The organism is Streptomyces sp. B93, from assembly GCF_018070565.1.
In the GTDB taxonomy this organism is placed as follows: domain Bacteria; phylum Actinomycetota; class Actinomycetes; order Streptomycetales; family Streptomycetaceae; genus Streptomyces.
Window position 1 is genome coordinate 1 of record NZ_JAGPXL010000031.1, and the last position, 57671, is coordinate 57671.

53 protein-coding genes, 1 tRNA gene and 2 pseudogenes (1 of these 56 running past the window's edge) are annotated in these 57671 nt (G+C 69.3%); 36 read left to right on the forward strand and 20 right to left on the reverse strand.

Translation table 11 applies throughout. The annotated features are described in order from the left end of the window. Together KBY47_RS25255 and KBY47_RS25260 are read left to right on the forward strand one after the other, a co-directional pair. Positions 1–90 (forward strand): annotated as a pseudogene (locus KBY47_RS25255) (IS5/IS1182 family transposase); the annotation flags it as partial. 270 nt (positions 91–360) lie between these two features. Beyond that, entirely contained in the window at positions 361–1230 is an 870-nt protein-coding gene (locus KBY47_RS25260) for an IS5 family transposase (protein WP_210924569.1), read from the forward strand. A 34-nt stretch (positions 1231–1264) separates the two neighbouring features. On the opposite strand, the gene KBY47_RS25265 is transcribed toward KBY47_RS25260, so the two are convergent. The 6 genes from KBY47_RS25265 to KBY47_RS25290 form a co-directional block, all read right to left on the reverse strand. Further along, a protein-coding gene (locus KBY47_RS25265; RefSeq protein WP_210920869.1) for an IS5 family transposase occupies positions 1265–2064 on the reverse strand; the annotation gives its coding sequence in 2 pieces (ribosomal slippage) (positions 1265–1716 and positions 1716–2064; 801 coding nt in all). A gap of 377 nt (positions 2065–2441) precedes the next feature. Next, positions 2442–3608, reverse strand: coding sequence for a DUF262 domain-containing protein (locus KBY47_RS25270; RefSeq protein ID WP_210924571.1), 1167 nt, complete (start codon positions 3606–3608; stop codon positions 2442–2444). Further along, positions 3605–4795 (reverse strand): adenine-specific methyltransferase EcoRI family protein, encoded by a 1191-nt coding sequence (locus KBY47_RS25275; protein ID WP_210924577.1) that lies wholly within the window; start codon positions 4793–4795, stop codon positions 3605–3607. Before KBY47_RS25275 ends, KBY47_RS25270 begins: the two co-directional genes overlap by 4 nt. A gap of 529 nt (positions 4796–5324) precedes the next feature. After that, the gene (locus KBY47_RS36710) at positions 5325–5486 is read right to left on the reverse strand and encodes a GIY-YIG nuclease family protein (RefSeq protein WP_247695209.1); all 162 of its coding nucleotides are present in this window, start codon (positions 5484–5486) and stop codon (positions 5325–5327) included. Between the two features lie 232 nt (positions 5487–5718). After that, a complete protein-coding gene (locus tag KBY47_RS25285) occupies positions 5719–6210 on the reverse strand; it encodes a hypothetical protein (RefSeq protein WP_210924579.1) in 492 nt (163 codons plus the stop codon). Beyond that, positions 6211–7071: an HAD family hydrolase gene (locus KBY47_RS25290; RefSeq protein WP_308405278.1), complete on the reverse strand. Its 861-nt coding sequence runs from the start codon at positions 7069–7071 to the stop codon at positions 6211–6213. Positions 7072–7399: 328 nt separating this feature from the next. On the opposite strand from KBY47_RS25290, the gene KBY47_RS25295 reads away from it, so the two are divergent. Together KBY47_RS25295 and KBY47_RS25300 are read left to right on the forward strand one after the other, a co-directional pair. Continuing rightward, a protein-coding gene (locus tag KBY47_RS25295) for an IS5 family transposase (RefSeq protein WP_210920869.1) occupies positions 7400–8199 on the forward strand; the annotation gives its coding sequence in 2 pieces (ribosomal slippage) (positions 7400–7748 and positions 7748–8199; 801 coding nt in all). 25 nt (positions 8200–8224) lie between these two features. Then, the gene (locus tag KBY47_RS25300) at positions 8225–9301 is read left to right on the forward strand and encodes a tyrosine-type recombinase/integrase (protein WP_308405280.1); all 1077 of its coding nucleotides are present in this window, start codon (positions 8225–8227) and stop codon (positions 9299–9301) included. A 142-nt stretch (positions 9302–9443) separates the two neighbouring features. Here the strand turns inward: KBY47_RS25300 and KBY47_RS25305 are convergent. Beyond that, positions 9444–9515: transfer RNA gene (locus tag KBY47_RS25305), tRNA-Arg, on the reverse strand. Between the two features lie 114 nt (positions 9516–9629). On the opposite strand from KBY47_RS25305, the pseudogene KBY47_RS36715 reads away from it, so the two are divergent. The 26 genes and pseudogenes from KBY47_RS36715 to KBY47_RS25435 form a co-directional block, all read left to right on the forward strand. Further along, positions 9630–10121: pseudogene (locus KBY47_RS36715) on the forward strand (PleD family two-component system response regulator); the annotation flags it as partial. 282 nt (positions 10122–10403) lie between these two features. Next, positions 10404–11375, forward strand: coding sequence for an ArgS-related anticodon-binding protein NrtL (gene nrtL, locus KBY47_RS25315; protein WP_210924585.1), 972 nt, complete (start codon positions 10404–10406; stop codon positions 11373–11375). Positions 11376–11429: 54 nt separating this feature from the next. Then, on the forward strand, positions 11430–12821 hold the full coding sequence (gene lysA, locus KBY47_RS25320) for a diaminopimelate decarboxylase (protein ID WP_210924587.1): 1392 nt from the start codon (positions 11430–11432) through the stop codon (positions 12819–12821). A gap of 143 nt (positions 12822–12964) precedes the next feature. After that, entirely contained in the window at positions 12965–14257 is a 1293-nt protein-coding gene (locus KBY47_RS25325) for a homoserine dehydrogenase (RefSeq protein WP_210924701.1), read from the forward strand. A gap of 6 nt (positions 14258–14263) precedes the next feature. Further along, complete coding sequence (thrC, locus tag KBY47_RS25330) at positions 14264–15322, forward strand: threonine synthase (protein WP_210924589.1); 1059 nt, start codon at positions 14264–14266, stop codon at positions 15320–15322. Between the two features lie 314 nt (positions 15323–15636). Next, the gene (thrB, locus tag KBY47_RS25335; RefSeq protein WP_247695220.1) at positions 15637–16635 is read left to right on the forward strand and encodes a homoserine kinase; all 999 of its coding nucleotides are present in this window, start codon (positions 15637–15639) and stop codon (positions 16633–16635) included. A 404-nt stretch (positions 16636–17039) separates the two neighbouring features. After that, positions 17040–19037, forward strand: coding sequence for a transcription termination factor Rho (gene rho / locus KBY47_RS25340; protein WP_210924591.1), 1998 nt, complete (start codon positions 17040–17042; stop codon positions 19035–19037). A 131-nt stretch (positions 19038–19168) separates the two neighbouring features. Then, positions 19169–20944: a trypsin-like serine protease gene (locus KBY47_RS25345; protein WP_247695210.1), complete on the forward strand. Its 1776-nt coding sequence runs from the start codon at positions 19169–19171 to the stop codon at positions 20942–20944. A 215-nt stretch (positions 20945–21159) separates the two neighbouring features. Beyond that, complete coding sequence (locus KBY47_RS25350; protein WP_210924593.1) at positions 21160–22299, forward strand: LCP family protein; 1140 nt, start codon at positions 21160–21162, stop codon at positions 22297–22299. 139 nt (positions 22300–22438) lie between these two features. Beyond that, positions 22439–22657, forward strand: a complete 219-nt coding sequence (gene rpmE, locus KBY47_RS25355; protein WP_210924595.1) for a 50S ribosomal protein L31 — start codon at positions 22439–22441, stop codon at positions 22655–22657. Between the two features lie 145 nt (positions 22658–22802). Next, positions 22803–23870: a peptide chain release factor 1 gene (prfA, locus tag KBY47_RS25360; protein ID WP_210924598.1), complete on the forward strand. Its 1068-nt coding sequence runs from the start codon at positions 22803–22805 to the stop codon at positions 23868–23870. A 36-nt stretch (positions 23871–23906) separates the two neighbouring features. Beyond that, positions 23907–24752: a peptide chain release factor N(5)-glutamine methyltransferase gene (gene prmC / locus KBY47_RS25365; RefSeq protein ID WP_210924600.1), complete on the forward strand. Its 846-nt coding sequence runs from the start codon at positions 23907–23909 to the stop codon at positions 24750–24752. Positions 24753–24812: 60 nt separating this feature from the next. After that, positions 24813–25460, forward strand: coding sequence for an L-threonylcarbamoyladenylate synthase (locus KBY47_RS25370; RefSeq protein ID WP_210924602.1), 648 nt, complete (start codon positions 24813–24815; stop codon positions 25458–25460). After that, positions 25457–26137, forward strand: coding sequence for a protein-tyrosine-phosphatase (locus tag KBY47_RS25375; protein ID WP_210924604.1), 681 nt, complete (start codon positions 25457–25459; stop codon positions 26135–26137). The genes KBY47_RS25370 and KBY47_RS25375 overlap by 4 nt, the downstream gene beginning before the upstream one ends. Positions 26138–26215: 78 nt before the next feature. Next, a complete protein-coding gene (gene glyA, locus KBY47_RS25380; protein WP_210924606.1) occupies positions 26216–27475 on the forward strand; it encodes a serine hydroxymethyltransferase in 1260 nt (419 codons plus the stop codon). A 149-nt stretch (positions 27476–27624) separates the two neighbouring features. Next, positions 27625–28920, forward strand: coding sequence for an MraY family glycosyltransferase (locus tag KBY47_RS25385; RefSeq protein WP_210924608.1), 1296 nt, complete (start codon positions 27625–27627; stop codon positions 28918–28920). A 298-nt stretch (positions 28921–29218) separates the two neighbouring features. Continuing rightward, complete coding sequence (locus KBY47_RS25390; protein ID WP_210924610.1) at positions 29219–29665, forward strand: hypothetical protein; 447 nt, start codon at positions 29219–29221, stop codon at positions 29663–29665. 210 nt (positions 29666–29875) lie between these two features. Then, positions 29876–30715 (forward strand): F0F1 ATP synthase subunit A, encoded by an 840-nt coding sequence (gene atpB, locus KBY47_RS25395; protein ID WP_210924611.1) that lies wholly within the window; start codon positions 29876–29878, stop codon positions 30713–30715. A 75-nt stretch (positions 30716–30790) separates the two neighbouring features. Next, positions 30791–31012, forward strand: coding sequence for an ATP synthase F0 subunit C (gene atpE, locus KBY47_RS25400; RefSeq protein WP_004925497.1), 222 nt, complete (start codon positions 30791–30793; stop codon positions 31010–31012). Positions 31013–31054: 42 nt separating this feature from the next. Then, positions 31055–31606: a F0F1 ATP synthase subunit B gene (locus tag KBY47_RS25405; protein WP_210924612.1), complete on the forward strand. Its 552-nt coding sequence runs from the start codon at positions 31055–31057 to the stop codon at positions 31604–31606. Continuing rightward, positions 31603–32418 (forward strand): F0F1 ATP synthase subunit delta, encoded by an 816-nt coding sequence (locus KBY47_RS25410; protein WP_210924614.1) that lies wholly within the window; start codon positions 31603–31605, stop codon positions 32416–32418. The genes KBY47_RS25405 and KBY47_RS25410 overlap by 4 nt, the downstream gene beginning before the upstream one ends. 130 nt (positions 32419–32548) lie before the next feature. Then, positions 32549–34138, forward strand: a complete 1590-nt coding sequence (gene atpA / locus KBY47_RS25415) for a F0F1 ATP synthase subunit alpha (RefSeq protein WP_210924616.1) — start codon at positions 32549–32551, stop codon at positions 34136–34138. A gap of 21 nt (positions 34139–34159) precedes the next feature. Further along, positions 34160–35077 (forward strand): F0F1 ATP synthase subunit gamma, encoded by a 918-nt coding sequence (locus KBY47_RS25420; protein WP_210924618.1) that lies wholly within the window; start codon positions 34160–34162, stop codon positions 35075–35077. Then, positions 35078–36514 carry a F0F1 ATP synthase subunit beta gene (gene atpD, locus KBY47_RS25425; protein ID WP_210924621.1) on the forward strand — a complete coding sequence of 479 codons (1437 nt, stop codon included), beginning with the start codon at positions 35078–35080 and terminating at the stop codon, positions 36512–36514. A gap of 131 nt (positions 36515–36645) precedes the next feature. Continuing rightward, positions 36646–37020, forward strand: a complete 375-nt coding sequence (locus tag KBY47_RS25430) for a F0F1 ATP synthase subunit epsilon (protein WP_210924623.1) — start codon at positions 36646–36648, stop codon at positions 37018–37020. Positions 37021–37149: 129 nt separating this feature from the next. Beyond that, positions 37150–37593, forward strand: a complete 444-nt coding sequence (locus tag KBY47_RS25435; RefSeq protein ID WP_210924625.1) for a DUF2550 domain-containing protein — start codon at positions 37150–37152, stop codon at positions 37591–37593. A gap of 7 nt (positions 37594–37600) precedes the next feature. Here the strand turns inward: KBY47_RS25435 and KBY47_RS25440 are convergent, their stop codons facing one another. From KBY47_RS25440 to KBY47_RS25455, 4 genes are all read right to left on the reverse strand, one after another. Beyond that, positions 37601–37792: a hypothetical protein gene (locus KBY47_RS25440; RefSeq protein WP_210924627.1), complete on the reverse strand. Its 192-nt coding sequence runs from the start codon at positions 37790–37792 to the stop codon at positions 37601–37603. 201 nt (positions 37793–37993) lie between these two features. Beyond that, positions 37994–39817 (reverse strand): glycoside hydrolase family 18 chitinase, encoded by a 1824-nt coding sequence (locus KBY47_RS25445; protein ID WP_210924629.1) that lies wholly within the window; start codon positions 39815–39817, stop codon positions 37994–37996. Positions 39818–39937: 120 nt separating this feature from the next. Beyond that, positions 39938–40579 (reverse strand): response regulator transcription factor, encoded by a 642-nt coding sequence (locus tag KBY47_RS25450; RefSeq protein ID WP_210924631.1) that lies wholly within the window; start codon positions 40577–40579, stop codon positions 39938–39940. Beyond that, on the reverse strand, positions 40576–41763 hold the full coding sequence (locus KBY47_RS25455) for a sensor histidine kinase (RefSeq protein ID WP_210924633.1): 1188 nt from the start codon (positions 41761–41763) through the stop codon (positions 40576–40578). Before KBY47_RS25455 ends, KBY47_RS25450 begins: the two co-directional genes overlap by 4 nt. Positions 41764–41915: 152 nt before the next feature. Here KBY47_RS25455 and KBY47_RS25460 point away from each other — a divergent pair, with 152 nt between their 5' ends. Continuing rightward, positions 41916–42578 carry a hypothetical protein gene (locus KBY47_RS25460; protein WP_210924635.1) on the forward strand — a complete coding sequence of 221 codons (663 nt, stop codon included), beginning with the start codon at positions 41916–41918 and terminating at the stop codon, positions 42576–42578. Here KBY47_RS25460 and KBY47_RS25465 read toward each other — a convergent pair. Next, positions 42495–43067, reverse strand: coding sequence for a cob(I)yrinic acid a,c-diamide adenosyltransferase (locus KBY47_RS25465; protein ID WP_210924637.1), 573 nt, complete (start codon positions 43065–43067; stop codon positions 42495–42497). The two genes, KBY47_RS25460 and KBY47_RS25465, sit on opposite strands and share 84 nt — an antisense overlap. Positions 43068–43254: 187 nt before the next feature. On the opposite strand from KBY47_RS25465, the gene KBY47_RS25470 reads away from it, so the two are divergent. The 3 genes from KBY47_RS25470 (at position 43255) to KBY47_RS25480 (ending at position 47480) form a co-directional block, all read left to right on the forward strand. Then, positions 43255–44103 carry a 3-hydroxyacyl-CoA dehydrogenase family protein gene (locus tag KBY47_RS25470; protein ID WP_210924639.1) on the forward strand — a complete coding sequence of 283 codons (849 nt, stop codon included), beginning with the start codon at positions 43255–43257 and terminating at the stop codon, positions 44101–44103. A 237-nt stretch (positions 44104–44340) separates the two neighbouring features. After that, positions 44341–44664, forward strand: coding sequence for an STAS domain-containing protein (locus KBY47_RS25475; protein ID WP_210924641.1), 324 nt, complete (start codon positions 44341–44343; stop codon positions 44662–44664). A 254-nt stretch (positions 44665–44918) separates the two neighbouring features. Continuing rightward, positions 44919–47480 (forward strand): ATP-binding protein, encoded by a 2562-nt coding sequence (locus tag KBY47_RS25480; RefSeq protein ID WP_210924643.1) that lies wholly within the window; start codon positions 44919–44921, stop codon positions 47478–47480. Positions 47481–47543: 63 nt separating this feature from the next. Here KBY47_RS25480 and nucS read toward each other — a convergent pair whose 3' ends face one another. Next, positions 47544–48215 carry an endonuclease NucS gene (gene nucS / locus KBY47_RS25485; RefSeq protein ID WP_210924646.1) on the reverse strand — a complete coding sequence of 224 codons (672 nt, stop codon included), beginning with the start codon at positions 48213–48215 and terminating at the stop codon, positions 47544–47546. Positions 48216–48514: 299 nt separating this feature from the next. Between nucS and KBY47_RS25490 the strand changes: the two genes are divergently transcribed. Next, positions 48515–48907 (forward strand): SCO5389 family protein, encoded by a 393-nt coding sequence (locus KBY47_RS25490; RefSeq protein WP_210924648.1) that lies wholly within the window; start codon positions 48515–48517, stop codon positions 48905–48907. A 121-nt stretch (positions 48908–49028) separates the two neighbouring features. On the opposite strand, the gene KBY47_RS25495 is transcribed toward KBY47_RS25490, so the two are convergent. Further along, positions 49029–50057 carry an LLM class flavin-dependent oxidoreductase gene (locus KBY47_RS25495; protein ID WP_210924650.1) on the reverse strand — a complete coding sequence of 343 codons (1029 nt, stop codon included), beginning with the start codon at positions 50055–50057 and terminating at the stop codon, positions 49029–49031. A gap of 232 nt (positions 50058–50289) precedes the next feature. On the opposite strand from KBY47_RS25495, the gene KBY47_RS25500 reads away from it, so the two are divergent. Continuing rightward, entirely contained in the window at positions 50290–50622 is a 333-nt protein-coding gene (locus KBY47_RS25500; protein WP_210924652.1) for an ATP/GTP-binding protein, read from the forward strand. A gap of 9 nt (positions 50623–50631) precedes the next feature. Here the strand turns inward: KBY47_RS25500 and KBY47_RS25505 are convergent, their stop codons facing one another. From KBY47_RS25505 to scy, 6 genes are all read right to left on the reverse strand, one after another. Next, complete coding sequence (locus KBY47_RS25505; protein ID WP_210924654.1) at positions 50632–51468, reverse strand: ABC transporter permease; 837 nt, start codon at positions 51466–51468, stop codon at positions 50632–50634. Continuing rightward, positions 51465–52745 carry an ABC transporter ATP-binding protein gene (locus KBY47_RS25510; RefSeq protein WP_210924656.1) on the reverse strand — a complete coding sequence of 427 codons (1281 nt, stop codon included), beginning with the start codon at positions 52743–52745 and terminating at the stop codon, positions 51465–51467. The genes KBY47_RS25505 and KBY47_RS25510 overlap by 4 nt, the downstream gene beginning before the upstream one ends. A gap of 144 nt (positions 52746–52889) precedes the next feature. Then, positions 52890–53660 carry an ABC transporter permease gene (locus KBY47_RS25515; RefSeq protein WP_210924658.1) on the reverse strand — a complete coding sequence of 257 codons (771 nt, stop codon included), beginning with the start codon at positions 53658–53660 and terminating at the stop codon, positions 52890–52892. A 1-nt stretch (position 53661) separates the two neighbouring features. Then, on the reverse strand, positions 53662–54624 hold the full coding sequence (locus KBY47_RS25520; protein ID WP_210924659.1) for an ABC transporter ATP-binding protein: 963 nt from the start codon (positions 54622–54624) through the stop codon (positions 53662–53664). A gap of 85 nt (positions 54625–54709) precedes the next feature. Next, the gene (locus KBY47_RS25525) at positions 54710–55645 is read right to left on the reverse strand and encodes a cellulose-binding protein (RefSeq protein ID WP_210924660.1); all 936 of its coding nucleotides are present in this window, start codon (positions 55643–55645) and stop codon (positions 54710–54712) included. 182 nt (positions 55646–55827) lie between these two features. Then, positions 55828–57671, reverse strand: the end of a protein-coding gene (scy, locus tag KBY47_RS25530; protein ID WP_210924661.1) for a polarized growth protein Scy. It continues 2002 nt past the right edge of the window; only the last 1844 of its 3846 coding nucleotides appear in the window; its start codon lies off the right edge, out of view; the stop codon is at positions 55828–55830.

Below are 57671 nucleotides of genomic sequence, written 5' to 3' on the forward strand. Positions count from 1 at the left end.
TCCGAGGCGATGATCCACATCGCCTCGATCGACAACCTCAGCAAGCGCATAACGGACGAGACCACGCCAACCTGGCGAGGAACTTACTAGGGCATACAGGGCAATACGCCTAGATCAAATGCCCTCTAAGAGGTCGTTTTCACCTTAATTGTTTGTGTATCGCATAGATTGCGAGTCGTGGTGGTCCGATGCTGGTGAGGTTGTCGGCACGAGCGGGGCCTTGAAAGCCGGACGGGGTGATGTCTGGGGCGGGATGCGACGTGCGCCTGTCTCATTCCAAGACGCCCGGTTCCATGCCGTGCTTCCACGACCGAAGACGCACGCCTGGGCGCACTCGGCTCGGAGCGGTACGCCCAGGTCATGAGTGAGCGACGTCCGTATCCGAGTGATCTGTCCGATGCCCGCTGGGAGTTGATCGAGCCGGTCCTCGCGGCCTGGCGCTTCGAGCGCCGCGGCCGGGCCCTGGACTTCGGTCGGCCTCCCGAACACGACCTGCGCGAGATCATGAACGCGATCCTCTATGTGGACCGCACGGGGGTGCAGTGGCGCTACCTGCCGCACGACTTCCCGCCCTGGGAGACGGTCTACGGCTACTTCGCGAAGTGGCAGAAGGAGGGGGTGTTTGTCCAGCTCAACGGCGTGCTACGGGAGTTGGTGAGGCGAAAGGAGGGCCGGAATGCCGAGCCCTCGGCCTGCGTGATCGACGCGCAGAGCGTGAAGACCTCCACCAGCGTCCCCGCCGCGAGCCAGGGCACGGACGCAGGTAAGAAGATCGTCGGCCGCAAGCGGAGCATCGTCACCGACACACTCGGCCTGCTTCTCGCGGTGCTGGTCACCGCGGCCAGTGTCCAGGACTCCGTGGCCGGCACCCAACTGCTCGACCAGGTTGCCGCCGGCCATGCCGGCATCCGCAAGGTGTGGGTCGACGGCGGTTACCGCCAGCACCTCGTCGAGCATGCCGCCACCTTGGGCATCGACATGGAAATCACCGCCCGCAAACCCGGGACCAGGGGATTCACCCCGATACCGAAGCGGTGGGCGGTGGAGCGGACGTACGGCTGGCTGATGCTCCACCGGCGCCTCGCCCGCGACTACGAGACCCTTCCCGCCCGCTCCGAAGCCATGGTCCACCTCGCCATGACCGACCTGATGGCCCGCCGCCTCACCGGCGAGACCACCATCTCCTGGCGCGACCCGACATCACGTGATGAAGTCCGCATTACGGGATGAAACAACAGGAGAAAACGACCTCTAAGACGCTATCTCATTTGGTGAGTCGGCGATAGCAGATGAGGGTGCAGGCGATGCTGGTGAAGGCCAGGAAGTGCTCGGCTTTGCGCTCGTAGCGTCGGTGCAGTCGGCGGCATCCTGCGAGCCAGGACATCGTGCGTTCTATCGTCCAGCGGTGGCGGCCCAGGCGAGTCGAGGACTCGATGCCCTTGCGGGCGATGCGGTGCCTGATGCCTCGCCTGCGTAACCATCGCCGCAGGTGGTCGTAGTCGTATCCCTTGTCGGCGTGGAGCTTTCCCGGTTTGCGCCGCCGTCGTCCGCGCCGGGAGCGGATCGGCGGTATCCCCTTCACCAGCGGGATCAGCGCCTGACTGTCGTGCAGGTTCGCCCCCGAGATCCCGACGGACAGGGGCAGACCGGTCCGCTCGGTGATCAGGTGGATCTTCGAGCCGTACTTGCCCCGGTCGACAGGATTCGGACCTGTCAGCTCCCCCTTTTCAGGGCCCGCATGTTCACCGAGTCGATCGCACAGCGGGACCAGTCCAGCTCGCCGCGGGCACCAAGCTCATCGAGGACCAGGCGGTGGAGTTTTGCCCACACCCGGGCCTTCGACCACTCGGAAAAGCGCCGGTGAGCCGTCGCTCCCGATGGCCCGAACGACGCGGACGGCAGCTGCTGCCACGTGCAGCCCGACGTGGCCACGAACACGATTGCAGCCAACACCTCCCGGTCGCCATGCCGACGCCGACCGCCGCCCTGAGGCCGCGAGGGAGCCTCCGGGACCACCCGCTGGAACAGCTCCCACAACTCATCCGGCACCAGCCGCTCAACGATCGAAACCACGACCGATAGGCTACCGATCCAAATGAGATGACGTCTAAGACCGCGCCCAGCTCCACCGGGGAAGTGCCTCTGCAGGATTCGAACCTGCGCACACGACTCCGGAGGGCCCGTGAGTCTGGGATAACGGTGCTGGTTGGAGCCTTGTGAATGGTCGGCTGTCTGGAGCCCGTCCACAAGTAGTCCATGGGAGCCTGGGCACCGCCTCGACGGCCACAGCCCCGCCACCGACTTGTGGCGTCGACTAGAGAGAGCGACGACACGAAGCCATCGAGTGCGGCAGAGTCTGTGCCCACAGGTGGCCCAGTGCTCCTCGGCCGCTGGCCTCACATGGTCGAAAACTGATGTCTCCGGGTGTTCCTGCCGTCCTCCTACCTGTTGCCCTTGGCGCGGTTGTGGGTCTGGCACAACATCGTCAAGTTGGAAAGGTTAGTCGCGCCGCCCTTCGACCACGCCGTCACGTGATCAGCGTCCATCTCTTTCTGCTTGTAGATGCGCGCTTTGTTGGCGTCATCGGTGATCACACACAGCGGGCAGTTCGACTCGCCGGCGGCCTTCGCCCTCTGCGTTTGCCGCTCGTACGCGACACGCTTGGCCTTGTCGTCGAACAGTCTGACGTCGAGCAACTGCGGCGCGGTCTTGCCACCGAGCAAGTATTCGTAGATGCCCTTGGTGTTGTGAACGTACGGATCGGCGCGGAGAGCATCGACCTCGGCGTCGATTGCGGCAGCGTTGTACGAGGTCGAGTGGTACAGCTCATAGAGCCTTCCCCACTCGAGCCCACGCATCTCCTTGTCTGGCGGGCGGGTGAAGACTCCGTCGATCCAGTCGATCACCGACGTGAAGTAGGTCTTCAGCCCGGCGATATCAGTTTCATGGCGGTGCTGTGCCAGGTAGGCGTCAACACTGATTCCTTGGGAGGACGCGACCCAGTCCAGCGCGACGGCCAGGACCTCCTGCCGCTTCGGGTCACCCTTGACGTATGAGGCCCACTTCTGCATGTTCGCGTTCTGCGAGTTGCTGTACTCGGCCTTTGCCTTCGTGATGAACGGGCCAGAGTAGATTGCGTTGAGCAGTTCCTGCTTGTTGAGCGGGACGCCAGCTATGTTGATCGTCTGGAACCATTCCCTAATCTCCTTCTCGGTGCCCTCGCAGTGGTAGACGAGCAGCTCGCTCTTCATCAACAGCTCCTGATCGTCGATCGTCAGCGAGGAGAAGGTCTGCTCCTTGCCGTCAACCTTGATCGCGAACTTGCCCGTGATGAACCGGCCGATGCTCGTGATTCGCTGCTGACCGTCGAGAACCTCTAACATTTGACCGTTAACGTTGAAGTAGATCAGCCCCAGCGGGTAGCCCTTCAGTAGAGACTCGATGACGGCGACGTCCTTCTTGCCGTCGCCGTAGATGTAATGGCGCTGGTACTCGGGCTGGATGACCAGCCTGCCAGCGAGGCCGAAGAGACCCTTGGCCTCTAGTTCGTTGTAAACGAAGCCCGTAACGATCTGTTCGACGCTGTACTGCTGCAGTTCGGTCTTCATGAGGTGCGCTTTCGGCGGATGATGATGCGCTTGTAGGCCGTGTAGTAGTACGGCTTGGTGAGCCCGAGCCGGCGATGCCCCGGGCTGTTGGTCCCCGTGCCGCCGTGTTCCTTGTAGATCCGTACGAACTCCTCGCCGAGCGTCTTCACGCCGATCTCGCGCATCGCGTCCATGTCATCAGCGTGGGCGATGATCTCGAACTGGTCGGGGTTATAGCGGTCCAAGAATGTGATTGGGACGCCCATAGGCCCGTCGTAGTCGCTCGGAATGGAGTCGACCCACGGGACTTCGATCGCCTCGCTGAAGTTGAAGTAGCGCTGGTAACCGACGCCGCGAATGTCCTTGTGCTTGGAGAACTTAATGTTGTCGGCCATGGTCATTAGCTGCAGCGGCTCGTGTCGCCGGCCGTGCTCGATATTGGTGAACCAGCAGGCATGACCCATCCGTGTGAAGTCGCGATCTTCGGTCGCGGGATATCCGAGCCGCTCGGCCTTGAGGCGATCGGCTTCCTTCACTGGCGTACCCTTGGGGACGCCGAACACCATGTCGGTATTGTTGGCCGTCGCGCCTTTCCAGAGCCGGTTCTCTCTGATCAACGGGAAGATCTCGACATAAGTAGTCGCGTTATTGTTGCCGATGGCCGCAACCTTCTTGCCAGCTTCGATCGCCCACGGGATGAACGTCCGAAACAGACTGAACGGCGGGTTGGTGATAATGATGTCGGCCTCGTCGCGCAGCGCGGTGACCTCCGCGCTGCGGAAGTCACCGTCGCCCTCCAGGTACTCCCACTGAAGGTCTTCGATGTTGACGACTCCGTCGTCGTTGATGTCCTTCGCTTCCAGGACGAACTTCTTGCCGTTGGCGTGCGTCTTAGTCTCGTCGAACTGCGGGTCGTTCATCTCGAACAGGGTCGGCTGGTAGCTGAACGATGCCGGGTTGCTGTCCGGGGCGTAGGACGTCGAAATCAGCTTCTTGAGGCCGTAGTCCGTGAAGTGCAGAGCGAAGAACTTGGCGAAGTTGGACCACTCCGGGTCATCGCACGGGAGTAGGACGACCTTGTCGCGGAAGAGGTCCGGATTATACTCGAGGTAGGCGTTTACCTCGCGCTCGATGTCGGCCCATTGAGTGTAGAACTCGTCGAACTTCGCAGCCTTTGCCGCGACGAGATTGGTGTTCTTCGTTCGCACACGGATGGGGGTATCAGCCTGCGTCATACTCGCCCTAGCTCGTCCGGTTGCACCACCGGAGACGGGGTGCGTCTGTGCGAGCATGGTACCGAGGGGTACTGGCATCGGCTGGAAGACAAGGTACGCGGGAGCTCCTGGGGGAAGGCGATCTTGGTCGTGAACCCGCCTACCAGAGGTTCTTCACGTCCGGAGGTCGCTCTCCAACCCAACTACCCGACTACCACGTCAGGTTGGGAAGGGCTCACTGAGGTCAGTGGACTCCCAATGAGCGAGTCAAGACCTGTCTTCTTGCCCTAGGGCTTGCCGGAGATTCTCGTGAGTTGGCTATTTGCTGGTCAGGGGCGGTGGGCTTGTGCGCCTGGTGGTCGTCGTCGGTCGTCATTGGCCACTGTCGAGCGTCCTCGGACGGCCCAGAGACAGCCCCCAGACAGCGGCCAGCGGCCTACGAGCTGATGGGCAACTCGCTTGCTCGTTGGCGTGCTTGGGCCCGTAGCTCCTTCAAACGGCTGTGGAACGCGTTGTGGCGGTTCTAGCCGAGGTTCAGGGGGAGTTCGAGCCGGGAGATGAGCTGTGACTCCAGATCCCGCGGTTCTCTCTGCTCGATCCAGCACACCCGCGCGTTGTCCGCTACCCACTGGCTCAGGGTGGCTTCGCCGGCCTTGCCGAAGGTCATCCGCTTGCCGCTGCCCACGCGGCGCAGCTCGAGTCCGAGCAGGCGACCGAGGGTGAGCTACAGGGTCGGGCCGGCCTCGTTGCCCCGGTAGTGGTAGCGCACCCGCTTGCGCAGGTTTTGGGTGCTAGTCCGGTTCGCTATGTACTGCGGGCTATGCCGACGTACAGCAGGCGCCCGGCGTGAACCGTCCGGGAATCTCAACTCTTGAGTACATTTCTGCGGAAGTGCCTACCTCGCACAGGTTCGCCGGTCACGAGCCCATCTGCAGAGCGACTGCGAAAACAATCAAGGTCAGTCCGCCAACCAAATAGAAGATGCGCATTTTCGCCGAAGAGTGAATCGTGAAGGATGTGACTTTAAGGTTGGCAGTATAGGGACTGTTTTGACTAATGGCTTTCGTGAGTCCCGCCTCTGGCAGTTTGGCTTGGAGTGCTGCCTCCAGTGCCTCTCCGTGCCGGACAGCACCAACGAGCAGTCGGTGATACCAGACCTGATCGACAAAATAGAAGGAAAACCATAGAATAAAACCGAGCGCCGAGATGCAGGCAGAAAGCTGAATGTCAGAACCGAAGATCTGAATGGTTGATTTCTCGCGAGCGGCTACAGCGGCTGCCCCAAGGGCGAAAGTCAGCGCGGTAAGAGCAAGTCCTCTGATTCGCCAGCCAATGTCGTTAAAGTGCTGCTGAACTGCAATAGTTTGCTTCCACATTTCGAGATAGTGGGGAACCTGATTTTCGTCCACTCATGCCTCCTCGAAGTTGAACATGGCGAGCAGTTGAGAAAATCCTTCTGTGAGCACGTAGGAAGGAGTGACCGTGGGTCGAGTGCTCAGTTCCTTCTCGCGCTCGATGTCCTGCGGGGTCCAGTGTGAGACGCGTCTCAAGAGATTGTAGCCATCCCGGTCGTGCGAGACGCCGTACCGAGCGTGCACGTCGTATACACCCAGCTCCTGGGCCATTACTACGTCTTTCATCAGGCTGTCCCCGACATAAACGGCTTCTAGCGGGCTTACTGCAAAATCAGACAGGATAGACCTGAGCACTTCTGTATTTGGTTTCAAGGCGCCTGGCGGCACGTGCTTATGCACCGTCTTGCGAAGCCCGTAAGCGCTCGAAGGTTGTGTCCGTAGCTGGTGCACGCTGACACCGGTAGGGAAATCGTGGTCAGGCGACGAATACATGACCTTGATTAGTCCGTCGAGTCCAGTGCGTCGGATGCGCCATTCCGACCAATAGGAAACCGATTCAGTGTAGGCAACAACGGGGACCTTGCGGCGTTGCAGCTCTTGCAGCGTCTCCTTTACACCTTCATAGAGTTTGGTATTCCGGAGCCTATGCCGGTTCTGTATGTGAAGAGCTTCATCGTAAACTTCTGAAGGTTTTGAGGTTGGGTGCTTAGAAAGCAACGAGGGCAGCTCGTTAAGCAAATAGGAGTACTCGCTCGTTCCCCGGCGGCGATGAACTTCTTGGATCTCACGTTCTAGCTGGTGCTGTGGGATATCGCTGAGTTCGGACAGTTTTTGCAGCATGGCCGAAAAGGATGCATGCCAGGCAGCGAACCAATCCCAGAGAGTGTTGTCGAGGTCTGTCACGAGCAGCGACACACGCGGCAGATTTTGTGGATGGACCATAGTGACCTCCGTTGTGCCAGCTGAGCGTACCTAAACTGCGGACTCCTTGAGATGTCACTCATTGTTCCTCTGTCTTAACGGTGAGTTACCCAGTCTGTTGTGTGGTGATACTCGGCGTGTCATGTTCCTCGGGGGTGTTGGCCGGTTGGTGACCGAGTGGTCGGTGGAGCGGCTTTGGGCTGGAGCTGCTTTGGCGCGAGTGATCATGGCCCCGTAAGCTTCCGGCGCGTCGGGCAGTCTGTGGACCTGCCCGTTAAGACGTCATCTCATTTGGATCGGTAGCCTATCGGTCGTGGTTTCGATCGTTGAGCGGCTGGTGCCGGATGAGTTGTGGGAGCTGTTCCAGCGGGTGGTCCCGGAGGCTCCCTCGCGGCCTCAGGGCGGCGGTCGGCGTCGGCATGGCGACCGGGAGGTGTTGGCTGCAATCGTGTTCGTGGCCACGTCGGGCTGCACGTGGCAGCAGCTGCCGTCCGCGTCGTTCGGGCCATCGGGAGCGACGGCTCACCGGCGCTTTTCCGAGTGGTCGAAGGCCCGGGTGTGGGCAAAACTCCACCGCCTGGTCCTCGATGAGCTTGGTGCCCGCGGCGAGCTGGACTGGTCCCGCTGTGCGATCGACTCGGTGAACATGCGGGCCCTGAAAAGGGGGAGCTGACAGGTCCGAATCCTGTCGACCGGGGCAAGTACGGCTCGAAGATCCACCTGATCACCGAGCGGACCGGTCTGCCCCTGTCCGTCGGGATCTCGGGGGCGAACCTGCACGACAGTCAGGCGCTGATCCCGCTGGTGAAGGGGATACCGCCGATCCGCTCCCGGCGCGGACGACGGCGGCGCAAACCGGGAAAGCTCCACGCCGACAAGGGATACGACTACGACCACCTGCGGCGATGGTTACGCAGGCGAGGCATCAGGCACCGCATCGCCCGCAAGGGCATCGAGTCCTCGACTCGCCTGGGCCGCCACCGCTGGACGATAGAACGCACGATGTCCTGGCTCGCAGGATGCCGCCGACTGCACCGACGCTACGAGCGCAAAGCCGAGCACTTCCTGGCCTTCACCAGCATCGCCTGCACCCTCATCTGCTATCGCCGACTCACCAAATGAGATGGCGTCTAAGACACGAGAGGGCGTGGCAGACGCTCTTGCGGCTGTGGGTCTCGCCATGGTCAGTAGGGAAGCCGGTGTGCCGTCGGATGAGTCGCTGCGGTTGGCGTTCCGGTGGGGGGTTGTGCCCGCGAACGTGGGAGCGGAGCCGCCAGCCGACCTCAAGGCCGCCTACGAGTGGGTCACGACGACCGACCGGCCGTTGCGCGACCTGGCCGACCCCGAGGTGTTCGAAGACGTGCTGTATCGCCTGAGCTACAAGCTCGACGGCACCCCTGCGGCGGGTGACACCTACAGGCGCCGTCGCCGCGCGCTGAACACAGCCCTCGAACACGCGGTGGTCGTCGGGGAGCTCCCAGAGAATCCGCTTCAGCGGGCCCGCCGGAAGCATGTCGGCTCCAACGGCGTGGTCGACAGGCGCGTTCTCGTGAACGCCGTACAGGCCCGTCAGTTGCTCACGGCAGTTTCCTACGTCGGGTCGTGGGATCGCTGCCGTGGACGGCGCCTAGCGGCCTTCTACGCGGTCCTGTACTACGCGGGACTCCGACCCGCTGAGGCGGTGGGGCTACGGCTGTCAGACTGCCACTTGCCCGACTCGGGTTGGGGCACGTTGACGCTGCGGGAGACACGTCCCGTCTCCGGGAAGCAGTGGACCGACTCCGGGGAGCGGCACGACCGCCGGGGCCTGAAGGCGCGGGAGGCCACCAGCGACCGGCCAGTGCCCATCCCGCCTGTCCTGGTCGCCATCCTGCGGGCCCACCTGAAGGCGTTCGGGACAGCCAAGGAAGGGCGCGTGTTCGGCAACGAGCGCGGGGGCGTGGTCGGCTCGTCTACCTACTGGCGGGTGTGGGAGGAAGCGCGGGAGTACGCACTTCCGCCGGAACGGGTCGCTACGCCGTTGGCCGGACGACCGTACGACCTACGGCACGCCTGCATCACGCGATGGCTGAACGCCGGGGTGCCGATCGCTGAGGTGGCCCGCCGGGTCGGCAACTCGCCAGAGGTGATCCACCGCCGGTATCACGGGTGCATCGACGGTCACGAGGAAGCCGCGAACGCGAAGATCACAAAGGCGCTGGAGGAAGACGGCGACCTGACCTGAAGGGCGTGTCGCGTGTATCGCAGATGGTGCGTGAACACTGAGAGACAGTGAGAGAGAGCGGGAGACAGTGAGACTGTCTCCCGCTCTCTCATGTCGGCATCCGCCCAGGTCTCTATTCAACACTGTGAGGTGACCAGGCGAGTGCCCCCGGCAGGATTCGAACCTGCGCACACGGCTCCGGAGGCCGTTGCTCTATCCCCTGAGCTACGGGGGCGTGTCGGTCGCGGTGGTGTGCTCGCGGCGACGGGTAGAACACTACCAGCTCCGGTGGGGTGTTCATGAACAGGTTTGTGGTCGGGCGGGGGTGCGGTGGGGTCGCCCGGACGGGGTGGAAGTGGGGAAAACCCGGACGCGGTGGCCGGTGCCGACCTACTCTCGAGTTGTGCCAGGCGCGTCGGGCCGGGTGCTTGTTGTGGACGACAACAAGGTCATCCGGCAGTTGATCAGGGTCAATCTCGAGCTGGAGGGCCTCGAGGTCGTGACCGCGGCCGATGGTGCCGAGTGTCTGGAAGTCGTGCATCAGGTGCGGCCCGATGTGGTCACCCTCGATGTCGTCATGCCTCGGTTGGACGGGCTGCGGACCGCCGCCCGGCTGCGGAGTGATCCACGCACTCGGGACCTGCCCCTCGTCGTCATCAGTGCTTGTACGCAGTACGAGGTCGAGAGTGGCCTCGACATAGGTGTCGATGCCTTTCTGTCCAAGCCGTTTGAGCCGGTGGAGCTGGTGCGGGTGGTGCGGGGGTTGGTTGAGGGCGAGGGTGAGGGGGAGTGGGAGGGGAGGCGGCAGAGGCGTGGTGGTTCGGCGGGTTCTGCCTCGGGTGTCCACCCCGTTCCGGCTGCGGCTGCGGCTTCTACTCCGGCTTCTGCTTCGGCTTCTGCTGCGGCCTCGGCTTCTCCTTCCGCTTCCGCCTCAGCCGCGCCAGCCGCTCAGCACACCCTCACCACCACCCCCGAGCCCGCGGAGCCCGCTGCCGAGCAGGCCGGTGGGTGAGGCGGGTCCGGGGGGCGACCGGTCCGCTGACGTCGCCGTGCCCGTCCATATCCCGGGACCGTCCCCAAACCGGTTCGCATACCCACCCCCCTCCTCCCATACGCTTGTCCCGTGACCCCCGTCGAGCTCTCCCGTACCGTCCTGCACGCCGTGCGTCGTGCTGTTGATGACGGGGAGCTGGCGGTTGCCGTGCCCGAGCGGGCCGTCGTGGGGGCGCCCGGGCCGGGTGGGTGTGGGGATTACGCCACCAACATCGCCCTTCAGCTGGCGCGGCCCGCCGGGCAGCCCGCGGTGCGGGTAGCTGAGGTACTGCGGGGGTATCTCGGGCAGGTTGACGGGATCGAGGGCGTCGAGATCACCGGACCCGGGTTCCTCAACATCCGGCTCGACGACGGCGCCGCCCTCGACGTCGTACGGCGGATTCTGCGGGAGCGGGAGCGGTACGGGCATTCACGGGTCATGGAAGGGCAGGTCGTCTCGCTGCGCGTGCCGTACGAGGTGCGGGCCGAGGCCGTTGCCGATGCCGTCGTACGGATCGTCGCCTCACAGGGGGGACGGGGTGAGGTCGAGCACCAGGAGCCTGTCAACCTGCGGCCCGTGCCCGCCCACGAGGACCCCTCGGTTCTCGGTGCCGATGCCGCGCTCTGGGCCCTGCTGTCCCCCGCCCCGCACGACCGGCCCAGGGTCAGTGCGGAGCATCTCGTGCAGCGGGAGTGCAATCCGCTGTTCCGGGTGCGGTACGCCCATGCGCGGACCAGGGCGGTGAGGCGCAACGCCGTCGACCTCGGGTTCGGTGCGGAGGCGCGGGGCGCCCTGAGTAAGAACCAGCAGCTTGTTTCCCTGCTCGCCGATCATCCCCGGGTTCTCGAAGCCGCCGCCCGGCACCGTGCCCCCGACCGTCTCGCCCGGCACCTCGTCGCGGTCGCCGATGCCGTGCTGCCCATGGTGCCGACCGTGCTGCCCCGTGGGGACGAGAAACCCTCGGCCGCCCACCGGACCCGGCTCGCTGTCGCCGAAGCCGCCGGGGCGGTGCTCGCCGGTGGCCTGTCCCTGCTCGGCATCGATGCACCCGATCACCTCTGAAGGGGCGCCTCCCGGTCGCCCCGAGACGAGCCACCCGAGAAAGCCTGCGAAGACATGAGCCGTTCCGCACACCCCGCCGGGCCCCGGCACGCCGACGTCCTGCCCGAGGGGCACTACTCCGCCCCGCCCGCCGATCTCAACGTGCTCGACCCCAAGGTGTGGGCCGAGACCGTCAGGCGTGGGGAGGAGGGGGTGCTCTCCGTGGGGGGTGTCGACGTCACCGCGCTCGCGGAGGAGTTCGGTACCCCCGCCTACATCCTCGACGAGGCCGACTTCCGGGCGCGGGCCCGGGCCTGGCGGGCCGCCTTCGGGGCGGACGCCGATGTGTTCTACGCCGGTAAGGCGTTCCTCTCCCGGGCCGTGGTGCGGTGGCTGCACGAGGAGGGGCTCAATCTGGATGTTTGTTCCGGGGGTGAGCTGGCGACCGCTCTCTCCGCCGGGATGCCCGCCGAGCGCATCGCCTTCCACGGGAACAACAAGTCCGTCGACGAGATCGAGCGGGCCGTCCGGGCCGGGGTGGGGCGGATCGTCCTGGACTCCTTCCAGGAGATCGTGCGGGTCGCGCACATCGCCCAGTCGCTCGGCAAGCGGCAGCGCGTGCAGATTCGTATCACCGTGGGGGTGGAGGCGCACACGCACGAGTTCATCGCCACCGCTCACGAGGATCAGAAGTTCGGGATTCCGCTGGCGGGCGGGCAGGCCGCGGAGGCCGTGCGGCGGGCGCTCAGGCTGGACGGGCTCGAGCTGATCGGGATCCACTCGCACATCGGGTCGCAGATCTTCGACATGTCCGGGTTCGAGGTGGCCGCCCACCGGGTCGTTGGGCTGCTCAAGGAGATTCGTGACGAGCACGGCGTGGAGCTGCCCGAGATCGATCTCGGGGGCGGGCTCGGGATCGCCTACACCAGCGATGACGATCCCCGTGAGCCGCACGAGATCGCCAAGGCGTTGAGTGAGATCGTCACGCGTGAGTGCGAGAGCGCGAAGCTGCGGACGCCTCGGATCTCCGTCGAGCCGGGGCGGGCCATCGTCGGGCCCACCGCCTTCACCCTCTACGAGGTCGGCACCGTCAAGCCGCTCGACGGGCTGCGGACCTATGTGTCCGTCGACGGTGGCATGTCCGACAACATCCGGACCGCGCTCTACGACGCCGAGTACAGCGTGGCGCTCGTCTCCCGTTCCTCCGACGCCCCGCCGATGCTCTCGCGTGTCGTCGGCAAGCACTGTGAGAGCGGGGACATCGTGGTCAAGGACGCCTTCCTGCCCGCCGACGTGGCGCCGGGGGACCTGATCGCCGTACCGGCGACGGGCGCCTACTGCCGGTCCATGGCCAGCAACTACAACCACGTCCTGCGGCCGCCCGTGGTGGCCGTGCGGGACGGCGAGGCCCGGGTCATCGTCCGGCGGGAGACGGAGGACGACCTCCTGCGTCTCGACGTCGGGTGACACCCGCCCGGGGACGGAAGATCTTCTGTTCTTCCGTCCCGCAGAAATGAAATCGATGTCTCACGATCCGGACCGAGGGCAGAAACTCCGGTCCGGTGAGTGAGACTGGAGCAACCGTAGACGGTATGAGGAAACGAGGTCGGATGATGCGTACGCGTCCGCTGAAGGTGGCGCTGCTGGGCTGTGGGGTCGTCGGCTCAGAGGTGGCGCGCATCATGACGACGCACGCCGACGACCTCGCCGCCCGGATCGGGGCACCCGTGGAACTGGCCGGGGTCGCCGTCCGGCGGCCCGGGAAGGTGCGGGAGGGCATCCCGGCCGAGCTGATCACCACCGACGCGACCGCCCTCGTCAAACGCGGCGACATTGATGTCGTGGTGGAGGTCATCGGGGGGATCGAGCCCGCCCGTACGCTCATCACCACCGCCTTCGCGCACGGGGCCTCCGTCGTCTCCGCCAACAAGGCGCTGCTCGCCCAGGAAGGCGCCGATCTGCACGCCGCCGCCGAGCAGCACGGGCGGGACCTGTACTACGAGGCCGCCGTCGCCGGCGCCATCCCGCTGATCCGGCCGCTGCGCGAGTCCCTCGCGGGGGACAAGGTCAACCGGGTACTCGGGATCGTCAACGGCACCACCAACTTCATCCTCGACAAGATGGACTCGACCGGGGCGGGGTACCAGGAAGCCCTCGACGAGGCCACCGCGCTCGGATACGCCGAAGCCGACCCGACCGCCGACGTCGAGGGGTTCGACGCCGCCGCCAAGGCCGCCATCCTCGCCGGGATCGCCTTCCACACGCGCGTGCGCCTCGACGACGTCTACCGCGAGGGCATGACCGAGGTGACCGCCGCCGACTTCGTCTCCGCCCGGGAGATGGGGTGCACCATCAAGCTGCTCGCCATCTGCGAGCGGGCCGAGGACGGGGGATCGGTGACCGCGCGGGTGCATCCCGCGATGATCCCGCTCACGCATCCGCTCGCCTCCGTGCGCGGCGCGTACAACGCCGTGTTCGTGGAGTCGGACGCCGCCGGGCAACTGATGTTCTACGGCCCCGGGGCCGGCGGCAGTCCCACCGCCTCCGCCGTCCTCGGTGACCTCGTCGCCGTGTGCCGCAACCGGCTCAACGGGGCCACCGGGCCCGGTGAGTCGGCGTACGCCGCACTGCCGGTGTCGTCGATGGGCGAGGTCGTCACGCGGTACCACATCAGCCTGGACGTCGCGGACAAACCCGGTGTCCTCGCCCAGGTCGCGACCGTGTTCGCCGAGCACGGGGTGTCCATCGACACCGTCCGTCAGCAGGGCAAGGACGGCGAGGCGTCCCTCGTCGTCGTCACCCATCGTGCGTCCGACGCGGCCCTCGGCGGGACCGTGGAGGCGTTGCGCAAGCTCGACACCGTGCGGGGTGTCGCCAGCATCATGCGGGTTGAAGGAGAGTAACCAGCAATGACCCACCAGTGGCGCGGAATCATCGAGGAGTACCGGGACCGGCTGCCCGTCTCCGACACGACGCCGGTCGTGACGCTCCGTGAGGGCGGTACGCCCCTCGTACCCGCGCAGGTGCTCTCCGAGCGCACGGGCTGCGAGGTCCACCTGAAGGTGGAGGGCGCCAACCCCACCGGGTCCTTCAAGGACCGCGGCATGACCATGGCCATCAGCAAGGCCAAGGAGGAGGGGGCCAAGGCCGTGATCTGTGCCTCCACCGGCAACACCTCCGCCTCCGCCGCCGCCTACGCCGTGCGCGCGGGGATGGTCTCGGCGGTTCTGGTGCCGCAGGGCAAGATCGCCCTGGGGAAGATGGGCCAGGCACTCGTCCACGGCGCCAAGATCCTCCAGGTCGACGGCAACTTCGACGACTGTCTGACCCTGGCCCGCGCGCTCAGCGACAACTACCCCGTGGCGCTGGTCAATTCGGTCAATCCGGTGCGTATCGAGGGTCAGAAGACGGCCGCGTTCGAGATCGTCGACATGCTCGGCGACGCCCCGGACATCCATGTCCTGCCGGTCGGCAACGCGGGCAACATCACCGCCTACTGGCGGGGTTACCGGGAGTACGCCGCCGACGGCGTGGCCACGAAGACCCCGCGCATGTGGGGGTACCAGGCCTCCGGCTCCGCGCCCATCGTGCGCGGTGAGGTCGTCAAGGACCCGTCGACGATCGCCACCGCCATCCGGATCGGCAACCCGGCCTCCTGGCAGTACGCGCTCGCCGCCCGCGACGAGTCCGGCGGCCACATCGACGAGGTGACGGACCGTGAGATCCTGCGCGCCTACCGGCTGTTGGCCGCGCAGGAGGGTGTCTTCGTCGAGCCCGCCTCCGCCGCGTCCGTGGCCGGGCTGCTGAAGGCCGCCGAGCAGGGCAAGGTCGACCCCGGGCAGCGGATCGTGTGCACCGTCACCGGCAACGGCCTCAAGGACCCCGACTGGGCCGTCGCGGGCGCCCCGCAGCCCGTCACCGTCCCGGTCGACGCGGCGACGGCGGCCGAGCGCCTGGGTCTGGTCTGAGAGGACCTGCGGGCCGAGGGCGGAACCCGGTCGAGTACCCACCCCGACCGGGGTAAACCTTCCCCGGCCCGAGAAACACGTCCACCGAGGTCATTCCCTGGGAAGGGGGCACAGGGGGCTTACGACACGCATCGTGCGCCTCCTGTGCGCCCTATGTCGCCACAGAACCTTCCTTCGATAAGCTGTACCGAACCCGCCTCCCGCATATGCCCGTCGAGGGCACGGTGCCGAGCGGCCCGAGGGGCCGGGGTTCCCGTACGTATCGTCTTCGAATGTCCTCGACCATCACGCAGCTCAAGGAGAGTCAACGAGCGATGGCCGGTCCAGCGTTCCGCGCCGCCGCCGTCCGGGTGCGCGTCCCCGCCACCAGCGCCAACCTCGGCCCGGGCTTCGACGCCCTCGGCCTCGCGCTGGGCTTGTACGACGACGTCGTCGTCCGGGTGGCCGACTCCGGGCTGCACATCGACATCGCGGGCGAGGGCAGCGAGACCCTCCCGCGCGACGAGAGCCATCTGCTCGTACGCTCCCTGCGCACCGCCTTCGACGTCCTCGGCGGCCAGCCCCGCGGCCTGGAGATCGTCTGCGCCAACCGCATCCCGCACGGCCGCGGCCTCGGCTCCTCCTCCGCCGCCATCTGCGCCGGGATCGTCGCCGCCCGCGCCGTGGCGATAGGCGGCGAGACCCGCCTCGACGACGCCGCCCTGCTGGAACTCGCCACCGAGATCGAGGGCCACCCCGACAATGTCGCCGCCTGTCTGCTCGGCGGCTTCACCCTCTCCTGGATGGAGGCGGGCGCCGCGCGGGCGATCAGGATGGAGCCCGCCGATTCCATCGTTCCGGTGGTTTTCGTGCCCGGAAAGCCGGTCCTCACCGAGACCGCGCGCGGACTGCTCCCGCGCACCGTGCCGCATGTCGACGCCGCCGCCAACGCGGGCCGTGCCGCCCTGCTCGTCGAGGCCCTCACCAGGCGCCCCGAGCTGCTGCTGCCCGCCACCGAGGACCGTCTCCACCAGGAGTACCGCGCCCCCGCCATGCCGGAGAGCGCCGCGCTGGTGGAGCGGCTGCGCGCCGACGGCGTACCGGCGGTCATCTCCGGCGCCGGACCCACCGTAATGGCCCTGGCGGACGCGGCCAGCGCCGACAAGGTGGAGGCGCTGGCCGGATCGGGCTGGGCCGCCAACCGGCTCGGCCTGGATGTCGAGGGAGCGAGCGTGCTGCCGCTCGCGACCGGTACGAATCCCGGCGCCACCAGCACGGATGCCGAAGGCGACGGTGGCCACGGCACGGCCGCCGACATCAGCGGCGCCAAATAAAGCGGGCGGTTGCCGGATTTCGAGAGGGGGAATGTTTGTTGGATCCGGTAGTGTTAACCTCAAGTCTGCACCCGACCCCACCATGGCGAGGTGCCTCGTGTCCCCGTCCGGGACAGACATTCTTCCGGGAGCTCCCCAAGCCGCACTGTGTTCTGTACCTCGTACGCGGGCAGTACGTCGTATGCCGACACTGAGCGGATCTGCGGGCACGCTCCGGAACCGGTGCGACCACGCCACGTGACACTGGGTGCCACGGCTCGAGGTTGCGCCATCACCAGATATCTCTTCCGCCTCTTTGGCGGACCACCGCCCCGGCACGGTCCACACAGCAAGGGCCGAAGCCGGACAGCACAACCGGTCGCCGAGCCAGACAGGCCGACGTCCGCTCCAGGGAAGGACCCTTCGTGAGCGACACCACCGATCTGATGGGCGCACGTGTCGAGGAGACCGCTGCCGCGCCCGCCACGGACGCCTCCGCGCCTGCCACCGGTGCCGGCTCCCGGCGGCGCCGCGGTACCGGCCTCGAGGGCATGGTGCTGGCCGAGCTGCAACAGGTCGCATCCGGCCTCGGCATCAGGGGCACCGCGCGTATGCGCAAGAGCCAGCTGATCGAGGTCATCAAGGAGGCGCAGGCGTCCGGTGGCGCCCCGGCCAAGGCCGACACCGCCACCGAGACCAAGCCGAAGCGCCGCACCACCTCGCGGGCCCGCACCGGCGGCGAGGCTGCCGAGAAGAAGGCCGACGCCGCCCCCGCCGAGAAGGCTGCTCCCGAGGCCCAGGCCGAGAAGGCCGTGGCCCAGCAGCAGATCGAGATCCCCGGCCAGCCCGCCAGCACGGACGCCCCCGCCGAGCGGCGCCGGCGCCGGGCCACCGCCGAGGCGGGCAGCCCCGAGACCGTGACCGCCGAGGCGAAGACCGAGTCGAAGGCCGAGACGCCCGCGCAGCAGCCGCAGGGCCAGGCGCAGCAGTCCCCGTCCCAGCAGGGCGACGCCAAGGGCGACGCCGGTGACGGTGGCGAGGGCCGCCGCCGCGACCGCCGTGAGCGCGGCCGGGACCGCGACCGCCGCGGCAAGGGCGACGACCAGCAGAACCAGGGCCAGCAGCAGCGCCAGCAGGGCGGCGGCCGTCAGGACCGTCAGGACCGCCAGCAGGACGACGACGACTTCGAGGGCGGCCGTCGGGGCCGTCGCGGGCGCTACCGCGACCGCCGTGGCCGTCGTGGCCGCGACGAGATGGGCCAGGAGCCGCAGATCGCCGAGGACGACGTCCTGATCCCGGTCGCGGGCATCCTGGACATCCTCGACAACTACGCCTTCATCCGCACGTCGGGCTACCTCCCGGGCCCCAACGACGTGTACGTCTCCCTCGCCCAGGTCCGCAAGAACGGCCTGCGCAAGGGTGACCACGTCACCGGTGCGGTCCGGCAGCCCAAGGAAGGCGAGCGGCGCGAGAAGTTCAACGCGCTGGTCCGCCTGGACTCCGTCAACGGCATGGCGCCCGAACACGGCCGTGGCCGCCCGGAGTTCAACAAGCTGACCCCGCTGTACCCGCAGGACCGGCTCCGTCTGGAGACCGACCCGGGCGTGCTGACCACCCGGATCATCGACCTCGTGTCGCCGATCGGCAAGGGCCAGCGCGGTCTGATCGTGGCCCCGCCGAAGACCGGCAAGACCATGATCATGCAGGCGATCGCCAACGCGATCACCCACAACAACCCCGAGTGCCACCTGATGGTCGTCCTGGTCGACGAGCGTCCGGAAGAGGTCACCGACATGCAGCGGTCGGTCAAGGGCGAGGTCATCTCCTCGACCTTCGACCGCCCGGCCGAGGACCACACCACGGTCGCCGAGCTGGCCATCGAGCGGGCCAAGCGGCTGGTGGAGCTGGGCCACGACGTGGTCGTCCTGCTCGACTCGATCACGCGTCTGGGCCGCGCCTACAACCTGGCCGCGCCCGCCTCCGGCCGCATCCTCTCCGGTGGTGTCGACTCCACCGCCCTGTACCCGCCGAAGCGCTTCTTCGGTGCCGCGCGCAACATCGAGGACGGTGGCTCGCTCACCATCCTGGCGACGGCGCTCGTCGACACCGGGTCCCGCATGGACGAGGTGATCTTCGAGGAGTTCAAGGGCACCGGCAACATGGAGCTGAAGCTCGACCGGAAGCTCGCCGACAAGCGGATCTTCCCGGCGGTGGACGTGGACGCGTCCGGTACCCGTAAGGAAGAGATCCTGCTCGGTGCCGAGGAGCTGGGCATCGTCTGGAAGCTGCGGCGGGTGCTGCACGCGCTGGACCAGCAGCAGGCGATCGAGCTGCTGCTGGACAAGATGAAGCAGACGAAGTCGAACGTCGAGTTCCTGATGCAGATCCAGAAGACGACGCCGACGCCGGGCAACGGCGACTGAGACCGGCGCGGTTGACGGAACGGGCCGCCCTCCGGGGCGGCCCGTTCCGCGTTTCCGGCTCGGGGCAGGGTCGCGCCCGTCCGGGGTAGGATCGCGCTCTTCGAACTCGTGATCCCTAGGGGGGGATTCCCATGGGTACACCCATGTCCGAGGGCGGTCGGCACAGACGCCGGATACGGATCGCCCTGCCCGTCGCCGCCGCCGGAGTCGCCGCGGCCGTCGCCGCCGCGCTGCTGACCTCGTCCGCCGGTGCCGCCGCCGCACAGCCCGGTGCGCCCGCACCGGCGAGCCACGCCTCGCCCACGCTCGCCGAGCTGAAGCAGCGCGTCATCGGCGCGGTCGGCAGCGACGGCACACCGGGGACGGCCGACAGGTCCTCGTACAGCGCCTCCTCCACCGTCGACGCGAAGATCATCGGCGGCACCACCACCGGCATCGCCAACGCGCCGTGGATGGCACAGCTCTGGTACTACGACGAGGTCAGCGACACCGGGTTCTTCTGCGGCGGCGCCGTCGTCGCGCCGACGAAGATCCTCACCGCCGCGCACTGCGTCCAGGGCTACGACTGGTACGCGAACGGCGCGATCGTCACCGGCACCGCGCAGCTCCCCTCCGACGACGGCGACCTGCACGGCGGGACCGTCAGCGGGGTCTGGCGCCAGTGGAGCCACCCGTCCTACAGCGCCCGCACCATCGACAACGACATCGCGGTCCTCACCCTGCCCAACCCCGTCAAGGCCACCCCGATCCGGATGACGACGTCCACCGACACGTCGAACTACGCCGCCGGAACGCAGGCCAAGGTCTACGGCTGGGGCCGCACCACCTCCACCTCCCAGGACATCTCCGAGACCCTGAAGGTGGCCACGCTTCCCATCCAGTCCGACGCCACCTGCTCCGGCTTCTACGGCGCCGACTTCGTCAAGGGCCACATGGTCTGCGCGGGCACCCCCGCCACCGGCAGCGACGCCGGCACCACCTCCGCCTGCAACGGCGACTCCGGCGGACCGCTGGTCGTGAACAACCGGATCGTGGGCGTCGTCTCCTGGGGCGTGAAGGACTGCGTCGCGGAGGGCGCCTACAGCGTCTTCAGCAAGGTCAGGACCTACGTCGGCGCCACCTACCCGCGCATCGACGACACCAACCTGAGCGGCGACCACCGGGCCGACCTGTGGGTGCGCAGCAGCTCCACCTACACCGGCTACCAGAAGAACTCCAAGGGCACCTCGTTCGCCGCCCGCGAGTCCTGGGGCAGCTTCAAGGGCTACAACGTCGTCCTCCAGACCGACTTCGACCGGGACGGCTACCAGGACCTGATCGCCCGGCGGGTCTCGGACGGCGACGTGTTCTGGATGCACTGGGTGCCCGCCAGCGGCTCCTGGGCCACCACCAAGATCCGCGACAACTGGAAGAGCCGCACCCGCATCAGCGCCCCCGGTGACGTCACCGGCGACTACCTGCCCGACCTGCTGAGCGTGGACTCCAGCGGCCAGATGTGGGTCTACAAGGGCACCGGCACCGGCTCCTTCTCCGGCCGCGTCGCGGTCGGCGGCACGGGCTGGAAGCAGTACGACTTCGTCGTCGGCCACGGTGACTTCACCGGCGACGGGTACACCGACCTGCTCGCCCGCAACCGCAGCAACGGCTACGTCTACCTCTACAAGGGCACCGGCTCGGCCACCTCGCCCTTCCCGTCCCGGGTCAAGGTGCGCACCTGGAGCACGACCGGCTACGACAAGGTCGACGCCGTCGGTGACATCACGGGCGACGGCCGCGCCGACCTCCTCGCCCGCACCCCCGGCGGCACGCTCTACCTCTACAAGGGCACCGGCAAGGCCACCAGCGAGATCTTCGCCACACGGATCTCCGTGGGCACCGGCTACAAGGGCTACGACATCTGGGGCTGACCCGACAGAAAACCGCAGGTGAGTCCGGTACCTCAGACGTCCGGCCCGACTACGCAGCGTGCCCATCGCCCCGGCGGTGGGCACAGCGCGTTGTGCAACCCTGTCGCCGGTTTCCCCGTCACACCGTACGGAGGACGATGGTGGGGCAAGGGTCCACCGACCATGCCCGCACCGATGCACAGGGGGTAACCGACCCGACGAGAGCTGAGGAGCACATGGCCGCCGAGAGCAATCCGGGGCCCGGCATACCGGGCACGCCCGGCACCAACGGCCCGCGCCACCGTGCCCGGGGCCGCCGTCGCAAACCGCGCGGCAGGCGCCGTACCGGCATCCTGGTCGCCGCGTGGGCCGCGGCGGGCGTCGTCGTCATCGGCGGTACCGGAGCGGGGTACGTCTACTTCAAGCTCAACGGCAACCTCGACAGCGTCGACATCGACCACGCCCTCGGCACCGACCGGCCCGAGAAGGCCGACGACGGCTCGCAGAACATCCTCGTCCTCGGCTCCGACACCCGCGCCGACGGCAACGACGAGATCGGCGGCGGCACCGACGACGGCACCGCCCGCTCCGACACCGCGATGATCGTGCACGTCCACGAGGGCCGTGAGAAGGCCAGCGTGGTCTCCCTCCCGCGCGACACCGTCATCGACCGGCCCGAGTGCACCGACACCGACGGCGAGGAGTACCCCGCCGCGTCCGGCGTGATGTTCAACTCCGCCTACTCCACCGGCGGCGCCGCCTGCGCGGTGAAGACCGTCGAGTCGCTCACCGGCATCCGCATGGACCACTACCTGGAGGTCGACTTCGGCGGCTTCCAGAAGCTCGTCGACGAACTCGGCGGCGTCGAGATCACCACCACGCAGGACATCCAGGACCCCGACAGCCACCTTGACCTCGAGGCCGGTACCCACCAGCTCACCGGCGAGCAGGCGCTCGGCCTGGTCCGCACCCGGCACGGCGTCGGCGACGGCTCCGACCTCGGCCGCATCCAGCTCCAGCAGGCGTTCCTCAAGGCACTGGTCGAGCAGATCAAGGACGTAGGCCTGTTCACCAGCCCCAAGAAGCTCTACGACCTCGCCGACACCGCCACCAAGGCCGTCACCACCGACTCCGACCTCGGCTCGGTGAACTCCCTGGTCTCCTTCGCGGGCAGCCTCAAGGGCATCGGCCCCGAGGACATGACCATGATCACCATGCCGGTCCAGTACGACCCCGCCGACCCCGACCGCGTGATCCTCGCCGAGAAGAAGGCCGACCGGGTGTGGAAGGCCCTGAAGGAGGACCGGCCCATCCCCGAGTCGGCGACGAAGGGAACGGCGACAGGCGAAGCCAAGGGCGTCGTCAGCGCCCCCTGAGGGGTGCGGGGAATAGATCACCGCAACCCCCGGTTTTGGGTCACGGCCCCAGTCCTGGCAGACTGGTACGTCGGCTCCGGTTCACGCACCCGCACCCCGCGGCTGCGACCCGGCGCCCTCCCGGAACCTAGGAGAAACCTTGAAGCGCGACATCCACCCCGCGTACGTCGAGACGCAGGTCAGCTGCACCTGTGGCGCGTCGTTCACCACCCGTAGCACGATCGAGAGCGGCACCATCCGCGCCGAGGTCTGCTCCGAGTGCCACCCGTTCTACACGGGCAAGCAGAAGATCCTCGACACCGGTGGCCGTGTGGCCCGCTTCGAGGCCCGCTTCGGCAAGGCCGCCGGCAAGAAGTAGCGAGCCGCCAGCGCCGGTCCACGGCAGCGCCCTCCACGTCCAGGAGGGCGCGCCGGGGACCGGCGTTTTTGGTCGCGCCGCCCGGGCCCCCGTGGGGCGCGTCGCCCGCCTTCCCGTCGCACGTCAGTCATTTCAGGAGCCCAAGATGTTCGAGGCCGTCGACGACCTCGTCGCCGAGCACGCCGATCTGGAGAAGCAGCTCGCCGATCCCTCGGTCCACGCCGACCAGGCCAACGCGCGCAGGCTGAACAAGCGCTACGCCGAGCTGACCCCGATCGTCGCCACGTACCGCTCCTGGAAGCAGACCGGCGACGACGTCGACACCGCCCGTGAGTTCGCCGCGGACGACCCGGACTTCGCCGCCGAGGTCAAGGAGCTGGAGAAGCAGCGCGAGGAGCTGACCGAGAAGCTGCGGCTGCTGCTCGTCCCGCGCGACCCCAGCGACGACAAGGACGTCATCCTGGAGATCAAGGCGGGCGCGGGCGGCGACGAGTCCGCCCTGTTCGCCGGTGACCTGCTGCGGATGTACCTGCGGTACGCCGAGCGGGTCGGCTGGAAGACCGAGATCATCGACGCCACCGAGTCCGAGCTGGGCGGCTACAAGGACGTCCAGGTCGCCGTGAAGACCCGCGGACAGACCGAGCCGGGGCACGGTGTGTGGGCGCGGCTGAAGTACGAGGGCGGGGTGCACCGCGTGCAGCGGGTGCCCGCGACCGAGTCGCAGGGCCGTATCCACACCTCCGCCGCCGGTGTGCTGGTCACGCCTGAGGCCGAGGAGGTGGACGTGGAGATCAACCCCAACGATCTGCGGATCGACGTCTACCGGTCCTCCGGGCCCGGCGGCCAGTCCGTCAACACCACCGACTCCGCCGTGCGCATCACGCACATCCCGACCGGAGTCGTCGCCTCCTGCCAGAACGAGAAGAGCCAGCTCCAGAACAAGGAGCAGGCACTGCGTATCCTGCGCTCCAGGCTCCTCGCCATGGCGCAGGAGGAGGCGGAGCGGGAAGCCGCGGACGCCCGCCGCAGCCAGGTCCGCACCGTCGACCGCTCCGAGAAGATCCGTACCTACAACTTCCCGGAGAATCGCATCTCGGACCACCGCGTCGGCTTCAAGGCCTACAACCTGGACCAGGTCCTGGACGGTGACCTCGACGCGGTGATCCAGGCCTGCGTCGACGCGGACTCGGCCGCCAAGCTGGCAGCCGCGTAACTCTCAACGACAGCTCGGACAGCTCGGAGGACCAGCGTGAACCTGCTGCTCGCGGAGGTGGCGCAGGCCACCCAGCGGCTGGCCGACGCCGGCGTGCCCTCGCCGCGCACCGACGCGGAGGAACTCGCCGCGTTCGTGCACGGCGTCAAGCGGGGCGAGCTGCACGCCGTGCGGGACGCGGACTTCGACGCCCGGTACTGGGAGGTCGTCGCCCGCCGCGAGGCCCGGGAGCCGCTCCAGCACATCACCGGCCGCGCCTACTTCCGGTACCTCGAACTCCAGGTCGGGCCGGGGGTGTTCGTGCCGCGCCCGGAGACCGAGTCGGTCGTGGGGTGGGCGATAGACGCGGTGCGCGCCATGGACGTGGTCGAGCCGTGCATCGTCGACCTGTGCACCGGCTCCGGGGCGATCGCCCTCGCCATGGCCCAGGAGGTGCCGCGTTCGCGGGTGCACGCCGTGGAGCTGTCCGAGGAGGCGCTGCGGTGGACCCGCAAGAACATGGAGGGGTCCCGGGTCGACCTGCGCCACGGCGACGCCCTGACCGCGTTCCCGGACCTCGACGGCCAGGTCGACCTGGTCATCTCCAACCCGCCGTACATCCCGCTCACCGAGTGGGAGTACGTCGCCCCCGAGGCGCGTGACCACGATCCCGAGCTGGCGCTGTTCTCCGGCGAGGACGGCCTCGACCTGATCCGCGGCCTGGAGCGCACCGCGCACCGGCTGCTGCGGCCCGGCGGTCTCGTCGTCGTCGAGCACGCCGACACCCAGGGCGGCCAGGTGCCGTGGATCTTCGCCGAGGACCGCGGCTGGACGGACGCCGCCGACCACCCCGACCTCAACAACCGGCCGCGGTTCGCCACCGCCCGCAAGGCGCTGCCGTGACCGCCCCGAACCACTTCATCCCGCAGTACGTGTACTTCGTGTACGAGGAGGCCCGCTGATATGGCACGGCGATACGACACCAACGACGCGACCGACCGTGTGACGGGTCTGCGCGAGGCCGCGTCCGCCGTCCGCCGTGGCGAGCTGGTGGTCCTCCCGACGGACACCGTGTACGGCATCGGCGCCGACGCCTTCTCCTCGGAGGGCGTCGCCGACCTGCTGGCCGCCAAGGGCCGGGGCCGCAACATGCCCACGCCCGTCCTCATCGGCTCCCCGAACACCCTGCACGGCCTGGTCACCGACTTCTCCGAGCTGGCCTGGGAGCTGGTCGACGCGTTCTGGCCGGGCGCGCTGACGCTGGTCGCCAAGCACCAGCCGTCCCTCCAGTGGGACCTCGGCGACACCCGGGGCACGGTCGCCGTGCGGATGCCGCTGCACCCGGTCGCCATCGAACTGCTCACCGACGTCGGCCCGATGGCCGTGTCCTCGGCCAACCTGACCGGGCACCCGGCGCCGGAGAACTGCGACGCGGCCCAGCAGATGCTCGGCGACTCCGTCTCCGTCTACCTCGACGGCGGTCCCACGCCCGGGATCGTGCCGTCGTCCATCGTCGACGTCACCGGCCCGGTGCCGGTGCTGCTGCGTGAGGGCGCGTTGTCGCCGGAGGAGTTGAGGAAGGTCGTACCCGACCTCGAGGTGGCCAATTGACCGCGCCCGGGTCGGGTCGTGGCATAGGCAACGGGGAGAGCGCGGCGGAGATCACGACGACGTTCGTGGGGCTGCCGCGCGACAGCTTCCGCATCCTCCACGTCAGTACCGGAAACGTCTGCCGCTCGCCCATCACCGAGCGGCTGACCCGCCATTTCGTGCGGGAGCGGCTGGGTGTGCTGGGCGGCGGCCTGATCGTGGAGAGCGCGGGCACCTGGGGCCACGAGGGCGCGCCCATGGAGGCCAACGCCGAGACGGTGCTGGCGGAGTTCGGTGCGGACGCGTCCGGTTTCACCGGCCGGGAGCTTCTGGACGAGCACGTCATCCGGGCCGACCTGGTGCTGACGGCGACGCGTGACCACCGGGCGCAGGTGATCTCCATGGGGCACTCGGCGGGGCTGCGGACCTTCACGCTGAAGGAGTTCACCCGGCTGGTGAAGGCCATCGATCCGGCGACGTTGCCGCCGCTCGACGACGGGGTGGTGATCCGCGCGCGTGCCCTGGTGCGGGCGGCGGCGGCGCTGCGGGGCTGGCTGCTGGCGCCCACCGCGGAGGCGGACGAGGTGTACGACCCGTACGGGGCTCCGTTGCCGTTCTTCCGGTCGATCGGGGACGAGATACACGAGGCGCTGGATCCGGTGGTGACGGCGCTGACGGGGGTGCCCGCACGGGCGTAACAACCGGGCGGGGGACGGGCGGCGGGCCTACATTGGACGTACGTCACCCCCGTCACCGTCGACGCCCGGGAGTCCACCATGTCGGTCATGCCCTCACCCACGGCCGATGTCGCCGAGGTACTGCGTGGTCAGGACCCCCAGGTCGCGGACGTCCTGCTCGGGGAGCTGACCCGGCAGTCGACGACGCTCCAGTTGAACGCCGCCGAGAACTTCACCTCGCCGGCGGTGCTGGCGGCGCTCGGGTCGCCGCTCGCGAACAAGTACGCGGAGGGGTATCCGGGGGCCCGGCACCACGGTGGCTGCGAGATCGTCGACGCCGCCGAGCGGCTCGCGGTGGAGCGGGCGAAGGCGCTGTTCGGCGCGGAGCACGCCAACGTGCAGGCGCACTCGGGCTCCTCCGCGGTGCTCGCCGCGTACGCGGCCCTGCTGCGGCCCGGTGACACCGTCCTCGCCCTCGGACTGCCGTACGGCGGGCACCTCACGCACGGCTCGCCCGCGAACTTCTCCGGCCGCTGGTTCGACTTCGTCGGGTACGGGGTGGACGCGGAGACCGGGCTCGTCGACCACGACCAGGTGCGGGCGCTGGCCCGTACCCGGCGTCCCAAGGCGATCGTGTGCGGCTCCATCGCCTACCCGCGCCACCTCGACCACGCCTTCTTCCGCGAGGTCGCCGACGAGGTGGGCGCCTATCTGATCGCGGACGCCGCGCACCCGATCGGGCTGGTCGCCGGGGGAGCGGCGCCCAGTCCGGTGCCGTACGCGGACATCGTCTGCGCGACCACGCACAAGGTGCTGCGGGGGCCGCGCGGCGGGATGATCCTGTGCGGGAGCGAGCTGGCGGAGCGGGTGGACCGGGCGGTGTTCCCGTTCACCCAGGGCGGGGCGCAGATGCACACCATCGCCGCCAAGGCCGTCGCGTTCGGCGAGGCGGCGACGGAGGACTTCCGGGCGTACGCCCATCAGGTCGTCGCCAACGCCCGGGTGCTGGCGGCGGGGCTGGCCGCCCAGGGCCTCGCCGTGACCACCGGTGGCACGGACACCCACCTGATCACCGCCGACCCCGCGCCGCTCGGCGTGGACGGCCGCACCGCCCGGGGCAGGCTGGCCGCGGCGGGCCTGGTCATGGACTGCTGCCCGCTGCCGCACGGGGACGCCCGCGGTCTGCGCCTGGGGACGGCCGCGGTGACCACGCAGGGGATGCGGGAGGCGGAGATGGCGCGGATCGCCGCGCTGCTGGCGGCGGTGGTGCGGGAGGAGACGGACGCGGTGGCGGCCCGCGCCGAGGTGCGGGAGCTGACGCGGGGATTCCCGCCGTACCCGGCGTCGTATCCGTCCTGAGCGGGGGTAGGCGCCACCCGCCGGGCCGTGTGCACAGCGACGCGTGCAACCATCGTCGCTACCCGGAAGTCCCTACGTATATGCGTCACGTACGAGTCCGTCGCTAGGGTGTGGGGCTGAGATGGCCAGCGAGACCTGTGGGGAAGCCCGTGCGTGAATACCTGCTGACGCTCTGCGTCACGGCCGCGGTGACGTATCTGCTGACCGGGCCGGTACGCAAGTTCGCGATCGTGGCCGGAGCGATGCCGGAGATCCGGGCCCGGGACGTGCACCGGGAACCGACTCCGCGGCTCGGCGGTATCGCCATGTTCTTCGGGCTGTGCGCGGGTCTGCTGGTCGCCGACCACCTCACCAACCTCAACGAGGTCTTCGAGACGTCGAACGAGCCGCGGGCGCTGCTCTCCGGGGCGGCGCTGATCTGGCTGATCGGGGTGCTGGACGACAAGTTCGAGATCGACGCCCTGATCAAGCTGGGCGGGCAGATGATCGCCGCCGGTGTGATGGTGATGCAGGGTCTGACGATCCTGTGGCTGCCGGTGCCGGGTGTGGGGACGGTCGCGCTGACCCAGTGGCAGGGCACGCTGCTCACGGTCGCCCTGGTGGTCATCACCATCAACGCGGTGAACTTCGTCGACGGCCTGGACGGGCTGGCGGCGGGCATGGTGTGCATCGCCGCCTGCGCGTTCTTCCTGTACGCCTACCGGATCTGGTACGGCTACAACATCGAGGCCGCCGCCCCGGCGACGCTGTTCGCGGTGATCCTGATGGGCATGTGCCTGGGCTTCCTGCCGCACAACATGCACCCGGCGCGGATCTTCATGGGCGACTCCGGGTCGATGCTGATCGGCCTGGTGCTGGCGGCGGGCGCGATCTCGGTGACCGGGCAGATCGACCCGGACGTGATGAAGCTGTTCTCCGGCTCCGAGCGCAACGCCGTGCACCAGATGGTGCCGGTCTACATCCCGCTGGTGATGCCGCTGACCATCATCGCGATCCCCGCGGCCGACCTGGTGCTGGCGATCGTACGGCGCACCTGGCGCGGTCAGTCGCCGTTCGCCGCGGACCGGGGGCATCTGCACCACCGGCTGCTGGAGATCGGGCACTCGCACAGCCGGGCGGTGCTGATCATGTACTTCTGGTCGGCGCTGATCGCGTTCGGGGCGCTGGCCTACTCGGTGAACTCCGCGTCGATGTGGATTGTGCTGGGTGTGGTGTTCCTCAGCGCGATCGGGCTGATCCTGCTCCTGCTGCCGCGCTTCACACCGCGCGCCCCGCGCTGGGCGGAGCGGTTCGTGCCGCCGCGCTACCGGCGGCGCCGGGCCGCCCTGGTGGTGCCGGTGGAGCAGCCCGAGCCGGTGGGGCGGGAGCAGCGGGAGCCGGTGGCGGCCGGTGCCGCCGGGGCGTCAGGGGTCAATGGTGCGACGGCCGTGGGTCACCGAAGGTAAGAATCTGACTAAAGCATTGCCAACGCGTGGGGCTGTGATGGGGGAGCGAAGCATCCCAATACCAGACATAAGGGCTTCGTTCACGCTCAGGCGTGCAGGTTCACTCTCATGTGTGACAGTGAGCACATGCTCAGGTAAAGACCTCATCAAATAGTTTGTGATACCGTTCACGAGAACCCCCGGATAGAGCCGAAGGACCCGAGTGCGAGGGTCCATTGGTGTGAGGTTCGCTCTCAGCCCGGGACTACGCTCGTCCATGACGACACCCCTGCCCCCCTTTGAATGCGGAGTTGCCGCCATGCCGTCCAATGACGCCCGGATCCTCGCTCAGGCCGCTGTGCCCACAGCCGCCGTCGGCGCGGTGGCCGCCGTCGTCAGCGGTGTGGTCGCCGGTGGCAAGGGAGCGGTCGGGGCCGTCGTCGCGACCGTGATCGTGATCCTCTTCATGGGGATCGGTCTCTACGTCCTCCAGCGCACTGCCAAATCGCTTCCGCACCTCTTCCAGGCGATGGGCCTGATGCTCTACGCGGCACAGATTCTTCTGCTGTTCATCTTCGTCGCCGCGTTCAAGAACACGACGCTCTTCAATCCCCGGGCCTTCGCGATCACGCTGGTCGTGTCCACCCTGACGTGGATCGCCGCGCAGACGCGTGCCCACATGAAGTCCAAGATCCTCTACGTCGAGCCGGATTCGGCCACTTCGTCGCACGGCGGCAAGCCCGAAAAGCCGGGGCGCTCGTCGTGAGGGGTAGGGCCGGGATAAAGGCGCATGAGAGATCCTGCTATCGTCCGGTGCCAACTGCGGCATCGCGGGCGCGGGCATCCGAGCTGACGCCTGCTCAATCGCGAGGCGAGATGCCCCACAGCCGCCCCCACATCCGTAACACCAGTCCCGTGCCGAACCGCGGCCCCGCGCCGCGCCGACACAACGAGGTTGCCGTTTCCATGCGCCACGATGAAGGAGCCCGCGGTGAGTGCTGACCCGACGCAGGTGCTCGCCTTCGAGACCGACTGCCACCTCTTCGACGGGTGTGGCTTCCCGGCTCCGGGCCTGCACTCTTTCCTCTTCGAGCCGCTCTGGGGCGACGCCGACGGCAACGGCTTCTACTTCAACAAGCCGATGCTGCTCGCGCTGCTCGGCTCGATCATCGTGGTCGGCTTCTTCTGGGCCGCCTTCGCCAAGCCCAAGGTGGTCCCGGGCAAGCTCCAGATGGTCGCCGAGGCCGGCTACGACTTCGTCCGCCGCGGCATCGTCTACGAGACCATCGGCAAGAAGGAGGGCGAGAAGTACGTACCGCTCGCCGTCGCCCTCTTCTTCTTCATCTGGATGATGAACCTCTGGTCGATCATCCCGGTCGCCCAGTTCCCGGTGACGTCGATCATCGCCTACCCGGCCATCCTGGCCCTGATCGTCTACATCACCTGGGTCTCGCTGACCTTCAAGCGCCACGGCTTCGTCGGTGCCTTCAAGAACTTCACCGGCTACGACAAGTCGCTCGGCCCGGTGCTCCCGCTGGCGATGACCATCGAGTTCTTCTCGAACCTCCTGGTCCGTCCGTTCACGCACGCCGTCCGGCTCTTCGCCAACATGTTCGCGGGTCACACCCTGCTGCTGCTGTTCACCATCGCCGCCTGGTACATGCTGAACGGCATCGGCATCGCATACTCCGCGGTCTCGTTCGTCATGGTCATCGTCATGACCGCCTTCGAACTCTTCATCCAGGCCGTCCAGGCGTATGTCTTCGTCCTGCTGACCTGCACCTTCATCCAGGGCGCGCTCGCCGAGCACCACTGAGCACTCCCGCTTCACCACCCCGCACTCGTCCGGTGGCCAACCCCCACCGGTCCGTAAAGAGAAGGAAGAACTGGCATGTCCAACCTTGCTGCTGTCACCGGTGACCTCGGTTCCGTCGGTTACGGTCTCGCGGCCATCGGCCCGGGCGTCGGCGTTGGCATCATCTTCGGTAACGGCACCCAGGCCCTCGCCCGCCAGCCCGAGGCGGCCGGCCTGATCCGCGCCAACCAGATCCTGGGCTTCGCCTTCTGTGAGGCGCTCGCCCTGATCGGTCTCGTCATGCCGTTCGTCTACTAAGACGAGCCCTGACGACCGACCCTTTCGACGAAAGGCACTGATGTGACATCCGCCCTGGTTTTCCTGGCGGCTGAGGGGGAGAAGGAAAATCCCCTCGTCCCGCCGTGGCCGGAAGTTGTCATCGGCCTCATCGCTTTCGTCATCGTCTTCGGCTTCCTCGCCAAGAAGCTCCTCCCGACCATCAACAAGGTCCTGGAAGAGCGTCGCGAGGCCATCGAGGGCGGTATCGAGAAGGCCGAGGCCGCGCAGACCGAGGCCCAGAGCGTCCTTGAGCAGTACAAGGCCCAGCTCGCCGAGGCCCGGCACGAGGCCGCGCGCCTGCGCCAGGAGGCGCAGGAGCAGGGTGCCGCGCTCATCGCGGAGATGCGGGCCGAGGGCCAGCGTCAGCGCGAGGAGATCGTCGCCGCCGGCCACTCGCAGATCGAGGCCGACCGCAAGGCCGCCGCTTCCGCGCTGCGCCAGGACGTCGGCAAGCTCGCCACCGAGCTGGCCGGCAAGCTGGTCGGCGAGTCCCTCGAGGACCACGCCCGCCAGAGCCGTGTGATCGACCGCTTCCTCGACGAGCTTGAGGAGAAGGCCGAGGCGTCTCGATGAACGGAGCGAGCCGCGAGGCCCTGGCAGCCGCACGCGAGCGTCTCGACGCGCTGACGGACGCCACGTCCGTCGACGCCGGCGCTCTCGCCGACGAGCTGGCCGCCGTCACCGCGCTGCTCGACCGCGAGGTGTCGCTGCGTCGGGTCCTGACCGACCCGGCGCAGTCCGGAGAGGCCAAGGCCGACCTGGTCCAGCGCCTGCTCGGCGGTCAGATCGGCGGGGAGACCGCCGACCTGGTGTCCGGCATGGTCCGCGCCCGCTGGTCGCAGTCCCGCGACCTGGTGGACGCGCTGGAGGAGCTGGCGGACACCGCCGACCTCACCGCCGCCCAGCGGGCGGGCACGCTCGACGACGTCGAGGACGAGCTGTTCCGGTTCGGACGGATCGTCTCTTCGAACACCGGGCTGCGCGCCGCGCTGACCGACCGCAAGGCCACCGCCTCGGCCAAGGGCGAGCTGCTGCGCAGCCTCCTCGGCGGCCGTGCCGCGTCGGCCACCGAGCGTCTGGTGACGCGCCTTGTGACCGCGCCGCGGGGACGTAGCCTGGAAGCGGGACTGGAGTCCCTGTCCAAGCTCGCCGCCGACCGGCGGGACCGCATGGTCGCCGTCGTCACCTCGGCGGTGCCGCTGAGCGACGTACAGAAGCAGCGCCTCGGCGCCGCTCTGGCGAAGCTCTACGGCCGCCGGATGCACCTCAACCTCGAGGTGGACCCGGCCGTCGTCGGCGGCATCCGGGTGCAGGTCGGTGACGAGGTCATCAACGGCTCCCTCGCCGACCGCATCGAGGACGCCGAGCGCCGACTGGCCGGCTAGCCGGCAACTGAACACGTAGTACGTACCTACGGCCCTGGTTGGGCCGTGCAGAGGATTCACCTCTTAACGGGGGGAGTCCCCATCCCCCCAAGTGAAACTTCGGGCCCAACAAGGAGAGCAGGGAACCCAGATGGCGGAGCTCACGATCCGGCCGGAGGAGATCCGGGACGCACTGGAGACCTTCGTCCAGTCGTACAAGCCGGACGCGGCCTCGCGCGAGGAGGTCGGTACGGTCACCCTTGCCGGCGACGGCATCGCGAAGGTCGAGGGTCTGCCCTCGGCCATGGCCAACGAACTGCTGAAGTTCGAGGACGGCACCCTCGGCCTCGCGCTCAACCTGGAAGAGCGCGAGATCGGTGCCATCGTCCTCGGTGAGTTCAGCGGCATCGAGGAGGGTCAGCCGGTCACGCGCACCGGCGAGGTCCTCTCCGTCGCGGTCGGCGAGGGCTACCTCGGCCGCGTCGTCGACCCGCTCGGCAACCCGATCGACGGCCTCGGCGAGATCGAGACCAGCGGTCGCCGCGCCCTGGAGCTTCAGGCTCCGACGGTCATGCAGCGCAAGTCGGTGCACGAGCCGATGGAGACCGGCTACAAGGCCGTCGACGCCATGACCCCGATCGGCCGTGGTCAGCGTCAGCTGATCATCGGTGACCGCCAGACCGGCAAGACCGCCCTGGCCGTCGACACGATCATCAACCAGCGCGACAACTGGCGCACCGGCGACCCGAAGAAGCAGGTCCGCTGCATCTACGTCGCCATCGGCCAGAAGGGCTCGACCATCGCCTCCGTGCGTGGTGCCCTCGAAGAGGCCGGCGCGCTGGAGTACACGACCATCGTCGCCGCCCCGGCATCCGACCCGGCCGGCTTCAAGTACCTCGCCCCCTACACCGGCTCGGCCATCGGCCAGCAGTGGATGTACGAGGGCAAGCACGTCCTGATCATCTTCGACGACCTGTCGAAGCAGGCCGACGCCTACCGTGCCGTGTCGCTGCTGCTGCGCCGTCCGCCGGGCCGTGAGGCCTACCCCGGTGACGTCTTCTACCTGCACTCCCGCCTGCTGGAGCGCTGCGCCAAGCTCTCCGACGACATGGGTGCCGGTTCGATGACCGGTCTGCCGATCGTCGAGACCAAGGCCAACGACGTCTCGGCGTTCATCCCGACCAACGTCATCTCCATCACCGACGGCCAGTGCTTCCTGGAGTCCGACCTGTTCAACGCCGGTCAGCGTCCGGCCCTGAACGTCGGTATCTCGGTCTCCCGAGTCGGTGGCTCCGCCCAGCACAAGGCGATGCGCCAGGTGTCGGGACGTCTCCGTGTGGACCTCGCCCAGTTCCGTGAGCTGGAGGCGTTCGCCGCCTTCGGTTCGGACCTCGACTCCGCGTCGAAGGCACAGCTGGAGCGCGGTCAGCGCATGGTCGAGCTGCTGAAGCAGGCTCAGTACCAGCCGATGGCCACCGAGGACCAGGTCGTCTCCATCTGGGCCGGTACCAACGGCAAGATGGACGAGGTGCCGGTCAACGACATCCGCCGCTTCGAGAAGGAGCTGCTGGAGTACCTGCACCGCAAGGAGCAGGGCCTCATGACCTCCATCAAGGAGGGCGGCAAGATGTCGGACGACACCATCCAGGCGATCGACGGCGCCGTCGCGGAGTTCAAGAAGCAGTTCGAGACCTCGGACGGCAAGCTGCTCGGCGAGGACGCCCCGTCCGCCGCCAAGTGACGTAAGGAAGGGACCTGACTCATGGGAGCCCAGCTCCGGGTCTACAAGCGTCGCATCCGATCCGTCACCGCGACCAAGAAGATCACCAAGGCGATGGAGATGATCGCCGCCTCGCGCGTCGTCAAGGCGCAGCGCAAGGTGGCGGCCTCCACGCCGTACGCGACCGAACTCATTCGGGCGGTCACGGCGGTCGGTACGGGTTCGAACACCAAGCACCCGCTGACCACGCAGGCCGAGACGGTCACGCGGTCCGCGGTGCTGCTCATGACGAGCGACCGCGGTCTCGCCGGTGCCTTCAACTCCAACGCCATCAAGGCCGCGGAGCAGCTGACCGAGCGGCTGGAGCGCGAGGGCAAGGAGGTCGACACGTACATCGTCGGCCGACGCGGTGTCGCCCACTACAACTTCCGTGAGCGCAAGATCGCGGAGTCGTGGTCGGGCTTCACCGACGAGCCGACGTACGCGGACGCCAAGAAGGTCGCGGCTCCGCTGATCGAGGCCGTCCAGAAGGACACGGTGGACGGCGGTGTGGACGAACTCCACGTCGTGTACACCGAGTTCGTGTCGATGATGACGCAGACGGCGCTCGGCGATCAGCTGCTGCCGCTCAGCCTCGACGAGGTCGCGAAGGAGGCGGCGCCGAAGGGCGAGATCCTTCCGCTGTACGACTTCGAGCCGTCGGCGGAGGACGTCCTCGACGCCCTGCTGCCGCGCTACGTGGAGAGCCGGATCTACAACGCCCTTCTCCAGTCGGCCGCTTCGAAGCACGCCGCCACACGGCGCGCGATGAAGTCGGCCACCGACAACGCCGGCGACCTCATCGAGAACCTCACCCGGCTTGCCAACCAGGCCCGCCAGGCCGAAATCACCCAGGAAATCAGCGAGATCGTCGGTGGCGCCAGCGCCCTGGCCGACGCGACCGCGGGGAGTGACTACTAAATGACCACCACTGTTGAGACCGCGGCGGCTACGGGCCGCGTCGCCCGGGTCATCGGCCCGGTCGTCGACGTGGAGTTCCCCGTCGACGCGATGCCGGACATCTACAACGCCCTCCACGTCGAGGTCGCCGACCCGGCGAAGGCCGGCGAGAAGAAGACGCTGACCCTCGAGGTCGCCCAGCACCTGGGCGACGGCCTGGTCCGCGCCATCTCCATGCAGCCGACCGACGGCCTGGTCCGTCAGGCCCCGGTGGCCGACACGGGCGTGGGCATCAGCGTCCCGGTCGGCGACTTCACCAAGGGCAAGGTGTTCAACACCCTCGGTGAGGTGCTGAACGTCGACGAGACCTACGACGGCGAGCGCTGGTCCATCCACCGCAAGGCTCCCGCCTTCGACCAGCTCGAGTCCAAGACCGAGATGTTCGAGACCGGCCTGAAGGTCGTCGACCTGCTGACCCCGTACGTCAAGGGCGGCAAGATCGGTCTGTTCGGTGGTGCCGGTGTCGGCAAGACCGTGCTGATCCAGGAAATGATCATGCGTGTCGCCAACCTCCACGAGGGCGTCTCCGTCTTCGCGGGCGTCGGCGAGCGCACCCGTGAGGGCAACGACCTCATCGCGGAGATGGAAGAGAGCGGCGTTCTCGACAAGACCGCACTCGTCTTCGGCCAGATGGACGAGCCGCCGGGGACCCGTCTGCGCGTCGCCCTGGCCGGTCTGACCATGGCGGAGTACTTCCGCGATGTGCAGAAGCAGGACGTGCTGTTCTTCATCGACAACATCTTCCGCTTCACCCAGGCGGGTTCCGAGGTGTCCACCCTGCTCGGCCGTATGCCGTCCGCGGTGGGTTACCAGCCGAACCTGGCGGACGAGATGGGTCAGCTCCAGGAGCGCATCACGTCGACCCGCGGTCACTCGATCACCTCGATGCAGGCGATCTACGTTCCCGCGGACGACCTGACCGACCCGGCCCCGGCCACCACGTTCGCCCACCTCGACGCGACGACGGTGCTCTCCCGTCCGATCTCGGAGAAGGGCATCTACCCGGCCGTGGACCCGCTGGACTCGACGTCCCGGATCCTTGACCCGCGGTACATCGCGCAGGAGCACTACGACTGCGCCATGCGCGTCAAGGGGATCCTCCAGAAGTACAAGGACCTCCAGGACATCATCGCGATCCTCGGTATCGACGAACTGAGCGAGGAGGACAAGCTCGTCGTCCACCGCGCCCGCCGCGTCGAGCGCTTCCTGTCCCAGAACACCCACGCCGCCAAGCAGTTCACCGGCGTGGACGGTTCGGACGTGCCGCTGGAGGAGTCGATCACCGCGTTCAACGCGATCTGCGACGGCGAGTACGACCACTTCCCGGAGCAAGCGTTCTTCATGTGCGGTGGTCTTGAGGACCTGAAGAACAAGGCGAAGGAGCTGGGCGTCTCCTGAGCCCCGCGCTCACCGTGAGCCCCAGCGCTCACGTCCGAGGGGGCGGGTACGTCCCGCCCCCTCTTTCACGCCCACTAGACTTGTAACCAACACCCGGCATACCCGCCGGGTGGTGACCCGAGGAGCCACCCTTGGCTGCTGAGCTGCACGTCGAGCTGGTCGCCGCCGACCGAAAGGTCTGGTCCGGCGAGGCCACCCTGGTCGTCGCGCGCACCACGTCCGGCGACATCGGCGTCATGCCCGGTCACCAGCCGCTGCTCGGTGTGCTGGAGTCGGGCCCGGTGACCATCCGTACGAGTGATGGTGGAACCGTCATCGCCGCGGTGCACGGCGGTTTCATCTCGTTCGCGGACAACAAGCTGTCGCTGCTGGCAGAGATCGCCGAGCTGTCGGACGAGATCGATGTCCAGCGCGCGGAGCGGGCCCTCGAGCGGGCGCAGTCGAAGGCCGACGCCTTCGCACAGCGCCGCGCGGAGGTCCGACTGCGTGCGGCGACGGCGCACTGAACCAGGGCGTCGTCGGCTGACGTCACTCAGCCGCGGCCGGCACCGGAGCGATCCGGAGCCGGTCGCGGCTGAGGCAGATATGGAAGTTTTTTCCGTTCCGTTACCTAGGAGACGAGGAGGTCGGTGTCGATGGTCCTCGCTCTGACTGTGTGCGGATCGGTCGTCGCCCTGGTGGTGCTGGGACTGTTCGTCTTCGGTCTGCGGCGCAGGCTGATCCAGCGCTCCGGCGGCACCTTCGACTGTTCCCTGCGCTGGGAAGCCTCCGAGCAGGACGACACCGGCAAGGGCTGGGCCTACGGTGTGGCCCGCTACAACGGCGACCGCGTCGAATGGTTCCGCGTCTTCTCCTACGCCCCCCGTCCGCGCCGCACCCTGGAGCGTTCCGCCATCGAGGTGGCCGGTCGCCGGGTCCCCGCGGGCGAGGAGGAACTGGCGCTGCTCTCCGACGCGGTCATCCTGACCTGTCTGCACCGCGGCACGCGGCTCGAACTGGCGATGAGCGAGGACGCGCTGACCGGGTTCCTCGCCTGGCTGGAGGCGGCTCCTCCGGGTCAGCGCGTCAACGTGGCCTGACGGTGCGTCACAGCGGGCAGATCTCGCCCCGGTAGACGCCGGGGGCGGTGGTCTGTCCGACCACGATCGTCTTGGTGTGCTCGGTGGCTATGTTCACCGTGACGGTGGCGGGCCAGGCCGACAGCAGGGCGGCGAGAGCGGCCGCGCACCCGCCGAGACATGCCGTCCGGGCCTTGGGCCTGCTGGTCTTGCGTGTCATGACGTTCCCCCGTTGAGAGTTCAAGGTGTCTTCCGAGACCTGAAGTCTCCCTGGGGTGCGCGGCCCGGACACCTGCCGTCCGGCCCCCTCACGGGTGCCCAACGTCCCTGGTGCGCGTACGCCGGGGGCGCGTCCGGAACGCGCACGCCGCGGACAGACGTACGGTCTGTCCGCGGCGTGGCTCTCGGTGTGCGGTACGGGTTACTTCAGGCCGTTGCTGATGGCGTTCACCAGCTCACCGTTGCTGGTGTCGCCGCTGAACTCCCAGAAGAACGCGCCGCCCAGGCCCTGGTTCTTGGCCCAGGTCATCTTGCCGGCGATCGTCGACGGGGTGTCGTACGACCACCACTGGGTGCCGCAGTGGGCGTACGCCGTGCCCGCGATGGTGCCGGTGACGGGGCAGGAGTTCTTCAGGACCTTGTAGTCCTCGATGCCCGCCTCGTAGGTGCCGGGTGCCGCGCCGGTCGCCGTGCCGCCGGGGGCGGACTGGGTGACGCCGGTCCAGCCGCGGCCGTAGAAGCCGATGCCGAGCAGCAGCTTGGCGGACGGCACGCCCTTGGCCTTGAGCTTGGCGATCGCGTCCGCGGAGTTGAAGCCCGCGGTCGGGATGCCGGAGTACGAGGTGAGCGGGGAGTGCGGGGCGGTCGGGCCGGTGGTCGCCCAGGCGCCGAAGTAGTCGTACGTCATCACGTTGTACCAGTCGAGGTACTGCGCGGCGCCGCCGTAGTCGGCGGCGTCGATCTTGCCGCCGGAGGAGCCGTCGGCGGTGATGGCCGCGGTGACCAGGTAGTTCGGGCCGAACTCGGTGCGCAGCGCGGACATCAGGTTCTTGAAGGCCGCCGGACCCGAGGTGTCACAGGTCAGACCGCAGGCGTTCGGGTACTCCCAGTCGATGTCGATGCCGTCGAAGACGTCGGCCCACCGCGGGTCCTCCACGACGGCCTTGCAGGACTTGGCGAACGCTGCGGCGTTCTGCGCGGCCTGGCCGAAGCCGCCGGAGTAGGTCCAGCCGCCGAACGAGTACAGCACCTTGATGTGCGGGTACTTCGCCTTCAGCTGCCGCAGCTGGTTGAAGTTGCCGCGCAGCGGCTGGTCCCAGGTGTCGGCGGTGCCGCTGACGGACTGGTCGGCGGTGTAGGCCTTGTCGTAGGCGGCGTAGGTGTCGTCGACCGTGCACTGGCCGTTCTTCACGTTGCCGAAGGCGTAGTTGATGTGGGTGATCTTGGACGCGGAGCCCGAGGTCACCAGGTTCTTGACGTGGTAGTTGCGGCCGTAGACGCCCCACTCGGTGAAGTACCCGAGGTTGATCTTGCTGGTGGGGCCGGGGTCGGTGGAGCCGCCGGTGGTGCGCACGGCGCGGGCGCCGGAGACCGGGCCGGTCTGGTCGGCGGTGTCCCGGGCCTGGACGGTGTACGAGTAGTCGGTGCCCGCGGTCAGACCGGTGTCGGTGTAGGTGGTGCCGGTGACCGTGGCGACCTTGCTGCCGCCGCGCAGGACGTCGTAGTTCTTGATGCCCTTGTCGTCGGTGGCCGCGCTCCAGCTGAGCTTCACCGAGGTGTTGGTGATCTCGGAGGCGCTCGGGGTGCCGGGCGCGGAGGGCGGGTTGTCACCGGGGACGGTGGGGCCGCCGTCGCAGCTGCCGCCGTTGAGCTTGCAGCCGGTGGGGGCGCCGGAACCCGAGCCGTTGAAGCCGAAGGAGACGGATGCGCCCGGGGCGAGGCTGCCGTTCCACGACTTGTTCTTGGCGGTCCAGTGGTTGCCGGAGGACGTCACGTCGGCGTCCCACGCGGAGGTGACGGACGTGCCGGAGGGGAAGTCCCACTCGACCGTCCAGGAGCTGATGGTGGTGGTGCCGGTGTTCTTCACCGTCCACTTGCCCTCGAAGCCGGAGCCCCAGTCCTGGGTCTTGGCATAGGTGGCGGTGGCCTCGGTGGCCGCCTGGGCGGGAGCCGCGAGCCCGACCAGTCCGGCGAAGGGGAGGAGCAGGGTCGCGAGCCCTGCCGCCGCTCTGTGTCTGAAGCGCATGCCGCGCCTCCTTATGGGGGTGTGGGGGGCATGACTGAGCCTTCACGCCCACGGTGCCGCGAGAATAGAAAGGTCTGGACCACGGGTCAATAGGTCTGGACCACTTGACATCCGGCCCGACTAGATCCCCAACTCCTGCGCCAGCACCGCCGCTTGCACCCGGCTGCGCAGCTCCAGCTTCCCCAGCAACCGGCTGACGTGCGTCTTCACCGTCGCCTCGGCCATGTCCAGGCGCACCGCGACGTCCGCGTTCGACAGCCCCTCACCCAGACACGACAGCACCTCGCGTTCCCGCCGCGTCAGGCTCTCCAGCACCGCCGGATCGGCCTTCGGCCCCCGCGCCGGAGCCGCCGCGAACTCCGCGATGAGACGCCGGGTGACGGCCGGGGCGATCAGACCCTCGCCGCCCGCCACCGTCCGCACCGCCGTCAGCAGGTCGTTGGCGTCGGTGTTCTTCAGCAGGAAACCGGCGGCGCCCGCGCGCAGCGCGCCGAACACGTACTCGTCGAGGTCGAAGGTGGTCAGCACCAGCACGTCGGCCAGCCCCTCGCCCACCACCCGGCGGGTCGCCGACACCCCGTCCAGCAGCGGCATCTGTATGTCCATCAGCACCACGTCCGGCCGCAGCTCACGGGCGAGTTCCACCGCCCGCTCACCGTCCGCCGCCTCCCCGACCACCTCGATGTCGGGCGCGCTGCCCAGGATGAGCACCAGCCCGGCGCGCACGGCGGACTGGTCCTCGGCGACGAGGACGCGGATCATACGGATTCTCCTTCGGTGACGGGCAACTGCGCGCGTACGGCCCAGACCTCGCCGTCCGGGCCGTCCAGCGGACCGGCGTCCAGCGTGCCGCCCAGCAGGGTGGCCCGCTCCCGCATCCCGACCAGACCGGCGCCGGAACCGGGTGCGCGCGGGCCGTCGTGGCCGCCGTACGGGCTGGTGACGGTGAGGGTGAGGCAGTCGCTGCGGCGGCGCAGGACGACGTGGACGCGGCCCGGTCCGGCGTGCTTGAGGGCGTTGGTCAGGGACTCCTGGACGATGCGGTACGCCGCCAGCTCCACCGGCGCGGGCAGCCCGGCGCCGTGGGCGGCGTCCAGGGTGACGTCGAGGCCGTTGGCGCGGGCGGTGCCGACCAGCGCGCCGAGCCCGTCGAGAGTGGGCGCGGCGGTCGGCCCGGTCCCGGCGCCCGCGTCCCGCAGCAGCCCGATCAGCCGGCGCATCTCGGCCAGTCCCTCGACGCTGTTCTCCCGGATGACACCGAGTGCCTGCCGGGAGGTGCCGGGGTCGTCCAGGGAGAGCGCGGCGGTGGAGTGGATGGCGATCGCGGAGAGGTGGTTGGCGACCATGTCGTGCAACTCCCGTGCCATCCGGGCGCGTTCCGCGGTGACAGCCTGGGCCCGGTCCATCTCGGCCAGCAGCGCGGTCTGCTCGGCGCGCAGCCGGGCGGCCTCGGCCGCGTCCCGGTGGTTGCGCACGATCAGGCCGGTGGAGGCGGGACCGAACGACACGATCCCCACCACGACCCCGATCAGCAGCGCCTCCGGCACCCGCCACACCGCGAACGGCACCACGGCACCGGCCACCGTGAGCAGCCCGGTGATCCAGGGGATGCGGCGGGCCGCGGCGGGCGTGCCGTACAGGACGGCGGCGTACATCAGGTCCGTGTAGAGCAGGATGGTGACCACGCTGCCCCGGGTGACCGTGTCCGCGGCCAGCGCCGCCGTCCCGATCAGCACCCCGGTGCGCGGCCGGGACCGGCGCAGCAACTCACAGCCCGCGGTCACGGCGAGGGGGACCAGCGCCGCCCAGCCCGGCGGCCACAGCACCAGGGAGTCGTCCGGCAGCCGGGGGAACAGCCCCACGGCCCACAGCAGCAGCCCGCCGAGCAGCCCGCCCAGCGCGACGTATCCGTCGAAGCGGTGCGGGCGCGGGAGTCGTACGGCCATGACCCCATCCAACACGCGGCGGGCGCCCGCCGCCTGATGCCGGGGGAGGGTCCCGGACTGCATCCTTCGATGTACCCGGGGTTCGTCACCGGCGACGACGAAACCGGCCCGGTCCGACGGGAGCCTGGAAGGGTGACCGAAAGGAGCGAGCCGTGATCGTCGCGTTGATCGTCGCCTGCGAGGTCGGCTTCTGGGTGCTGCTGGCGCTGGGCCTGGCCGTCCGCTACCTGCTGGGGCGGCGGCGCCTGAGTGTGGTGCTGCTGCTGTGCGAGCCGCTGCTGGAGGTGGTGCTGTTCGTCGCCACCGCGGTCGATCTGCGGGGCGGCGCCGAGCCAAGCTGGGAGCACGGCCTGGCGGCGCTCTACATCGGCTTCACTGTGGCGTACGGCCACTACACGATCCGCTGGCTCGACGGCCACGCCGCCCACCGGCTGGCCGGGGCGCCGAAGCCGACGGGACCGCCCCGCTACGGCCTGGCCCGCGCCGCGCACGAGGGCCGCCTGTGGCTGCGTACCGTCCTCGCCGCCGCCGTCGCCTGCGCACTGCTCCAAGGGGCGGTGTGGTACGTCGGTGACGACGGCGACACGTCCTCGCTGCGGTCGTTCCAGTGGACGGCCCTGCGCGTCGCCGGTATCCACGGCGTGATCGCGCTGACGTACCTGCTCTGGCCGAAGAAGGCGCCCGGGAACGCACCCGGGAAGGCGCCCGGGAAGGCGCCCGGGAAGGCGCCCTCAGCGCTCCCCGCCCGGGACCCAGAGCACGTCCCCGACACCGAGGTTCGCGGTCCTCGCGAGGATGAACAGCAGGTCCGATAGCCGGTTCAGATAGGTCGCCGTCAGGGGGTTCATGGTCTCGCCGTGCACCTCGAGGGCCGCCCAGGTGGAGCGCTCGGCGCGGCGGACGACCGTGCAGGCCTGGTGCAGCAGGGCCGCGCCGGGGGTGCCGCCGGGGAGGATGAAGGAGCGCAGCTTCTCCAGCCGCTCGTTGAACCGGTCGCAGTCGGCCTCCAGCCGGTCCACGTAGAACTGCTCGACCCGCAGCGGCGGGTACTCGGGGTTCTCCACCACCGGCGTCGACAGGTCGGCGCCCACGTCGAACAGGTCGTTCTGCACCCGGGTGAGCACCTTGACGACCTCCTCGCCGAGGCCGCCCAGGGCGATCGCCGTGCCGATCACCGCGTTCGCCTCGTTGGCGTCGGCGTACGCGGCGATCCTGAGGTCCGTCTTGGGGACCCGGCTCATGTCCCCGAGGGCGGTGGTGCCCTTGTCCCCGGTCCGCGTGTAGATGCGCGTCAGATTGACCATGCGGCCAGCGTAGTGACGTACGGAGTGCGCGGCTCAACTAGGCCGTACGGAGCGTCCCGAGACCCCTGCCGGTGTGATGTCCGTCATGTGAGACGTGACGCGTATTACTTAGCGGTCACAGGGCCGCTCACTCCCGCTAGTGTCCGCGTGAGAGCACAACGACAGCGCGTATCAGGGGAGTCGCACAGTGGCAGGGAAGCTCGCCGTCATCGGGGCCGGTCTCATGGGTTCCGGCATCGCCCAGGTCTCCGCCCAGGCGGGCTGGGACGTCGTCCTGCGCGATGTGACCGACGAGGCGCTGAAGCGGGGCACCGACGGCATCAAGGCCTCCTACGACAAGTTCGTGGCCAAGGGCCGGATGGAGGCGCACGACGCCGACGCCGCCCTCGCCCGGATCACCACGACCACCGATCTGGACGCGGCCGCCGACGCCGACATCGTCGTCGAGGCCGTCTTCGAGAAGCTGGAGGTCAAGCACGAGATCTTCCGCACCCTCGACAAGATCACGCGCCCGGAGGCCGTCCTCGCCTCCAACACCTCCGCCATCCCGATCACCAAGATCGCGGCCGTGACGGAGCACCCGGAGCGCGTCGTCGGCGCCCACTTCTTCTCACCGGTGCCGATGATGCAGCTGTGCGAGCTGGTGCGCGGCTACAAGACCAGCGACGAGACCCTCGCCACCGCGCGGCAGTTCGCCGAGTCGGTCGGCAAGACCTGCATCGTCGTCAACCGCGACGTCGCGGGGTTCGTCACCACCCGGCTGATCTCGGCGCTCGTCGTCGAGGCGGCCAAGCTGTACGAGTCGGGCGTCGCCACCGCCGAGGACATCGACCTCGCCTGCAAGCTGGGCTTCGGTCACGCGATGGGCCCGCTGGCCACCGCCGACCTCACCGGCGTCGACATCCTGCTGCACGCCACGAGCAACATCTACACCGAGAGCCAGGACGAGAAGTTCGCTCCGCCGGAGCTGATGCGCCGGATGGTTGACGCCGGTGACATCGGGCGCAAGAGCGGGCAGGGCTTCTACAAGCACTGACACCGCACTCGGCCTCCGGAGTATCACACCCCGGGGTGAATTCGGTATCGGTTCGCTTACAGACGGCAACCTCTGGGGGCGCACGGCCGTCAGAGGTTGCAACACCTGGTTGCCGTCCCCGGACGCAAGACCCGCTTGCAGATCTGTCGCACCACCCGTTGCACGGCCGCACACAGTACCGGGACGCACCACCAGACATCACGACGCGGAGCACGAGACGCACGCACGGGAGCGCATATGCACATCAGGGGCGACCACGCCGAGCTGGTCGTCGGGGGCCGCCTCGACGTCCGCAGCGCGGCGGACGCCCGTGCGGTCCTGCACTCGGCCGTCGACGACGGAGTCGGCGACCTGGTGCTCGACCTGTCCGAACTGGACTCCTGGGACGCCACCGGACTCGGGGTGATCATGGGGGCCCACCGAAGAGCCGGCCGCTGCGGCCGTCGGCTGGTGCTGCGCGACGTGCCACCCCAGATGCAGCGCCTGCTGGTGGCCACCCGATTGCACCGCATCCTCGCCATCGAGGGCGGCATCGGCCTGGAGTCGCTGCCCCGGGTGTGACCCGCGGTCCGGCCGCGACGGTGGCCATCCGCACGACGCGCACAATCCTCACGAGACCGTGACCTCTCGGACGGCTCGGTACCCCGGGCTGTCGTAGATACTGAGCGAAGGTTTACGGTTCGTCTGCCCGCCGCCCGGAACCCCACAGACCGACACCCCTTCGAGCGGGCACCGGACCAGCAGCGACAGCGCAGTGTGCGGCGAGGCCGGGAGGGGCTGGACGAGCACACGACGCTTTGGGGGGCTTGAAACCCATGGACCCGAACACCCGGGGGCCCGAGGACCACGGCCAGGACGGTCGCGGCACCTCCCAGTCGAGTGAATTCGACACCGGGGGAGGCCACGCACCGCGCCAGCGCCCGCCCAGGGACCCCCTCGCCACCGACTTCGCCCAGCACGCGCCCGCGCTCGCCCGCACCGTGCGACTCGTCACCGGCGAACTCCTGCTCACCGTCAACCCCGTCGACGGCAGTGAGATCGAACCCTGCCCGCCGACGGAACGCCCCGAGCGCCCGCGGAAACTGACCGCCGCCCAGCGCGCCGAGGCCGACCGCGCCGCCCGCCCACCGGGCCCCGCCGGACCCGCCCGGCCCGGACTGCCGCTCCTCGGCCGCCAGGACGAACGCGAGCAGCTCGTACGTCTCCTCGCCCGCGGTCGCTCCGTGCGCCTCACCGGCCCCGCGGGCTCCGGCCGCAGCCGTCTGCTCGACCTCGTCGCCGACGACTGCGCCGACCTCGCGCCCGACGGCGTGGTCCGCCTGTCCGGCTTCCACCGCACCACCGCCGACCTGCTGCACGACCTCTTCTACGCCGTCCACGACGCCCCGCACCACCGCCCCGAACCGGACGAACTGCTCGCACTGGTCCGGGAGATCGGCGCCGTCGTGGTCGTGGACGACCTGGAGGCCGGGGGCACCGCCCTCGACGAACTCCTCGACGCCACCCCCGAGTGCGCGTTCCTGTTCGCCGCCACCCCCGACGTGCCCGCGCCCTCCGCGGACGCCGACATCGAGGAGGTCACGCTCCCCGGCCTCGACCGTGCGGGCGGCCTGGAACTCCTCGAACTGGCCGTCGGCCGCCCCCTCACCGAGGAGGAGGCCAACTGGGCGGGCGACCTCTGGTTCGAGTCCGAGGGCCTGCCGCTGCGCTTCGTCCAGGCCGGAGCCCTGCTGCGGCAGCTCGACCGGCTGCGCGCCGGGGCCGACGCCATCGACGAGTTCGGCGTCTTCGAGGACGCCCCGCCGGTCGACGCGCCGGTCGACGGTTCCTCGGTCAGCGCCCCCACCGGCGCCGACGACATCCCGCTGCCGTCGCTCGCCGAGGGCGCCGCCCCCGCCGAACTGCTCGCCTCCCGGCTCAGCGGATCGGCCCGCGACACCCTGCGGTTCGCCGTCGCCCTCGGCGGCGAGGTCCCGCACCAGGCCCATCTGCCCGCCCTCGTCGGCGACACCCACGCGGACGCCGCGCTCGGCGAGCTGCTCGACTGCGCGCTGGTCTCCCCGGTCGGCCCCCGCTACCGGCTCGCCGCCGGGGTGCGCACCCAGCTGGAGGCCGCCGGGTACGCCGACGACATCGAGGACCGGGCCCGCACCGCCGCCCAGCACTACGGCTGGTGGGCCGGACACCCCTCGGTCACCCCGGAGCGGGTGTGTGCCGAGGCGGACGCCGTGCTCGCCGCGCTCGCCGTCCTCGTACCGGTCACCACGCCCCCCGCCGAGGACGAGGAGAGCACCACCGTCCAGCTGGCCCGCGCCGCCGCGCCCGCGTTCGCCGCCGGGCTGCACTGGACCGCCTGGGAGCGGGCGCTGCGGTCCGGCGCCGAGGCCTCCCGGCTCGCCGGCCAGGTCGCCGAACAGGCCTACTTCCACCATGAGCTGGGCGTCCTCGCGCTGTGCGAGGGGCGCCTGGAACGGGCCCGCGCCGAACTGGAGGCCGCCATCGGCCTGCGCGGCGCGCTCTCCGACAAACGCGGCACCGTCTCCGGCCGCCGAGCCCTCGCCCTGGTCACCGACCGGTCCGGCCTGCCCCCGGCCCTCGGGCCCGCGGGGGAGGAGGTGCCCGCGGCGCCGCACGAGGAGTCCGCGCCGCCGCCCGCCGCGCTCGGGGCCTTCCCGCCGCTGAAGCGGCCCGCCGACACCGGCACCCTGGTGACCCGTCAGTCCGCCGCGGACCCCGGCCCCGACCGGCACTCCCGGGGCGGCCTGCGCGGCCTCGCCAAGCGCAACCTCGTCGCCGCGGGCGCGGGCGCCCTGCTGGCCGCCGTGCTCGGCACGGTGGTCACGCTCGGCGCCACCTCGAGCAACGACGCCGACAACCCCTCCGACCAGGTCGGCGGCGGCCCGTCCGCCAGCCAGGGCACCGACGACGGCAGCCTCGGCGCCGAGGAGGCCGGGCAGGACACCGACAGCGACACCGGTACGGCGACCAGCCGGGCCTCCGAACCGGGCCCCGACGGCACGCCCGGTACCTCCGACGACCCGGCCCCGACGCACTCCGGCGGCACGACGCCGACCGAGCCGTCCGACGCCCCGAGCGGCACCCAGGGCACGGGTACGGGGCGTCCGTCGGACTCGCCCACGAAGTCGCCGTCGAAGCCGCCGTCGACCTCGACCAAGCCGCCCACCACGCCGACCACGCCGCCGACGGAGACCGAGGAGCCGACGACCCCTCCGCCCGACCCTGAGCCGTCCGACTCGGAGACGCCGCCGGAGACGCCGATCACCTCCGACTCGGCCAGCGGTCCGGTGGAGACGACGGCGAGCGCCTCGGAGGACGGCGAGGCGGGTGCGCCGGACACCGAGGAGCCGGTGATGTGACGCGAAGGAGGCTCCGCCCGGCCAGGGCGGAGCCTCCTTGTGTCCTCCCCGTGTCCTCCCGCGTCAGAACAGCCGCAGCTTGTCGTCCTCGATGCCGCGCAGGGCGTCGTAGTCCAGGACCTGGCAGCCGATGCCGCGGTCGGTGGCGAGGACGCGCGCCTGGGGCTTGATCTCCTGGGCGGCGAAGATGCCGCGGACCGGCGCGAGGTGCGGGTCGCGGTTCAACAGCTCCAGGTAGCGGGTGAGTTGCTCCACCCCGTCGATCTCGCCGCGCCGCTTGATCTCCACCGCGACGGTCTGCCCGTCGGCGTCCCGGCACAGGATGTCGACGGGTCCGATGGCGGTCATGTACTCGCGCCGGATGAGGGTGTAGCCGTCGCCGAGGGTCTCGATGCGGTCGGCGAGCAGTTCCTGGAGGTGGGCTTCGACGCCGTCCTTGATCAGGCCAGGATCCACGCCGAGTTCGTGCGAGGAGTCGTGCAGGACCTCGTCCATGGTGATGATGAGCTTCTCGCCCGCCTTGTTGACGACGGTCCAGACGCCTTCCTCGTCGCCGGTCCCCTCCTTCAGGGTGCAGGGCGGCGACATCCAGTTGAGGGGCTTGTAGGCCCGGTCGTCCGCGTGGATCGAGACGCTGCCGTCCGCCTTGACCAGGATCAGACGGGGCGCCGAGGGAAGATGGGCGGTGAGTCGTCCGGCGTAGTCGACGGAGCATCGGGCAATGACGAGACGCATGGTCGGCAACGCTACTCGACGCCCCCCGGCGCACGCGATTCGCCTGCCTCCCGCCCGCCTCCGCCAACCCGTGGGCGCGCACCGGACGCCCCAGTTCTCCCGGAACACTCCTGTTCGTTCGTGGCCGATTGTGCGCCTACTGACAGCTGTCTGTGTGCGCATTCTCCTGGTGCCGCCTCCGGCAGTTGCCTACCGTATTAAACGGGAGGTCGCGATGTGTGTACTGAGCGTGTCCAAGGTCGCGGTCTCCCATACCTGTCCGGCAACCCCTGCCGTTTGGGGGTGCGAGAGGAGAACCCATGTCGCTCGACGTCTCACCGGCCCTACTCGAACAGGCCGAGCGAGGCGAGGTCGACGAAGCTGACTTCGTCGACTGCGTCCGGACCTCCCTGCCTTACGCATGGGAGATGATCAGCTCCCTGGTGGCCCAGCTGAAGGTGGACGGCGGAGAGTTCGCCGACAACCAGACGCCCCCGCCGGACGAGCAGGCGCGCGGCCAGTTGCTGCGCGCGCTCGCGAGTGACGCCATCCGTGGCGCGCTCCAGCGGCACTTCGGTGTGCGGCTGGCCTTCCAGAACTGCCACCGGGTGGCGGTGTTCCCGCTGGACGCCTCGGCGGACGACAGGCTGGCCCGCTTCACGTCGGTCCGCGGACAGCTGCTGAACCAGTCTCCGGAACTGCGGGACTGCTGACGCGGTGAGCCGCCGGCTTGCCGCTCCGTACGCGGGAGGTGCAGTCAGTACCGGAGCGGCAAGCCCGCCGCGGCTTCGCCCCGCCTGCGGCGAGGGGCCACACGCTCACCTCGCCGCACGCTCACCGCAGTTGCGGCAGCACCTCGGCCCCCAGCCGTCGTACGTTCTCCTCGGTTGCCGCCAGGTCGCCGGAGCCCTCCACCAGCAGGGCGAAGCGGGAGATCCCGGTGCGCTCGCTGGAGGCCGCCAGCCGGTCGACGCACAGCCGTGGGGTGCCCACCGGGTGCAGGCCGCAGAGCAGTTCGGTGTAGGCCAGCGGATCGCGCATCCGGCGCTCCCGGCCGTCGACCGTCACATGGGCCTCAAGCCCCTGTTTCAGCCAGCCCGGCAGCGCCTTCGTCAGGGTCTCCACCGCGTCGGTGCGCCGGTCCGCGATCTGGCAGACCCCGGCCGAGACATGGCCGGCATGGGCGATCTCGTCCGGCGGTCGGCCGACGGCGCGCGCGTGCTGCCGCCACAGGGCGACCATCTCGGCCTTCTCCTCGTCGCCCACGTGCATCCCGAGCAGCATGGGCAGTCCGCGCTCGGCGGCCAGCCGCACGCTCGCCGGGGAGGTGCAGGCGACGAGCACCTCGGGGCCCTCGGTGGCCGTCAGGGACTCCGACGGCCGCGGTACGACGGGCACGGAGCGGAAGCGGAAGTGCTCACCGGTGGCCTCGACGGTGGGTTCGCGCAGCCAGCGCACCAGCAGATCGAGTGATTCCGGGAACCCCTTCTCGTAGGCCTCGAGACCGGTTCCGAACACCTCCAGGTCCACCCACGGCCCGCCCCGTCCGACGCCCAGCGAGAGGCGCCCGCCGGACGTCATGTGCAGCAGCGCGGCCTGCTCGCCGAGTGCCACGGGGTGCTGGGTGGACAGCACGCTGACCGCCGTACCGACCCGGATCCGCTCGGTGCGGCCGAGCAGCAGCCCGGCCAGGGTGATCGCCGACGGACAGCTGCCGTACGGCACGAAATGGTGCTCGGCCAGCCAGACCGAGTCGAGCCCCGCTTCCTCGGCCACCTCGGCGGAGCGGACCGCGCGGTGCAGCGCCTCCCCCTGGCCCTGACCCGGGAACCGGGCCGCCAACACGAAACTTCCTACGCGCATCGCACTTCCTGCTTCCTTGGCTCCGACACGGAGCTCCCCCACTCGGCATAACCGTCTGACACGTGCCGAGGACACGGCTTGGCGAAGGGATTTGCGGATTGTCTGCCAAATGTGCGGTGCGGTACGGGGCTTCGACGGGGGAAATGCGAGGATCACGGCGTCCGCGTACCCGTGCCGGGCCCGCGTAGGCTTGATGTGGCCCCGTTACCTGTATAGCTCCGTGAGGTGTCCCGTGTCCCCGCGTCGCAATCGACCCAAGGGCTCCGGTGCCGCCGGCCCCAGCGCCGAGGACGACCGCCCGGGCCGCTACGGCGGCTGGCAGTCCACGGAGCGCTGGCAGGGCGAGGAGTGGAGCGTGCGGCACGTGGCGGGGGCGAGCGCGGCGGGCAAGACGTACCGCTGCCCCGGCTGCGACCAGCTGATCCCCTCCGCCGTGCCGCACGTGGTGGCCTGGCCGGAGCACGCGGGCGTCGACGACCGCCGGCACTGGCACAAGGCCTGCTGGAACGCACGGGACCGCCGCACCACATCGGTACGACGGTCCCGCAACGCGCCGAGGTTCTGAGCCCGTTCGCTACACGTCCCGCTGCTCCTGGAGCGCCACGGCGCCCGCGAAGGCGACGGCCGTCACCCCGAGGATGATCCACAGCGGGTCCCAGCCCGACGGACCGGACTCCGACAGCGAGTTGGCGTAGAAGATGCTCAGCTGGTTGGGGATCGAGTATTCGAAGAGTGCCTCGCGCAGGCCCTCCAGCGACGACGCGAACATGAACAGCGCGATCACCAGCGGGGCGAGCACCGCGGCGATCATGACGGTGATGGCGCCCGCCGAGTGCCGGATGATCGAGCCGACGACGAGCGAGAGCAGCCCGAGCAGCGCGATGTAGAGCGAGACGCCGACGGTGCCCTTCAGCCACTCCGCGCCGGTCGGTTCCCTGGCCTCGGTCACCAGGCTCACCTGCACCAGCGCGACGAACCCGGCGGACACCAGCGTCACCACGAACGCCAGCGTGAAGAACACGATCGCCTTCGCCGCCAGCACCCGGCCCCGGCTCGGGCACGCGGTCATGGTGGTGCGGATCATGCCGGTGCCGTACTCGGAGGCGGTCGTCAGCACGCCGAGCGTGATGATGCACATGGTGCCCAGCAGCAGCCCGAAGAAGCCCAGCGCCAGCGCGCTCTCACCGCCGAGGTCGCCCTCGGAGGAGCCGGACACCAGGAACCCGGCCAGCAGACCGATCCCGACGACCAGCAGGACGAAGACCCCGAGCGTCCACATCGTGGAGCGCACCGAACGGATCTTGGTCCACTCGGAGGCGATCGCATGGCCCAGGTGCGTGGGCTTGACGGGGATCGGTGACGTGTAGCCGGGGTACGGCCCCGCGGGCACCGGAGTCTGCGGCGTGCTCATCGAACGTCCTCGGGCTTGTTCAGGTCGGTGGGGGTGGGTTCCTGGGTCTGCTCAGGGGCGGGCGCCTGAGACGCGGGAGCCTGCGCGGGCTGCTGCGGGGCGGACGGCGGCTGCTGCGGGGCGGGCGCGCCCTGCGGAGCGGCGGGCGCCTGCGGCGGGGTGGCCGGGGCCTCCTGGGGAGCGGCGGGCGCCCCCTGGAGGTACGGATTGCCCGCCGGCGCCCCCGGCGCGCCGTACCCCGGCCCGCCCTGCTGGGGCGGCGGCGGGGCGTACCAGCCCGGCTGCCCCTGGCCGGGCACCGGCATCACCGGCTGGGCGGCGCCGGGCGGCGGTGCCTGCATCAGCCCCGCCTTCTGGTCGGCCGTGGACCGGTAGTCCACCGCGCCCTGTGTCATCCGCATGTACGCCTCCTCCAGGGAGGCCTGGTGCGGCGACAGCTCCCACAGCCGTACGTCCGCCTCGTGCGCGATGTCACTGATGCGGGGCAGCGCGAGACCCGTCACCCGCAGCGCCCTGTCCTGCTCGGGCAGCACCTGACCGCCTGCCTCGGTGATCGCCACGGTCAGCTTCTCGCGCTGCTGCGGCTCGCTGTCCGGCGTCCGCACGCGCGCGAACCCCGCGGAGTTCGCGGCGATGAACTGCTGCACGCTCATGTCGGCGAGCAACTGTCCGCGCCCGATGACGATGAGGTGGTCGGCGGTCAGCGCCATTTCGCTCATCAGGTGGGAGGAGACGAAGACGGTACGGCCCTCCGCCGCGAGCGCCTTCATCAGGTTCCGCACCCAGAGGATGCCCTCGGGGTCGAGCCCGTTGACCGGCTCGTCGAAGAGCAGCACCTGGGGGTCGCCGAGGAGCGCGGCGGCGATGCCGAGCCGCTGGCCCATGCCGAGGGAGAAGCCCTTGGAGCGCCGCTTGGCCACGTCCTGGAGGCCGACCACACCGAGCACCTCGTCCACCCGGCGGGCGGGGATGCCGGACAGCTGGGCGAGGGAGAGCAGGTGGTTGCGGGCCGACCGGCCGCCGTGCACGGCCTTGGCGTCGAGCAGCGCGCCGACCTGACGGGGCGCGTTCGGCAGCTTCCGGTAGGGATAGCCGCCGATCGTCACCTGGCCCGCGGTCGGGTTGTCCAGGCCGAGGATCATGCGCATGGTCGTCGACTTGCCGGACCCGTTGGGGCCGAGGAAGCCGGTGACGGCGCCGGGTCGCACCTGGAAGGAAAGGTTGTACACAGCGGTCTTGTCGCCGTAGCGCTTGGTCAGGCCGACTGCCTCGATCATGCTCCGCACCCATCGAAAGGTTCAGGACAGCGGGGCACACGCCCCCGTAAGGGTTAGGAGGATATCGAGGCGCTGACGGTTCCGGCCAAGGGCGAGTAAAACCCGATCGTGCCCCGACCGGTCCCGACCGGGGACCCGCCGTCGCTATGCGTCCCGCCGCTTGAGCAGTACGTAGCCGCCGACGAGCGCGGCGATCACCCACAGCACCATGATCCCGAGGCCGCCCCAGGGGCCGTAGGGGGTGTCGTCGTCGACCGGGGTGACCACCTGCATCACCTTGCTGCCCGCCTGGTCGGGCAGATAGCGGCCGATCTTCTCGGTGGCCGAGACATTGCCGAGGATGTTGGAGATCAGGAAGAAGAACGGCATCAGGATGCCCAGCGACAGCATCGGCGAGCGCAGCATCGCGGCCACGCCCATCGAGAACATCGCGATCAGCGTCATGTAGAGGCCGCCGCCGAGCACCGCCCGCAGCACGCCCGGGTCCCCGATCTGGGCCCGCAGGTCGCCGAGCATCGCCTGCCCGAGGAAGAAGGCCGCGAAGCTGGTGGCCATCCCCACGACGAGGGCGAGCAGGGTGGCGACCGCGACCTTGCTGAACAGCAGGGTGCCGCGCTGCGGTACGGCGGCCAGCGAGGTGCGGATCATGCCCGACGAGTACTCGTTGGAGACCACCAGCACCCCGAACACGATCATCGCGAGCTGACCGAGGCTCATCCCGGCGAAGCTGATGAAGGTGGGGTCGAAGGAGAGCTGGTCGCGCGCGCTCAGGTTGTCGTACTCGTTCTTCGACAGCGCCGAGATCAGCATGCCGAGCGCGATGGTGACCAGCACCGCCAGGGAGAGCGTCCACACCGTGGACGCCACCGACCGGATCTTGGTCCACTCGGACCGTACGACCTGGGTCGCCGCCATCTCAGCCCCTCCTCCAGCTCTCGCCCCACTGCTGCCGCTCCACGGGAGTCTCAGCCGTCCCGTCGTGCGCGTGGTACTCCACCGACTCCGCCGTCAGCTGCATGAACGCCTCCTCCAGGGAGGCCTGCTGCGGGCTCAGCTCGTGCAGCACGACATGGTGCTGGGCGGCCAGCTCCCCGATCCGCTCGGACTTCTCGCCGTCCACCTCCAGGTGCCCGTTGCCGCACTCCACGACCGTGATCCCGGCCTCGTGCAGCACATCGAGCAGCCGCTCGCGCTGGGGGCTGCGGATGCGTACGTAACTGCGCGAGTTGCGGGCGATGAAGTCGGCCATGGAGGTGTCGGCGAGCAGCCGCCCCTGGCCGATCACCACCAGGTGGTCCGCGGTCAGCGCCATCTCGCTCATCAGATGGGAGGAGACGAACACGGTACGGCCCTGCGCGGCCAGCGACTTCATCAGGTTGCGGATCCAGTGGATGCCCTCGGGGTCGAGCCCGTTGACCGGCTCGTCGAACATCAGGATGCGCGGGTCACCGAGGAGCGCGGCGGCGATGCCGAGCCGCTGGCCCATGCCGAGCGAGAACCCCTTGGCCTTCTTCCGCGCGACCGCCGTGAGACCGACGGTGTCCAGCACCTCGTGCACGCGCTGCTCGGGGATGCCGTTGCTCTGCGCCAGACAGAGGAGGTGGTGGTAGGCGCTGCGCCCGCCGTGCACCGCCTTCGCGTCGAGCAGGGCGCCGATGTACGTCAGCGGGTCCCGCAGCTCCTCGTAGTGCCTGCCGTCGATGCGGACGTCCCCGGCGGTGGGGTGGTCCAGGCCGAGGATCATCCGCATGGTGGTGGACTTGCCCGCGCCGTTGGGACCGAGGAACCCGGTGATGATGCCCGGTCGGACGGCGAAGGTGAGGTTGTTGACGGCCACTTTCTCGCCGTACCGCTTGGTCAGCCCCTCCAGCTCGATCATGCGGCCACGCTAAAACGGGACAAAGCCCTCTGCCACCCCAGTGGCAGAGGGCTTCGCTGGTGTTCGTCAGCCGTACGCCGGATCGTTACCGGGACTGCTGGGCGGGCACCCCGCGGGAGATCGGCTCGTCCTCGGCCGGCGTACCGGCGGCGGCCACCGCGGCGCCCGTGAGCGTGGCGAGCATCTCGCGCACGTTCGTCAGCTGGGCGTTGATGGAGTCGCGGCGGTTGGTGAGGGCGGCCAGCTCGCGCTCGGACTCCGAACGGATCCGGTCGGCCTTGGCGTTGGCGTCGGCCACGATGTCCTCGGCCTGGCGCTGCGCGGTCTCCACCGTCTGGCGGGCACGGCGCTCGGCGTCGGTGCGCAGCTTCTCCGCCTCCAGACGGAGCTGCTCGGCGCGGTGCTCGATCTCGGCGAGGCGCTTCTCGGCCTTGGCCTGACGGGACGCCAGGTCACGCTCGGACTGCTCGCGGCGCTTGGCGAGGTTGGTCTCGAAGTCGGCGGCGGCCTGCGCGGCCTTGGCGCGGGTCTCCTCGAAGAGCGCGTCCGCCTCCTCGCGCTTGGACTGCGCGTCCTTCTGCGCCTCGGCCCGCAGCTGGGAGGCGTCGGACTTGGCCTTCTCGACGATGCGGACGCCCTCGTCCTCGGCCTTGGCCTTGCGCTCGGCGGCGAACGACTCGGCGTCGTTGCGCACCTGCTGGGCCGCCGACTCGGCCAGCTCGCGGTGCTGCTCGGCCGCGCGCCGGGCCTCCTCGCGCAGGTCCTTCGCCTCTTCCTCGGCGAGGCGCAGGATCTTCTCGACACGCGCGCCGAGACCGGCGTACGACGGCTCGGCGTCGGTGACCTGAGCCTGGGCGTTCTGCGTCTCGAGGTGCAGCTCCTCGATGCGCTTTTCCAGAGCGGTGATGCGGGCGAGAGCGCTGTCACGGTCGGAGACGAGCTTGGAGATACGTTCGTCCACCTGAGCGCGGTCGTATCCACGCCGCACAAGCTCGAAGCCGTAGGGGGAAGTGTCGCTCATGGGGTTCCTGTCGAATGAGACCGGTGAGGTGATAGGGGAATCCTAGGGGTCAGAACGGCGTGTCATCACGCGGATACGTGTTTGATCTGGAGAATGTGACCCCTTTTGGGTGGCTGGACGCCGGACTGCTTGCCAAAGAGTCGGTCAAAGGCTCAAGAAAACACCGGAATCGGACCTCCGCGCTACCCGTCCGACGACTTGCCACCCGAACGTGGGGCCCCCACCGTGGCGCCCGCCTTGACGCCGTCCTTGGGGGCCGACGGGGCCTCGAAGGACTCCAGAGCCTCCAGCACGTCCTGGACCCGGGAGATCTCCGCGTTGATGTCCTCGCGGCGGCGCACCAGCACCTCCAGCTCCCGCTTGCCCTCCTCGACGGTCCGCTTCGCCTCGCGGATCGCCTCCGCCTTCAGCTCCTCCGCCTCCCGCACGAGGGTGGCCTTCTTCTGCTCGGCCTCCTTCAGCAGGCCCTCCGCCTTCTTCACCGCGGCGATCCGGACCTTGCCCGCCTCCGAATTGGCCTCCGACACCAGCTCCTTCGCCTTGGCCTGCGCCTTGGCCAGCTGCTCCTCGGCGGCCTTGATCAGCGCGTCGCAGCGGTCGCCCGTCGACTTCATGGTCTCCGCCGCCTCCCGGCGGGCCCGCTCGTGCAGCTCCTCGATCTCACCGGTGATCCGGGCGCGCAGCTCCTCCGCCCGCTCCCTGATCGCCGTGGCGTCCCGGCGGGCGCCGACGAGCAGCTCGTCCGCGTCCGTACGGGCCTTCTCCACCAGCGAGTTGCCCTCGACCGTCGCCTCCGAGACCAGCCGGTCGGCCTCCTTGCGGGCCGCGCCGACCATCGTGTCCGCCTGGGACTCCGCGTCCGCGGTGGTCTTCAGCGCCTGCTCCTGCGCCTCCGCCAGCAGCTTGTCGGCCTCCGCGGCCGTCTCCGAGATCAGCGTGTCGACCTGCTCGGCCGCCTCCGAACGCCGCTTGTTGGCGTCCCGGCGCGCCTCGTCCAGGGTGCGCTCGGCCTCCTCGCGCGCCGTCGACGTCAGCCGCTCCGCCTCCTCGGCGGCCGCCGCCCTGACCCGCTCGGCCTCGCCGCGCATCCGCTCCGCGTGCTGGCGCGCCGAACCGATCGTCTCCGCGGCCTCCGCGCGCAGCCGCTCCGCGTCGTCCGTGGCGTCCCCGACCAGCTTCTCCGCGCGGGACTTCGCCTCCAGGCGCAGCCGCTCGGTCTCCGCCGCCGTCTCGGTGGTCAGCCGCTCCGCCTCGGCACGCGCCTCGGTGATGAGCGTGTCCACCTGGGCCGCCGCGTCCGAACGGATCCGGTTGGCGTCCTCCCGGGCGTCCGCACGCGTGCGTGCCGCGTCCTGGTCGGCCTGCGCGATGGTGTCCGACGCCTCGGTGCGCACCCGCTGGGCGTGCTCGCTGGCGTCCGTCCGCAGCCGGTCCGCCTCCGCGGCGGCCTCCGCCAGCGTCCGCTCGGCGAGCGACTTCGCGGTCTCGGCCTCCTCGCTCGCCTCCCGCCGCACCCGGCCCGCGTCCTCGCTGGCCCGCTCCCGCTCGGCGTAGGCGTCCGCGCGGACCCGGTCCGCCTCCTCCTCGGCCTCGCGGCGCGTGCGCTCCGCCGCGTGCTCGGCCGCCGACCTCAGGCCCTGGATCTCCTCCTGCGCCTGCTCGTGCAGCCCCGCGACCGAGTCGCGCACCTGCTGGGCGTGGAGCTCGGCCGCCGACACCATCTCCGTGGCCCGCCGGTCCGCCTCCTCGACCAGCCGTACGGCCTCGGCCTGTGCGTCCTCCACGCGCTTGCGCGCCGACGCCAGCAGCTCCTCGCTCTGCTCGCGGGCCCGCTGCCGCTCCTGGTCGGCCTCCTGCCGGGCCGCGCCCAGCAGTTCCTCCGCCTCCCGACGGCGCCGGGCGGCCTCCTCCTGCGCCGCCGTCAGCGTCTCGGACGCCTCCGTCGCCAGCCGCTCGGCGGCGGCCTGCGCCTCCGCCCGTACCCGGTCGGCGCTGTCCTGCGCCTCCGACTTCAGCCGCTCGGCCT

Bases quoted from the DNA above. Each gene is read 5' to 3' on its own strand.
- KBY47_RS25260 (WP_210924569.1), top strand. From the start codon at position 361: ATGAGTGAGCGACGTCCGTATCCGAGTGATCTGTCCGATGCCCGCTGG.
- KBY47_RS25270 (WP_210924571.1), bottom strand. From the start codon at position 3,608: ATGAAGACCGAACTGCAGCAGTACAGCGTCGAACAGATCGTTACGGGC.
- lysA (WP_210924587.1), top strand. From the start codon at position 11,430: ATGAGCCGTTCCGCACACCCCGCCGGGCCCCGGCACGCCGACGTCCTG.
- KBY47_RS25325 (WP_210924701.1), top strand. From the start codon at position 12,965: ATGATGCGTACGCGTCCGCTGAAGGTGGCGCTGCTGGGCTGTGGGGTC.
- thrC (WP_210924589.1), top strand. From the start codon at position 14,264: ATGACCCACCAGTGGCGCGGAATCATCGAGGAGTACCGGGACCGGCTG.
- thrB (WP_247695220.1), top strand. From the start codon at position 15,637: ATGGCCGGTCCAGCGTTCCGCGCCGCCGCCGTCCGGGTGCGCGTCCCC.
- KBY47_RS25345 (WP_247695210.1), top strand. From the start codon at position 19,169: ATGGGTACACCCATGTCCGAGGGCGGTCGGCACAGACGCCGGATACGG.
- KBY47_RS25350 (WP_210924593.1), top strand. From the start codon at position 21,160: ATGGCCGCCGAGAGCAATCCGGGGCCCGGCATACCGGGCACGCCCGGC.
- prfA (WP_210924598.1), top strand. From the start codon at position 22,803: ATGTTCGAGGCCGTCGACGACCTCGTCGCCGAGCACGCCGATCTGGAG.
- KBY47_RS25370 (WP_210924602.1), top strand. From the start codon at position 24,813: ATGGCACGGCGATACGACACCAACGACGCGACCGACCGTGTGACGGGT.
- glyA (WP_210924606.1), top strand. From the start codon at position 26,216: ATGTCGGTCATGCCCTCACCCACGGCCGATGTCGCCGAGGTACTGCGT.
- KBY47_RS25390 (WP_210924610.1), top strand. From the start codon at position 29,219: ATGCCGTCCAATGACGCCCGGATCCTCGCTCAGGCCGCTGTGCCCACA.
- atpB (WP_210924611.1), top strand. From the start codon at position 29,876: ATGAAGGAGCCCGCGGTGAGTGCTGACCCGACGCAGGTGCTCGCCTTC.
- atpE (WP_004925497.1), top strand. From the start codon at position 30,791: ATGTCCAACCTTGCTGCTGTCACCGGTGACCTCGGTTCCGTCGGTTAC.
- KBY47_RS25410 (WP_210924614.1), top strand. From the start codon at position 31,603: ATGAACGGAGCGAGCCGCGAGGCCCTGGCAGCCGCACGCGAGCGTCTC.
- atpA (WP_210924616.1), top strand. From the start codon at position 32,549: ATGGCGGAGCTCACGATCCGGCCGGAGGAGATCCGGGACGCACTGGAG.
- KBY47_RS25420 (WP_210924618.1), top strand. From the start codon at position 34,160: ATGGGAGCCCAGCTCCGGGTCTACAAGCGTCGCATCCGATCCGTCACC.
- atpD (WP_210924621.1), top strand. From the start codon at position 35,078: ATGACCACCACTGTTGAGACCGCGGCGGCTACGGGCCGCGTCGCCCGG.
- KBY47_RS25435 (WP_210924625.1), top strand. From the start codon at position 37,150: ATGGTCCTCGCTCTGACTGTGTGCGGATCGGTCGTCGCCCTGGTGGTG.
- KBY47_RS25440 (WP_210924627.1), bottom strand. From the start codon at position 37,792: ATGACACGCAAGACCAGCAGGCCCAAGGCCCGGACGGCATGTCTCGGC.
- KBY47_RS25445 (WP_210924629.1), bottom strand. From the start codon at position 39,817: ATGCGCTTCAGACACAGAGCGGCGGCAGGGCTCGCGACCCTGCTCCTC.
- KBY47_RS25450 (WP_210924631.1), bottom strand. From the start codon at position 40,579: ATGATCCGCGTCCTCGTCGCCGAGGACCAGTCCGCCGTGCGCGCCGGG.
- KBY47_RS25455 (WP_210924633.1), bottom strand. From the start codon at position 41,763: ATGGCCGTACGACTCCCGCGCCCGCACCGCTTCGACGGATACGTCGCG.
- KBY47_RS25465 (WP_210924637.1), bottom strand. From the start codon at position 43,067: ATGGTCAATCTGACGCGCATCTACACGCGGACCGGGGACAAGGGCACC.
- KBY47_RS25475 (WP_210924641.1), top strand. From the start codon at position 44,341: ATGCACATCAGGGGCGACCACGCCGAGCTGGTCGTCGGGGGCCGCCTC.
- KBY47_RS25480 (WP_210924643.1), top strand. From the start codon at position 44,919: ATGGACCCGAACACCCGGGGGCCCGAGGACCACGGCCAGGACGGTCGC.
- nucS (WP_210924646.1), bottom strand. From the start codon at position 48,215: ATGCGTCTCGTCATTGCCCGATGCTCCGTCGACTACGCCGGACGACTC.
- KBY47_RS25490 (WP_210924648.1), top strand. From the start codon at position 48,515: ATGTCGCTCGACGTCTCACCGGCCCTACTCGAACAGGCCGAGCGAGGC.
- KBY47_RS25495 (WP_210924650.1), bottom strand. From the start codon at position 50,057: ATGCGCGTAGGAAGTTTCGTGTTGGCGGCCCGGTTCCCGGGTCAGGGC.
- KBY47_RS25505 (WP_210924654.1), bottom strand. From the start codon at position 51,468: ATGAGCACGCCGCAGACTCCGGTGCCCGCGGGGCCGTACCCCGGCTAC.
- KBY47_RS25510 (WP_210924656.1), bottom strand. From the start codon at position 52,745: ATGATCGAGGCAGTCGGCCTGACCAAGCGCTACGGCGACAAGACCGCT.
- KBY47_RS25515 (WP_210924658.1), bottom strand. From the start codon at position 53,660: ATGGCGGCGACCCAGGTCGTACGGTCCGAGTGGACCAAGATCCGGTCG.
- KBY47_RS25520 (WP_210924659.1), bottom strand. From the start codon at position 54,624: ATGATCGAGCTGGAGGGGCTGACCAAGCGGTACGGCGAGAAAGTGGCC.
- KBY47_RS25525 (WP_210924660.1), bottom strand. From the start codon at position 55,645: ATGAGCGACACTTCCCCCTACGGCTTCGAGCTTGTGCGGCGTGGATAC.